The organism is Micromonospora sp. NPDC092111, assembly GCF_044755745.1.
Lineage (GTDB): Bacteria > Actinomycetota > Actinomycetes > Mycobacteriales > Micromonosporaceae > Micromonospora.
The window spans coordinates 1-57,671 of the sequence record NZ_JBIVRQ010000014.1 but is presented as its reverse complement, the minus strand read 5'-3'; the positions used below and the strand labels follow the sequence as shown (position 1 = coordinate 57,671).

Below are 57,671 nucleotides of genomic sequence, written 5' to 3'. Positions count from 1 at the left end.
ACTACGGTGCCGTACCCGGACTCTTCCTGGTCGTCACCGCGATCTTCTGCGGCATCGCAGGAAAGGCCACGGGCGAGCGTGACACCCCGGCCGGCCGCGACGTGGCCTCCCGGTGGCTGGGCCTGCGCGCCTGGCTCGCCGCGCACGAGTCCTTCGCGGACCTGCCGCCCGCCGCCGTCGCGGTGTGGGACCGCTACCTGCCCTACGGTGCCGCGGTCGGCGTGACCCGGGTGGCCAGCCAGGTCATCGACCTCGGCCGGGCCGACCGCAGGCGGATCTGGTCGTCCTACACCGGCACCTGGCGGGTGGTCACCGTCACCTACCCGTCGCTGCTGCCCCGCTACGGCCAGCGCCTCGGCTGGATCGTCTTCCGGGCGGCCGTCGCCGCCTTCGTCGGGTGGGCGTTCGCCACGCCCCGGGACCTGTGGCACCGACTCTTCGAGGCCGGTACGGTCACCGTCTGCTTCACCCTGTTCGGCATCACGCTGCTGGGCCACGCGGCCTATCTGGTGGGCCGCTCGCTGCTCGACGCGGCCAATCCCGCCACGGTCACCGGCGAGGTGCTGTGGCATCAGGTCTGGCAGAGCAGGCAGGTCGGCGACGATGCCGACCGGCGCACCGTCCCGAAGACCTTCTACCTGGTCATCGACGACGGGCAGACCGCGCGCACCCGCGCCTGGGTGCTGCCCGCCGACATCGCGGCCGGTTGCCGGGTCGGTGATGAGATCACCGCCCGGGTACGGCCCTGGACCCGCCGGGTCCTCGACGTCACCGTCCGGCGGCCCGCCGCCACGGCGGCCTTCGAGGACCTGCCGAGCACTGACGACGAGGAGCTGATCGCGGCTGCGGTGGCCGGTGTGCCGTCACCGGCCACCGCAGCACCCGTTGTCCCGCCGGCCGACGGGTCGTGGGTGCGCCCTGGCGACCTGCTCACCGTCGAGGAGGCGACCCGTGCGCTCGGCCGCTCGGTCAGGCCGTACCAGGTGCCGATGCCGGCCGGTAATCCGCTGCAGGCTGCCGGTTTCGACGGCAGCCGGGGCCGCCCGGCGCTGAACATCGAGGTCAGCCGGGACGAGCGGGCGCAGATCACGCTGGCGGCGCGACGCAATCTCGGCACCCCGGTGGCGGGTCTCGCCGAGGAGGCGTACGCGGGCGGCGACTGGCTTGCCGTCCGCCGTGGAAGGACCGTCATCGTGTTCACCCTCGGCAACGGCGCCGACGGCGCTGATCCGACGGTCCTCCCGTGGCTGGCCACCCTCGCCCTGGACCGCCTGCCCCCGACCGCGATCACCACCTGAGCCGTGACCCGTGACCGGGTCCGTCCAGCCGGTGTCAGCGCCAGGTGTCGCTGGCGCTCCAGGTGCCACTGGACGGGGTGGTGGCGCTGCGGTTGCCGCCGGCCTCCCAGGTCACCGTGCCGTCGGGGTTCTTCTTGAGGTACTTGTACTCGACGGTGGTGTTCGGCGGCAGGTTCACCGTCGCCCGCCACACCGGGTAGCTGGCCGAGGAGAGCGGCACGGCGTTGGCCGGGTTCCAGGATCCCAGCGCCGCGATGCTGCCCACCAGGTAGACGTTCTGGCCGTAGTAGGTGGTCGCGGTGACGTCGAACGACGCGGCGACCTGGGTGGTGACCGGGTCTCCCCGGAAGGTGTCGGTGACCGCGGCGGTGCCGCCCGCCGGGGTGGTCAGCGTACGGTTGGCGCCCGACTCCCAGGTCACCACGCCGGCCGCGTCCTTCTTGAGGAACTTGAACTCCACCGTCGTCGACGCCGGCAGGTCGACCACCGCGCGGAAGACACCGCCGCCCTGGGCGGTCAGCTTGACGGCGCTGGCCGGGGCCCAGGAGCCGAGCGCCGGGATGCTGCCGACCAGGTGGACGTCCTGGCCGCTGGCGACGGTGGCGCTGACCGTGAAGGTGGTGGCGACCGTGACGCCGGGGGTGCTGCCGCCCCTGGCGTTGACGTGGATGGCGACCGCGTTGTTCGCGGGGAGCTGCACGGTGGCTCGGCCGGCCGAGACGGTGACCACCGTGCCGGTGCAGCCCGACGCGCTCCTGACACCGGAGATGACGTCGCAGTACTGGCCGTCGGCCAGGCCGGTGGTGAAGGTGGCGGTGGTGGCGGAGCCGGAGTCGTTGATCCCGATCCAGGCCCGGTCACCCCGGTGGAAGCCGATGACGTTGCTGTTGACCGTGGTGAAGTCCGAGATGGTCTTGACCGACTTCGCGGTGTTCGCCCAGCCGACCATGCCCTTGATCCCGGTGGACTGGGTCAGGCAGTTCCAGCTCGCACCGCAGACGGTGTCGGTGACGTAGCCGTTGCCGTCCGCCGGCGGGGACTGGTTGCGGTTGGACCAGGAGAAGCTGTCGTAGACCGACGGCTTGCCGTGCGGGTAGGCGAGCTGGAAGTAGTTGGCCAGGGTGTAGTCGCTGCCGTTCTGGTAGGACAGCACCACTCCGTCGCGCTCCAGGTCGTGGTTGGTGACCATGGCGAACACGTTGGCGCTGGGCGCGTCGAGGTTCCAGCTCCCGACGTTGGCCAGGCCGGAGATCGAGCCCTGGAAGGCCGACTTCAGGCCCTTGGCGTACGCGAAGTCGAGCACGTCACCGTTGCCGACGAAGGCGCGGGCCTTGAGGGCGTCGTTGCTCGCCCCGTCGAAGATCTCCTGGGCGACGTACGGGCGCTTGTTCTCGGCCACGGTGTTGTGGAGCTTGCCGAGGATGGCGGCGAAGTCGTCCTTCCTCACGTGCTTGACCGCGTCCACCCGGAACCCGTCGACGCCGAGGCCGATCAGGTCGTTGAGGAAGCCGGCGATCCTGGTGCGGACGCTGTCCTTCTCGGTGTACAGGTCCGTCAGGGACAGCAGCTCACAGCTGGTGACCTGGGCCTCGTTGTTCCAGTCGTTGATGCCCCCCGAGGTCGGGCAGTTGTCGCCCGGACGGTGGAAGTCGCCGTTGCCGTAGGGCACGGCCGGGAAGCTGTAGCCGGGGCCGGAGAAGTCGGTGCCGGCGTAGCCGACGACGGACTCGGCGTTGTTCGCGCCGGCCATGTGGTTGACCACCGCGTCGACGTACACCCGCACGCCGGCGGCGTGGCAGGTGGTGACCATGTCGGCGAACTGCTGGCGGGTGCCGAAGCGGCTCTCCAACCGGTAGGAGACGGGCTGGTACACCTCGTACCAGGGGTGTGCGCCGTCGGCGCTGTTCGGCAGGCTGACCGACTCCTGCGGCGGGGCGACCTGAACCGCGCCGAAGCCGGCCGGGCCGAGGTGGTTGAGGCACGCCGAGGCGACCGATCTCCAGTTCCATTCCCAGAGGTTGGCGGTGACCTCGCTGTCGTTGAGCGCGACGGCGGCGTTCGCGGCGGTGGCGGCCGGCAGGACGCTCAGCGGGGTCAGCGAGGTGGCGGTGACGGCGAGGGCGACGAGGGCCCGGCGGAGCCGGGAGTGCCGGGGTACGCGGTGGGTGGGCATCGGGAGTGGACCTACTTCCGGGGTCGAAGAGGCACTGGCGAGTGTGGACGGCCGTCCGGTAGCACGACGATGCGGGACACTTGAAAGCTTTTGCAAGAGTTTCGGCAAAGTTTTTGACATCTGCTGGCAACAGGGCCATCGATCCCCCAGGTCACCACAGGCAGGCTTCTTGACCGTCGTCCGCAGCCCGGGAGTTCCTTGACGTAGCTCCGCCACGCGACGTACCGTCCCGCAAAACGTTGCAACGACTTACAGCTATGTTTCAGCAACCGGCTCCGGTACGTGGGCATCGGCTTCCACCCCCGGGAGCGGTCGTCCGGGTGCCCCGCCAACCGCAGGCCGGCCGCACCGAGACCACGGTCGGACGCCGCAGGATCCGTACCGCCGCGCCCGGTCCCCGGCCACATTCGACCGGGCGCCACGGCCCGGCCGGCGCTGATCATCTTGTCGGGTGGGCCTGTTACGGTCGCGCCGCCGCTGCACCAGTCGAGCCGGAGGTAGGCGTGATCAGTTCGCACATGTCGTCGTTCGCCGGGATGCCGGTGGTCCCCTTCACACCGGGGATGACCCTGCCCGACGACCCGTCGGCCGTGGCCTGGCGGCTGGAGGTCGAGGACTTCGAGGCCGACCCGGCGGAGTTCGCCGGCCTGGTCACCGCGCTGCGGGCCGAGGTGCCCGGCGACGCGGTCCGGGCGCTGGTGATCGGCGAGTGGGGCTCGGCGTACGAGCGGGCGGCGCCGGTCGACCTGCTGGCCGACGCGGCGAAGGAGTGGACCGGCCTGCGCGCGGTCTTCCTCGCCGACCTGGTCAGCGAGCAGTGCGAGATCTCCTGGCTCACCCACGGCGACCTCACCCCGCTGCTGACGGCGTACCCGGAGCTGGAGGTGCTGTGGGTGCGCGGGGCCAACGAGCTGAGCCTGGACCCGGTGCGGCACACCGGGCTGCGCGAGCTGGGCCTGCAGACCGGTGGGCTGCCGGGCTCGGTGACCCGGGCGGTCGGCGACTGCGACCTGCCCGCGCTGCGCCGGCTCGACCTGTGGCTGGGCCAGCAGAACTACGGCGGAGACACCACCGTCGGCGACCTCGCCCCGATCCTGGCCGGTGACCGGCTGCCGGCGCTACGGCACCTGGCGGTCTGCAACGCCGAGTACGCCGACCGGGTCGCCGGGGCCGTCGCCACCGCCCCGGTGGTGTCCCGACTGGAGGTCCTCGACCTGTCGATGGGGGTGCTTACCGACCCCGGCGCCGAGGCCCTGCTCGCCGGGCAGCCGCTGACCCACCTGCGCCGCCTCGACCTGCACCACCACTTCCTCTCCGAGGAGACCCAGCGGCGGCTGGTGGCCGCGCTGCCCGGCGTCGACGTCGACCTCGGCAACCCGCAGACCCCCAGCCAGTACAGCGGCCGGGTCTACCGCTTCACCGCGGTCGGGGAGTGAGCGGCGGTGGCCTTCCGTTCCCACGCCCGGACGTTCGCCGGCCGGCCGGTGGTCGACGTCCCCGCCGACGGGCCGCTGCCCGTCGTGACCGGCCCGGTCTGCTGGCGGATCGCCGACTGGCACTACGACCGGGACGCCCCGGAGGGCACCCTGTCGGAGCGGTTCCGGGACCGGTTCGACCGGTTCGTCGCACAGGCCGGTGACAGCGTCGAGGCGCTGGTCGTCGGCTCCTGGGGGTACGCGGCGGTCCACCACGCCCCGATCGCCCAGCTCTGCGCGGCGGCCCCGCGCCTGCCCCGGCTGCGGTCCCTCTTCCTCGGCGACCTGACCTCCGAGGAGTGCGAGGTCTCCTGGATGCTGGTCGGCGACGTCAGCCCACTGTTGACGGCGTACCCGGCGCTGGAGGTGCTGCGGGTGCGCGGTGGGCTGCTGTTCGGCTTCACCCCGGTACGGCACGACCGGCTACGGGAGCTGGCGGTGGAGAGCTGCGGGCTGTCCCGGCGGTTCGTCGGCGCGGTGCTCGACTCCGACCTGCCCGCCCTGACCGACCTGGAACTGTGGCTCGGCACCGACGAGTACGGCGGCAACACCGGCGTGGCCGACCTGGACGGGCTACTGACCGGCAAGCTGTTCCCCGCGCTGCGCCGGCTCGGCCTGCGCAACGCCGAGATCGCCGACGACCTCGCCGCCGCGCTCGCCTCGGCGCCGGTGGTGGCCCGGCTGCAACGGCTGGACCTGTCGTTGGGCACCCTCGGCGACGAGGGTCTGGCCGCCCTGCTGGCCGGCCAGCCGCTGACCCACCTGGCCGCCCTCGACCTGCACCACCACTACCTGTCGGAGCAGGCTGCCGCGTCGGTGGCCGCCGCGCTGCCCGGCGTCCGGGTGGATGTCTCCGACCCGCAGGAGCCGGAGGACGACGACGAGAGCTACCGCTACCCGGCGGTGTCGGAGTGACATGCGACTGACCGTCGTCGGCAACCCCGACAACCGGCGGGTCGGGCTGTTCCGCCGGGCGGTGCGCGACGCGGGCCTGCCCGAGCCGACGGTGCTGTCCTGGATGCAGGTGCTCACCGGGGCGGCCCCGCCGGCCGCCGACGCCCTGGTCCGGGTCGACTCGCCCGGTGAGGACCCGGAGGTGGACCGGCTGCTGCGCCGGTCCGCCACCCCGGCCCGGCACGGCGAGCTGGTCGGGCTGGCCGACACGTACGCCGGGCTGGTGGCCGGGATGTCCCGGGTGGCCGCCGGCGGCGCGACGCTGCTCAACCACCCGGACGACGTCGCGGCGCTCTGCGACAAGCGGCGCTGCCACGCGCTGCTCTCGGCCGCCGGGGTGCCGGTGCCGGCCGCGCTGCCGCCGGTGGCCGGGTACGCCGAGCTGCGGGCGGCGATGGCGGCCGTCGGATGGCACCGGGTGTTCGTCAAGCCGGCGCACGGCTCGTCGGCGGCCGGGGTGATCGCGCTGGCGGTCGGCCCGCGCCGGGTACAGGCCGTCACCACCATCGAGACCACGCCCGACGGGCTGTTCAACTCGTTGCGGCTGCGCCGCTACGACGACGAGGCGACGGTCGCGGCGCTCGTCGACCGGCTCGCCCCGGACGGCCTGCACGTCGAGCGGTGGCTGCCCAAGGCCGGGCTGGCCGACCGGGTGGTCGACCTGCGGGTGGTGGTGGTCGCCGGACGGGCCACCCACGCCGTGGTCCGGGCGGCCCGGGGTCCGCTGACCAACCTGCACCTGGGCAACGCGCGCGGTGACCTGGCCGCGCTGCGGGCGTCGGCCGGGCCGGCGGCCTGGACGGCGGCGATGCGGACCTGCGAGCGGGCGGCGAGGTGCTTCCCCCGGTCGCTGCACGTCGGCGTCGACCTGATGTTCCTGGTGGGCTGGCGCCGGCACGCGGTGGCCGAGGTCAACGCGTTCGGTGACCTGCTGCCCGGGGTGCTGGCCGCCGGCCGGGACACCTACGCCGAGCAGGTGCACGCGCTGACCAGCGGCCGGTGGGACCGGTGGCGGTCCGCCGCGCCGCCACCCGACCGGGAGGTGGTCGGGTGCGGAGCCTGATCGGCAGCCACGACCTGCTCCTGGTCACCCTCGACACGCTGCGGTGGGACGTGGCCGACGAGCTGGCCGGGGCGGGGCGCACCCCGCAGCTCGCCCGGGTGCTGCCCGGCGGGCGGTGGGAGCGACGGCACTCCCCCGCCAGCTTCACCTATGCCGCGCACCACGCCTTCTTCGCCGGTTTCCTGCCCACCCCGACCGGGCCGGGCCGGCACGACCGGCTGTACGCGGCGGCGTTCCCCGGCAGCGAGACCGCCGGCGCCGACACCTGGGTCTTCGACGCTCCCGATCTGCCCACCGCGCTGGCCGGCCAGGGGTACCACACGCTCTGCCTGGGCGGGGTCGGCTTCTTCAACCGGCGCAGCCCGCTCGGCGCGGTGCTGCCCGGCCTGTTCACCGAGGCGCACTGGGAGCCGGAGTTCGGGGTCACCTCCCCCACCTGCCTGGACGCGCAGCTCGACCGGCTGGCGGCGGTGCTGCCCCGGGTACCGGCCGACCGGCCGTTGTTCACCTTCCTCAACGTCGCCGCGCTGCACCAGCCCAACCGGCACCACCTGCCCGGCGCCGAGACCGACAGCCGGGACAGTCACGCCGCCGCCCTGGAGTACGTCGACTCCCGCATCGGCCGACTGTTCGCCCTGGCCACCGGCCGGTCACGGCCGGTGTTCACGATCATCTGTGCCGACCACGGCACGGCGTACGGCGAGGACGGGCACACCGGCCACCGGATCGGCCACGACGTGGTGTGGACCGTCCCGTACGCCCACTTCACCCTGCAACCGGGAGAATGGTGACCAGCACCGACACGGGCCTCGACGGCTCGCCGTACCAGCAGTACCTGTACGCCTACCCGCACAAGACCTCGTACCGGGCGCTGCGGCCCCGGCCGCTGCTCGCCGATCTGTGGCGGGCCGAGGCCCGGGACGCGCTCTTCCTCTACGTGCACCTGCCGTTCTGCGAGATGCGCTGCGGCTTCTGCAACCTGTTCACCCGGGCCAACGCGCCGCAGGAGCAGGTGACGGCCTACCTGCGGCAGCTACGCCAACAGGCCGGGCGGGTCGCCGACGCGCTCGGCGGCGACGCCGGGTACGCCCGCGCGGCGTTCGGCGGGGGCACCCCCACCTACCTGACCGCCGACGAGCTGACCGAGCTGTTCGACATCGCCACGCTCACCACCGGGGTGCGGCTGCCCGGCGTACCGCTGTCGGTGGAGACCTCCCCGGCCACCGCGACGCCGGACCGGCTGGCGGTGCTGGCCGGGTACGGCACCAGCCGGGTGAGCATCGGCGTGCAGAGCTTCCTCGACGTCGAGGCCCGCGCCGCCGGACGACCCCAGCGGCGCGGCGAGGTGGAGGCGGCGCTCGGCGCGATCCGCGACGCCCGGATCCCGGTGCTCAACATCGACCTGATCTACGGCATCGACGGGCAGACCGCCGCCACCTGGCGGGAGAGCCTGGACGCGGCGCTGGCCTGGCGGCCGGAGGAGCTGTACCTGTACCCGCTCTACGTCCGGCCGCTGACCGGGCTGGGCCGGCGGGCGCACGGCCGCGCCGACTGGGACGCCCAGCGGCTGGCCCGCTACCAGCAGGCGGTGGAGGTGTTGGGGGCGGCCGGCTACCGGCAGGAGTCGATGCGGCAGTTCCGTCGGGCCGACGTGCCGGCCCCGGACGGCCCGGACTACTGCTGCCAGGACGACGGGATGGTCGGCCTGGGCTGCGGGGCCCGCTCCTACACCACCGCGCTGCACTACTCGTTCGACTACGCGGTCGGTGTCTCCCAGGTGCGGGCGGTGCTCGACGACTACCTGGGCCGCCCGGCCGACGACTTCCGGTACGCCGAGTTCGGGTTCGCCCTCGACGGCACGGAGCAGCGCCGCCGATGGCTGCTCAAGTCGTTGCTGCGCGCCGAGGGCGTCGACGCCGCCGGCTACGCCGTCCGGTTCGGCCGGCCGCCGACCGACGACTTCCCCGAGCTGGGGCGGCTGGTCGCGCGGGGCTGGGCCGTCGACGGCGGACTGCGGCTCACCCCGGCCGGGCTGGCCCGCTCCGACGCGATCGGCCCATGGCTGACCTCCGCGCGGGTCCACCGCGCGATGACCGGGTACCTGCCCCGGTGAGCCCCACCGATCGGCGCGGCACGGCGGCAGACCTGGCGATCCTCTACCGGGGGCCGCTGGCGAGCTGCAACTACGACTGCCCGTACTGCCCGTTCGCCAAGCGGGTCGACCCGCCGGAGCTGCTGCGCGAGGACCGGTCGGCGCTCGCCCGGTTCACCGACTGGGTGGCGGCGACCACCGACGTCCGGCTGTCGGTGCTGTTCACCCCGTGGGGCGAGGGGCTGACCCGACGCTGGTACCGGGAGGCGATGGTGGCGCTGTCCCACCTGCCGCAGGTGGACCGGGTGGTCATCCAGACCAACCTCGCCGCCCGGGTGGACTGGCTGGCCGACGCCGACCCGGCCACGGCCGCGCTGTGGACCACGTACCACCCGGGGCAGGTCACCCGGGAACGGTTCCTCGCCCGCTGCGCCCGCCTGTCCGAGCTGGACGTCCGGTACTCGGTGGGAGTGGTGGGCCTGGCGGAGCACCTGGCCGAGGCGCGGGCGCTGCGCGCCGCGCTGCCCGAAGCGGTCTACCTGTGGGTCAACGCCGCCGAGGGCCGCAGCTACACCGCCGAGGAGGAGGCGACCTGGACGGCGCTGGACCCGCTGTTCGGCTGGAGCGTCCGCCCGCACCTGTCGCTCGGCCGGCCCTGCCACGCCGGGGAGACGGCGATCTCCGTGCTCGGTGACGGCACGGTGCGCCGCTGCCACTTCCTGCCCACCCCGATCGGCAACCTCTACGACGGGTCGTGGCGGGCCGCCCTGAAGCCCCGGGCGTGCGACGCCACGCTCTGCGACTGCCACATCGGGTACGTGCACCTGAAGCCCCTCGGGCTGCGCGACGTGTTCGCCGGTGGGGTGCTGGAGCGCATTCCGGCGGACTGGCCGGTGGTGCGGCGGACCGGCGCGGCGACCCGGCCCGGAATCCCGCTCCGAACTGGTGCCTGAGGGGCGGGCCCGTGGCGCGCCTTCGGCTGGCGTCCCCTCAGTACGATCGTCGATCGGCCGGCCGCACGGGACGTTCAGCGTTCCACGCGGGCAGCACGGCCGCACCACTACCGTCCGCCACCACGCCCGGGGGATCGCTGGATGTCGACGTCCGTACTCGACCGGATTCGTGAGGCCCACCGGACGGGCAGTACCGTCCTGTCGCTGGCGGGGACGCGGGAGACGGAACTCCCCCGGGAGATCGGTGTCCTGCGCCACCTGCACACGCTCGATCTGCGGTACAGCCGGGTGCACACCCTGCCGCCCGAGGTCGCCGCCCTGAGCCAACTCGAAGTGCTCGACGCGAACGGCGGCGCGCTCACCGAACTGCCTCCGGAGATCGGTCGTCTCCGCCGGCTTCGTGAGCTGGACCTGGGCGGCTGCCCGCTGCGCGGGATTCCCCCGCAGCTCTGGAACTGCTTCGCCCTAAGGCGACTGCGACTGGACGGCAACTACCAGCAGTTGCCGCCGGGCATTCAGCAACTGCGCCACCTGGAGTGGCTGCACATCGAGCCAACCTGCCGGCTCGCCGGGCTGCCTCGCGGCTTCTCCGCGTTGCCGTCGCTGACCCGGCTGGCGCTGGCACCGACGCCGGATGGCACGCTGTCCGGCGAGCTGTTCCGGCTACCCCGGCTGAGCCGGCTCGTCATCCTCGGCGACGGGTTGCTGCGGCTCTCCCCCGAGATCGGCCGCCTCACCCGGCTGAGTGAACTCGACCTGGGTGACACCACCGTCACCGACCTGCCGACCGAGCTGGCCGACCTGCCCGACCTGATCACCCTGCGGGCCCGCCCCACCCGGCTGGCCGAGCCGCTGGGCGAGTTGTACCGGCGCGGACTGCCGGCGCTGCTGTCCTACCTGCGCGACGAGGGCCGCGACGGCGTGCCGCTCTACGAGATCAAGGTACTGCTCGTCGGCGAGGGCGAGGTGGGCAAGAGTTCGCTGGTCAGCGCGTTTCACCGGGACCCGTTCGTGGTCGGGCGGCCGACCACCCACGGGATCGAGCTCAGCGACCTCGAACTGCGCCACCCGTACGAGCCGCAGGTGGGGATCACCTTCCGGATGTGGGACTTCGGCGGCCAGGAGGTCTACCGGATCACCCACCAGTTCTTCTTCTCCCGCCGGTCGCTCTACCTGCTGGTCTGGAAACCCCGGCAGGGACAGGACGAGAACTCGATCGAGTTCTGGCTGCGGCTGATCCGGCTGCGCATCGGGCGGGACGCCCGCGTGCTGATCGTGGCGACCCACGGCGACGAGCGGCAACCCGAGATCGACCTGCCCCACCTGCGGACGAAGTTCGCCCCGTCCCTGCTCGGTCAGTGGGTGGTGGACAACGCGTCCGGCCGGGGCCTGCCCGAGGTCGAGTCGGAGTTGGCCCACCAGGCGGCCCGCTTCCCGCAGATGGGCCACCGGCTGAGCAAGCGCTGGGTGGCCGTCCGGGACGAACTGTCAGCGTTCACCGAACCGCAGATCCCCTACGCCACCTACCACGCGCTGTGCGAGAAGCACCACCTCGACCCGGACGCCGAACGGGCCCTCATCGAACTGCTGCACGACCTGGGCAATGTCGTCTACTTCTCCGAGGACGACGGGCTACGCGACATCATCGTCCTCCAGCCGGAGTGGTTGACCCGGGCGATCGGATACGTCCTGGAGGACAGGAGGACCCGAGCCGACGGCGGGTTGCTCGACCATGCCCGGCTGCGCCAGATCTGGCAGTCACTGGAGCCGGACCGGGAGCACTACCCGACGGCGCACCACCCCTATTTCCTGCGGCTGATGGAGAAGTTCGACGTCTCCTACCGACTGCCCGAGACCACCAAGAGCCTCGTCGCCCAGTTGGTTCCCTACCAGAAGCCCGAGGTGCCGTGGGAGAAGGTGCCGCTGCGGATGGGCAGGATCAACATGGTCAGCCTGGTCTGCGAGCTGTCGGATGAGGCACCCGGGCTGGTCTCCTGGCTCACCGTCCGCAACTACCGTTTCTCCACCGGCCTGCACTGGCGACGTGGCGTGTTCCTCCGTCACCAGAACTACCACCTGGAGGCGTTGATCGAGCTGGTCGACGACAAGCGGCTCTCCCTGGTCGTGAAGGGGGCGTCGCCGGTCTACTTCTTCAGCATTCTGCGGGACGCCATCGAGGACCTGCTGCGCAGCCGGTGGCCCGGTCTGACGTACCGCCTGCTGGTGCCCTGCATCAACACCCTGCCCGACGGGCCGTGCGCCGGCACGTTCCCGTTGACCGCGCTCGACGGGTTCTTCCAGGAGGGCCGGCAGGTGGTCGCGTGCCACACCTGTCTGCACGACATCGCCCTGCCGTTGCTGCTGACCGGCTTTGCCGGTGAGCAGGGTTCCACCTTCGCCGCGCTCGCCCGACAGGACCGGCGGATCGACGAGATCGAACGCAGCCTCTCCGCGGTGAACACCACGGTCAGCCAGATCGAGGAGATCGCCAGTGAGACCGCGCTGATGCTGCACGGCATCCGCCGGATGTTGGCGACCGAGGTGGTGGACTGCCCGGCGATGATCAGCATCTCCGCGGTCACCACCTCCCGGTTCAACCCCGCCCGGTTGGTGATGCACCGGTTCCAGCTCAGCCTGTGGTGTGAATTTCCCGATCGGCAGCACCGGTGCGACCATCCCGGCTACCCGTTCACCCGGTCCCGGGAGTGGTTCCTGCGGGCCGAGCCGTACCTGACCCGACTGTCCATGGTGCTGCGGCTGATCCCGCTCACCGGCGCGGTCACCGGTCTGCTCTCCGCGCTCGATCCGGCGCGGGCCGCCGAGATGACCCGGCTCAAGTCCGAGGTCGACCTGATGGGCGCCGTGACGAACCTCTTCCCCGGCGCCAGCGACCACCCGCACCGGCCGAACTCGTTCGCACCGGCGGAAACGGGGAGTCGGGCCGACGAGGTGGCCGGCTTCCGGGCCGTCCGGGAGCTGCTCTTCGAGTTGGACCCGGCGCGAGAGTTCGGGGGCCTGCGGCGGGTGGTGTCGGAGTCGGGCGACTACCTGTGGGTCTGCCCCGAGCACTACTCCGTCTACGACCCGGGCCTGCCCGAGCTCTGACCGTGCCGGCCGGCGGATCGGAGCCGGGACGGTGCTGCCCCGGCCGTCGTCGCTCAGGCCGTCCGCTCGGCGCGGCGCAGCAGGCCGGCGGCGAGCAGCCCACCGGCGAGGACCGCCACCGCGCCGACCGTCTGGCCGGTGACCAGCGCGGACCGGAAGGCGTCGGTGATCACGGCCCGCTCGACCTCGCCCCCGGCGGCGGCCAGGGCGGCCGGGAACGAGCCGGCACCGGCCACCGCGACCGGCACCAGGGCGGCGAACCGGGCGTTGAGCACCGCCCCGAGGACGGCGATGCCGAGGCTGCCGCCCACCTCGGCCATGGTGCCGTCGATGCCGGCGCCGACGCCGGCCTTCGCCGGTGGGATCGCGCCCATCACCGCCTCGACGATCGCCGGGTTGGCCAGGGCACAGCCGAAGCCCATCACCAGCAGCCCGGTCAGCAGTACGCCGTAGCCGTCGGAACGGACGTGGGTGATCAGGGTGAGGCCGGCGGAGAGCAGCACCATGCCGACGGCGATGGCCCCGGGCACCCCGAGCCGGCGGATCAGCCGGGTGGCGACCCCGCCGAGGTTGAGCAGCACGATGGACAGCGCGAACGGCACCATCCGCAGCCCGGCCTCCCAGGCCGGGTAGCCGCGCACGAACTGGAGGTGCTGGGTGAGCAGGAACAGCGCGCCGGTGGAGCCGAAGGTGATCAGGACGACCCCGGTGACCGCGCCGACGAACCGGCGGTCGGCGAAGAAGTGCATGTCCAGCATGGGGTCGGCGACCCGCCGTTCCCAGCCGACGAAGAGAGCGAGCAGCAGCAGGCCGGCCCCGGCCGCGCCGAGCACGGCGGGCGACGTCCAGCCGCGCTGGGGGCCGTCGATGATCGCCCAGACCAGCCCGGTGAGGCCGGCCGTGGACAGCAGCACCCCGCCGACGTCGGGTCGTCCGCCGGTCGGGTCCCGGGACTCCGGCACCAGCGCCCGGGTGGCCAGCAGGCAGACCAGCACGATGGGCACGTTGACCAGGAAGATGGCCCCCCAGTGCAGGTGGGCGAGGATGATCCCGCCGATCGGTGGCCCGGCGGCGTAGCCGAGGGCGCTGGTGGCCGCCCAGATGCCGATCGCGCGGGGCCGCTCGGCGGCGTCGAAGACCTGCATCGCGACGGCGAGGGTGGCGGTGACCAGCAGCGCCCCGCCGACGCCCATGCCGGCCCGCGCGGCGATCAACTGCTCGCCGGTGCGGGCCAGCCCGGCGGCCAGCGAGCCGACGCCGAACAGGACCAGTCCGGCCACCAGCATCCGGCGGCGGCCGTACCGGTCGGCCGCGCTGCCGGCGGTGAGCAGCAGGCCGCACTGCACCAGCGCGTACGCGTTGATCATCCACTGGATGTCGGCGGTGCTGGCGTCCAGTTCGGTGGTGAGCACCGGCACCGCCACGGTGAGCACGGTGTTGTCGAGGACCACGGTGAGCTGGGCGAGGCAGAGCACGGCGAGGATCAGCCAGCGGGCCGGCAGCCGGGTCGCCGGGTCGGGTGCGGTGGGCGCGGCGACGCGCAGCCCGTCGGTGGTGCTCATCGCGGCGGTGCGTGGCGGGCGAGCGGGTTGACCAGGGTGCCGGCGAACTGGAGCGCCGCCGACGGGTCGGCGAGGTCGACCATCTGCTGGTTGTCGCGCAGTTGCAGCCGGTTGAGGCAGGACAGGGTGAACTCCTCCGCGTACAGGTCGTACCGGCGCAGCCGGTCGGCCAGGTGCGGGACGCTGTCGGCGTAGTCGGCCACGCATTCGGCGACGGTGCGCCAGAAGGTGTCCTCGTCGCACACCCCCTCGGCGGCCAGGATGGCGTTGAGGTGCCGGAAGAAGCAGTCGAAGACGTCGGTGAAGATCGTCAGGAGCTGCTCGTCCTCGGGGATGGCAGCGCGGATCCGCCGCACCGGCGGGGGCAGGTCGGCGTCGGGGTCCATCACCACGATCTCCTCGGCGATGTCCTTGAAGATCACCCGCTCGACCACGCCGCCGTGCAGCACCAGGATGACGTTCTCGCCGTGCGGCATGAAGGCGAGCCGGTGGGCGTAGAAGCTGTGCAGCAGCGGGACCAGGTAGGCGTCGAGGTAGCGGCGCAGCCACCCCCGGGGGGCCAGCCCGGACTCGGCGACCAGGGCGGCGGCGAGGGACCGGCCGTCGCGGTCGGTGTGCAGCAGGGACGCCATGGTGGCCAGCCGCCGGCCGGGTTCCAGGCCCGGCACCGGGCTCTCCCGCCAGAGCGCGGCCAGCATCTTCCGGTACGGCGAGTACCGGTCGGTGGCCGCCTCGTACTGCGGGTGGCGGTAGCCGACGGCGGCCCGCTCCCGGATGATCGTGAGTCCGGTCCGGGTCAGTACCGGATCGCCGGCGACCAGGTCGGCGAGCCAGTCGTTGATCGCCGGGGTGGCCTCCATGTAGGCGGCGGACAGCCCTCGCATGAAGCCCATGTTCAGCACCGACAGCGCGGTCTTGACGTAGTGCCGGGTCGGGTCGGTGACGTTGAAGAAGGTGCGGATGGACTGCTGGGGCAGGTACTCGTCCGGGCTCTCACCGAGGCAGACCAGGCGCTGCCGGGCGACCTCACCGGCGAAGGTGACGGCGAGCTTGTTCCACCACTGCCACGGGTGCACCGGGATGAGCAGGTAGTGGTCCGGGTCCAGACCGGCGTCGGTCAGGGTGCGGGCGAATCCGGCGAGGGTCTGCTCCCCCAGTTCGGTGCGGAGCAGGGTGTCGTAGTCGAGGTCGGCGGCGCTGCTGAAGGTGGTGTGGTCGCGGTGCGCGGCGAGCCAGACCAACCGGACCGGCCGGCCCGCCTCGGGGGCGTGGCGGTGGTACTCGTGGACGCCGAAGCCGATCCGGCCGTTGTTGGCCACGAAGCAGGGGTGCCCCTCGGTCATCCCGGTCTCGATCGCCTGGAAGTCGGCGCGGGCCAGCTCGGCCGCGGTCACCGCCGGCTGGTCGAGCTTGTACGCGGTGCCGGCCAGGGTGGAGCTGATCTCCTCCAGGTAGACCGGCAGCACCTGGTCGCTGAGGCCGAGCGCGCCGCGCAACTCCAGGATGAGGTCGACGGCGTCGGGTGGCGGCTCCTCGTCGCCGCGCTGGCGGACGATGCTGTCGGCGTCGATCTGCCAGTGCTCCAGGGTGAGCCGGCGGGCGGCGAAGCGGTATGCGACGGTGCCGTCGTCGGAGCGGACGACCCACCGCCCGTCGTCGGTGGGTTCGGGGCTGACCAGGCGTTCGTGGGCGAACTCGGCGAGCGCCTTGCGGACCAGCAGCCGGTTGGCCCGGGCCCAGTTGGCGGGGGTCAGGTGGGCCACGGATGCGGCGGGGTTCACGCGGTTTCGTCTCCTCGGGTGGCGGCCAGGAACTGGTCCCGGGTGCAGACGCTGAGCAGGGCGTCCTTCTCCGGCTTGCGGATCGGGCCGACGACGGTGAAGCCGACGGCGGTGTTGAGGGCGTGTACGGCGGTGTTGCGCACGTCGGGCTCCACCACCACCCGGCGGGTGGCCGGATCGGCGAAGAGCCAGTCCATGACTGTGGTGATGACGGCCCGGGTGAAACCGTGGGTCGGGGTGTCGGTGGGTGCGCAGAGGAAGTGCATGCCGACGTCGCCGTCGACCGGCTCGTACAGGCCGACGAGTTCGACCCGGGCGGGGTCGTAGCGTTCGGCGAGGAAGGCGGGCCGGTCGCGCCACAGACCGAGGTACGCGTCGTGGTGCGGGTGGTCGGCGATCCGGCGGTACTCCCGCGCCACCTCGGCCACCTCGGCGTCCTGCATCAGCCAGAACGCCGACCTGGGGTGGGTCACCCAGCCGTGCAGCAGCGCGGCGTCGGCGTCCGGGTCGAGGGTGCGTAGCGCGAACTCGCCGAGCCGGGCGTCGTGCCAGCGGTGGACGGTGGTGGTCATGACGCCGCCCCGGCGGGGACGCCGAACTCCTGGAAGGCGATGCGGCGTTCGATCGGGTAGTGCTCGCGGCCGGTCAGCTCGCGGATGATCCACGCGTTGCGGTAGGGGCCCATGCCCAGGTCGGGCGAGGTGATGCTGTGGGTGTGGGTGCCGGCGTTCTGGAGGAAGATCCCCCGGCCGGTGTGGTCGATGCTGTAGTTGCGGGCCACGTCGAACCGGCCGTGGGAGTCCCAGCGGATCCGGTCGCGGACCGGTTCCAGGAACGTCGGCACCTGGTAGTGGTAGCCGGTGGCCAGCACCAGGCCCTCGGTGTCGAGGGTGAGGTCGCGCTCCTGTTCGACGTTGCGCAGCCCGAGGGTGTACGTCCGGCTGGTCTCGTCGTAGCGGGCGGTGGTCAGCTCGGTGTTGGTCAGCAGCCGGGTCGGCACCGGGCCGTGCACGCTGCGGGCGTAGAGCAGGTCGAAGATCTCGTTGATCAGGTCGGCGTTGACGCCCTTGAAGAGGCCCTTCTGCGCGCTCTCCAGGCGGTAGCGGGTGGCCTCGGGCAGGGCGTGGAAGTAGTCCACGTAGTCCGGTGAGGTCATCTCCAGGGTGAGTTTGGTGTATTCGAGGGGGAAGAAGCGGGGCGAGCGGGTGACCCAGTTGAGCTGGTAGCCGTAGGTGTCGATGTCGCCGAGCAGGTCGTGGTAGATCTCGGCGGCGCTCTGTCCGCTGCCGACGACGGTGACGCTGCGCTTGGCGCGCAGGGCGGCCCGGTGCTCCCGGTAGCGCGAGTTGTGGATGACGTCGCCGCCGAGGTCGCGGCAGGCGGCGGGCAGGTGCGGCGGGGTGCCGGTGCCGAGCACCAGGTGGCGGGCCCGGTAGGTGACCGGTTTGCCGCCGGTCACGGCGTGTACCAGGTAGCGGTCGTCGCCGGGGTGGTACTCGACGGCGGTGACCTCGTGCCCGAAGCGTACCGAGGTCAGCTTGGCGGCGGCCCAGCGGCAGTAGTCGTTGTACTCGTGGCGCAGCGGGAAGAAGCTCTCCCGGATGTAGAACGGGTACAGCCGGCCGGACTCCTTGAGGTAGTTGAGGAAGGAGTACGGGGAGGTGGGGTCGGCGAGGGTGACCAGGTCGGCGATGAACGGCGTCTGCAACCGGGTGGCGTCCAGCAGCATGCCGGGGTGCCAGTCGAAGTCGTCGCGGGCTTCGAGGAACAGGCCGTCGAGCGTGCCGATCGGCTCGGTCAGGCAGGCCAGGCCGAGGTTGTACGGGCCCAGCCCGACGGCGATGAAGTCGTGGGTCGACACAGGGATTTCTCCAGGCGGGGTGGGTCAGCCGACGGGGCTGGACAGCTCGGCGGTGGTCCGGGTGCGCGCGTACCAGCTCGCGTGTTCGGCGATCAGGTCGAGCACGTGGGCGATGTCGTCCAGGGTGGTCTCGGGGTTGAGCAGGGTGAGCTTGAGGTAGTGGGCGCCGTCCACCTTGGTTCCGGCGACGAGTGCGGCGCCGGAGGCGGCCAGGGCCTCCCGGGCGTGCAGGTTGGCGTCGTCGACGACGTCGCGGCCCGCGCCGGCCGGCAGGTAGCGGAAGACCACCGTGCTCAACTGGGACCGGGTGACCACCTCGAAGCGCGGGTCGCCGGCGAGCAGCCGCCAGGCGGCGGCGGCCAGCTCGACCACCTCGTCGAAGAGCGCACCGACGGCGTCCGGGCCCATGATCCGCAGGGTGAGCCAGAGTTTGAGCGCGTCGAAGCGACGGGTGGTCTGCAGGCTCTTGTCGACCTGGTTGGGGATGCGCCGTTCGGCCATCCGGGCCGGGTTGAGGTAGTCGGCGTGCCAGGTGGCGTGGCGTAGCACCCGCCGGTCGCGGACGACCAGGGCGCTGGAGCTGACCGGCTGGAAGAACGACTTGTGGTAGTCGACGGTCACCGAGTCGGCCCGCTCGATGCCGCCGAGCAGGTGCCGTCGGGTGGGCGAGACCAGCAGCCCGCAGCCGTAGGCGGCGTCGACGTGCAGCCACACGCCGGCGGCGGTGCAGATCTCGGCGATCCGCTCCAGCGGGTCGATGGTGCCGAAGTCGGTGGTGCCGGCGGTGGCGACCACGGCCATCACCACCTGCCCGTCGCGGCGGCAGCGGTCGATGGTCTCGGCCAGTTCGTCGGTGCGCATCCGCCGGCCGGTGTCGGTGGCGACGGTGAGCACCGCGTCGGCGCCGAGGCCGAGCAGCTTGGCGGCCTTCTGGACGCTGAAGTGCCCGGCGGTGGAGGTGATCACCCGGAGCCGGGACAGCACCTCGGGCCGGGCCGGCCGGTCGGCGGCTCCGCCGACGACCCGGGCGTACGCCTCCTCGCGGGCCAGCAGCAGCGCGTGCAGGTTGGACTGGGTGCCGCCGCTGGTGAACACGCCGTCGGCGGTCGGGCCGAAGCCGATCCGTTCGGCCGTCCAGTCGACCAGCCGGCGTTCGATGAGCGTGCCGCCGGCGCTCTGGTCCCAGGTGTCCAGCGAGGAGTTGACGGCGCTGAGCACCGCCTCGCCGAGCAGGGCGGGGATGACCACCGGGCAGTTGAGGTGCGCGAGGTAGCGGGGGTGGTGGAAGAGCACCGCGTCGCGCAGGTAGACGTCGTGGAGTTCGTCGAGGGCGGCGGCGGTGTCGCCCAGCGGGCGGTCCAGGTCGATGCCGGCGACGCGGGGGGCCAGTTCGTCCGGGCCGATGCCGGTGAAGGGGCGGTCTGCGGCGGCGACCCGTGCCGCGACCCGGTCGACGCCCTCGGCCACCACCCGGCGGTAGTCCTCGACGGAGCCGGCGGTGAACAGGTGGGCGCGGGCCGGGCGCGCCCCGGGCACGGGCGCCTCGACGGTGGATCCGGGCAGGCTCATGGCAGTCCTCGACGGCTCGGTGGCGGATGCGGGCGGTGGGACGGCGGGGCGTCGCCTTCGCGTCGGCGATCCAGTTGATCTCGCGGAAGTTAGGTTACCCTAACCTAACTTCCTGTCAATGTCGCCACCGCCCCCGGTGATGAACCCGATGCCGAGGCACCGGGTGGCGCAGTGCCCGGCGAAGGTGCCGAGACGTCCCCTCACCGGGCACTCCAGTAGCCCAGCGAGGTCACCTGGTGCCTGCCCACCCCGAGCGCGCGTCGGAGGTGCCGGGTCAGGGCACGGGTGCTGGCCGCCTCGCAGGCGACCCAGTAGTACGCGTCCCCGGCGGCCGGCAGCCCGGCGCGGACGGTGTCGACCAGTTGCTGCCCGTCGTCGCCGCGGGGCACCCAGGTCACCTCGTGGTGGGTCCGGGCGCGCGGGGCGAGCACCTGTTCCCCCTCGTCGGCGTACTCGAGCCAGACGGTCGCGGGGATGCCGGCGGCGGCGTCGAGCAGGCTGTTCACCGCCGGCAGCGAGGCGGCGTCACCGACCAGGTAGAGGTGCCGGGGCGCCGGGTCGGGCAACGTGAAGGCGCTGCCCTGCATGGTGGCCACGATGGTGTCCCCGACCTGCGCGGTGCTCGCCCAGCGGGCCGCGCAGCCGTCGTGCAGGGCGAACTCGAGGGTGAACCGGCCGGCGGCGGGGTCCGGGTCGACCAGCGTGTACGCCCGCTGGTGCGGGCGGCCGGCGGCGTCGAACCAGAGCCGGATCCACATCGTGGGGTGCGGCTTGCCCGCCGCCAGCAGCCCGCCGTCGTCCACGAGCAGGCGCCGGTAGTGCCTGCCGACCGGCTCGGCGCCCAGCACGGTCAGCCGGAAGTCCCGGCCGCCCATCGCCCGCAGCACCAGGGCCTCCCAGTTCCGTTTCACACGCCCTCCAGGTAAGGTCCGCCTAAGTTAGGCGAGGGTAACCTAAACGAGGAGTCCTGTGGAGAGTGGGAGCGGCGCGTCCCGGAGCGACCGTCCAGCGACCGGCGTTCGCCGGGACCGGTGGGGCGTACCGCACCTGTGGGCCGACACCGTCGAGGAGTTGGCCCGCCTACAGGGCCGGGTCGCGGCCACCGACCGGGCCTGGCAGATCGAGGTCGAGCGGTGGCGCGCCGAGGGCCGGCTCGCCGCGCACGTCGGCCCCGCCGAACTGGGCTGGGACCGGTTCGCCCGGCGGGCCCGCCTCGACGACACCGCCCGGCGCTGCTTCGACCGGCTCGCCCCGGCCACCCGCCGCTGGGTCACCGCATACGTCGACGGGGTCAACTCCGGGCTCGCCGCGGGCGCGGTGGCGGCCCCGGAGTTCACCGCGACCGGCTGCGCGCCGGGCCGGTGGCGACCGTGGTCGCCGCTGGGCGTCTTCCTCGTCCAGCACATCCTGTTCGGCACCTTCCCGCAGAAGCTGTGGCACGCCCACGTCGCCGCCACCCTCGGCCCGGACGCCCGCGACCTGTTCGCCGTCGAGGGGCCCGGCGGATCGGGCAGCAACGCCTGGGCGGTGCCCGCCGACCCGGCCGCCGGCCGGGGGCCGGTCATCGCCGGCGACCCGCACCGGCTGCTCGAACTGCCCGGCATCTACCAGCAGACCCGGCTGGCCTGCCCCGACTTCGACGTGGTCGGCCTCGCCTTCCCCGGGGTGCCGGGGCTGCCGCACTTCGGGCACGCCGGCGAGGTCGCCTGGGCGGTCACCAACGCGATGGCCGACTACCAGGACCTCTACCGCGAGCAGCTACGCCGCGACGGCGACCGGGTGGAGGTCCGCGACGCCGACGGCTGGGTGCCGGCCCGGCGGCACGTCGAACGGATCGAGGTCCACGGCGGCGACGCGGAAGACGTCGAGGTGATCGAGACCCCGCGCGGCCCGGTCATCGACCACGACCGGCACACCGGGGAGGCGATCAGCCTGCGCACCCCGGCCCGGGTGGAGGCGAACCTCGGCTTCGACGCGCTGCTGCCGCTGCTGCGCGCCCGCACCGTCACCGACGTCGCCGACGCGCTGCGCGGCTGGGTCGAACCGGTCAACAGCGTGCTCGTGGCCGACCGGCACGGCGCGGTCCACCAGCTCGTCGCCGGCCTGGTCCCGCACCGCGACGACCGCTGCCGGCGGGAGCCGGTCCCCGGTTGGGACCCCCGCTACCGTTGGCGCGGCGACTATCCGGCACCCGCACCGGTCCCGGTCGACGGCGTGGCGGTCTGCGCCAACGACCGCCGCGCCGACGTGACCGACCTCGGTGTCGACTTCGCCCCGCCGCACCGTGCCCGCCGGATCCGCGAACTGCTGGCCGGCGGCGTCGCGGCGCCGGCCGTACACGTGGACACCCGGCTGGCGGCGACGGCCCTGCGCGGCCTGCTCGACCGGGTCGACCCGGGGCCGCTCAGCGGGCCCGCGCGGCGGCTGCGGGACCGGCTGGCCGGCTGGGACGGCCGGATGGACGCCGACAGCGCCGACGCGGGCGCGTTCGCCGCCTGGCGGGGCGCGCTGGTCCGCCGGCTGCACGAGCACCCCAGCCTGCGTCCGCTGAGCGCGCCCGGCGGCTACGACGCCCTCTTCACCCCGTGGACCGACCCGCTGGCCCGGATCGGGCACGCCGTCGAGGGGGTGGTCGCCGGGTTGCACCGCCTCGGCGGCGACGTCGGCCCGGTCGCCGCCGCCGCGCTGGAGGAGGTCGCCGCCGGCGAGCCGCCGACCACCTGGGGGCAGCGGCACCTGCTGCACCCGCTGCACCTCGGGGTGTCCCCGGCGGTCGACGCCCGGGTGACCGCCATCCGGTCCGCCACCCGGCTCGGCGGCGACACCGACTGCGTGCTCGCCACCTCCAGCGTCCCCGGGGTCTCCGACGACTGCTGGCGGGGGCCGGTCGCCCGGTACGTGTGGGACCTGACCGACCGGGCGGCCAGCCGCTGGATCGTCCCGTTCGGCGCCTCCGGCCGCCCCGACGACCCGCACTTCGCCGACCAGCTCCCGCTCTGGGCCGGCGGTGAGCTGATCCCCGTCGTCCCCGACTGGCCGGACCTGACCGACGAACCCGAGGCAAGGAACCATGACATACCAGGAGAAGATCCCCGGCTTCGGTGAGCTGACCCTCACCGTGGTCGACCCGGCCGCCCACGCCGCGCTGCTGCACGACTGGGTGACCGAACCCCGCGCGACGTTCTGGGGCATGGGGTCGTACACCGTCGAGGAGGTACGTGAGGTCTACGCGTTCCTCGACGGGCTGGCCACCCATCACGCGTACCTGGTCGTGCTCGACGGCACGCCGGTGGGCCTGCTCCAGACCTACCAGCCCGGGGCCGACCCGGTCGGCGAGCACTACCGGGTACGCCCCGGCGACATCGGAATGCACCTGCTGCTCGCCCCCGGCCGGCGCCCGCCGCGCGGCCTCACCGACGCGGTCGGCCCGGCGCTGGCCCGGTTCCTGTTCCAGGAGCCCACCCGGCTGCGGATCGTGGTGGAGCCGGACGTACGCAACGACCTGGCGCTGCGCCGGCTGGCGCGGGAGGGCTTCACCTTCGCCGAGGAGATCGACCTGCCCGACAAGCGGGCCCAACTGGCGTTCCTCACCCGGGAGCGGTTCGAGGCCGACCACCCGGCATCCGCCTGAGGGCAGGCCGGCGCCGATCGCGTCACGGGCCGGCGGATCGGCGGCGTCCCCGCCGCGCTCGCGGGTGCCGCCGCAGAAAGTCGCTTGCCGCCCGGCGGGGCCTCCGGGAGGGTGGTGTCCATGACGTTCTGACGGACCGCACCCCGTAGCTCCGAGGCCACCCGGCACCGACCCGTGCCGTGGCTGCCGTCCGCCACCCCCCTCCGCGAAGAGCGAGCGTCTGTGTCTCAGCACCAGTCCGGGCAGGAGTCCCGGCCCCCGTCCACTTCGGCCACCGTCACCGTGTTCGCGTCCCCGGCGAGCTGGATCGAGTCCGCTGCCGTCGCGCAGTGCCACCAGGTGGCCGCCCTCGACGGCATGATCCACGTCGCCGCCATGCCGGACCTGCACCCGGGCAAGGGCGCCCCCATCGGTGCGGCCATGACGTCGACCGTGCTGTACCCGTTCCTGGTGGGCTCCGACATCGGTTGCGGCATCGCCGTGTTCCCCATCGCGCTCAGGCGCGCCGTACCCGAGCGGCTCGCCGCCCGGTTCCCCGACCTCGACCGCGCGCTCGACCCCGCACGGGATGCCGACGACCCGGCCTGGGCCGTCCTGGACGGCGATGTTCCCGCCGGCCACGTCGAGGGCCTCGGCACGGTCGGCCGGGGCAACCACTTCGTCGAGCTGGCACGGATCGACACCGTCTTCGAGCCGGATCACGCGAGCCGGCTCGGGCTCGTCACCGGCGACCTCGTCCTCATCGTCCACAGCGGGTCCCGAGGGCTGGGCGAGCGGATCCTGCGGGCGCACACCGAGGTCCACGGCGCGGGCCCCACCCCTGCTCCCGCCGCCTACCTGGCCAGGCACGACGACGCCGTACGCTGGGGATCGCTCAACCGGCGGCTGCTGGCCGCCCGGGTCGCCCACGCCCTGGGAGCCGAGCCCACCGCGCCGATCGTCGACCAGTGCCACAACCTGGTCGAGGTGCACGACGGGAACTACCTGCACCGCAAGGGCGCGGCGCCGGGTGACGGCCGTGACGTGCTCATCGCCGGCACCCGGGGCACCCCGTCCTACCTCGTGGCCGCCCACGCCGGCCCGGAGGCCAACCACTCGGTGGCGCACGGCGCGGGCCGCAAGATGTCCCGCGCCGACGCCCTCCGCCGGGGTCGCACCAAGCACACCGTCGAGGAACTCCGCCGGACGCCGGTGGGGTCGCTGGTGGTGTGCGGCGACCGGCAACTGCTCTTCGAGGAAGCCCCGACGGCCTACAAGCGCATCGAACAGGTGGTCGCCGACCTCGTCGACCATGACCTGGCCACCCCCGTGGCCAGCACGGTCCCCCTGGTCACCTACAAGACGCCCGACGCCGGGTCCACGCCCCGACCGCAGCGCCGCCGGCGCGGCCGGCGATGAGCGCGTACCTGCTCATGTCGGCCGGGCGTGGTCCGCGGGAGTGTGCCTGGGCGGTGTCCCGGCTGCTGCGCCGGCTGGAGGCCGACGCCGCCCGGCACGAGCTGACGACCCGCCGGGTCCAGACCGTTGCCGGGGACCGGCCCGGCACCTACCGGTCGGCACTGGTCCGGGTCGGCGGCACCGGCACCGGCGCGTTCGCCGCCTCGTGGACCGGCACCCTGTGCTGGCAGGCCCCCAGCCCCTACCGGGCGACCAGCGGCCGGAAGAACTGGTACGTCACCGTCCAGCCGTGCCAGGTGGACAGCCCGGTCACCACGTTCGCCGAGGCCGACGTCGACATCGTCGCCTGTCGCACCGGCGGCCCCGGCGGCCAGCACCGGAACAAGGCCAGCACGGCGGTACGGGCGACCCACCGTCCCTCGGGGATCGTCGTCGTGGTCGACACCGAGCGACAGTTGGGCCTCAACCGCCGGCTCGCCATGCGGCTGCTCCGGCAGCGCCTCGAACAGGGCGACGACGCCGTCCGACGCGCCGTCACCACCGCCCGCTGGCGGGTCCACGACGAGCTGGTACGCGGCAACCCCATCCGCGTCGAACGTCCGGAACCGCCGGGACGGTGACGGCGGCCCCGCCCCGCCGGGTGGCCCGCCGACACCGACGCTGACCCGGGGCGGGCGACCCGCACGGCGGCGCACGGTGCGCGCGACGTGTCGTACCCATGGGCCATGATCTTGTCGTCACGGCGGCGCCGGCACCGGTCGGCGCACGCATCACCATGGGCGACGCCGGATCTTCGGCGGGCGGGAGGACGAGCAGTGACCGACGCTGACGAGGCCGCGGGGCGGCGGCGTAGCGTGCTGGCGGTGGTGCCGCCCGCCCGGCCCCGCAAGCTGGCCAAGGTGCCCTTCGTCGAGCTGGCCGACGGGCGGTTGCAGGGCGTGGTGTCCAGCGGGTCGGACATCGAACGGGTCTACGTCTCGTCGGTGACCGCCGGCACCCACGCCTACCACTGCAGCACCAACAACAACCGCCCCTGCGGCGGGCTGCGCGGCGCGCCCTGCAAGCACCTGGACGCCCTCGCCGAGGAGGCCGTGCTGCAGTACGGCGTCGACCGGGTCGCCCGCTACCTGCGGGTCGACGCCGGCGACGGGGTGCGGACCGGGGCCGAGCTGCTGGCCCGGATGGACACCCGGCACGAGCCGACCTCGGCCGCCGTGGTGTTCAGCCGGTTCCTGCGCCACCTGGCCTACCTCGAACTGCCCGACAGCACGGCCCCGCTGCCCGAGCTGCACTGGTTCCCGTCCACCGGGGTTGGTCGCTGATGCTGGGCACGCACCTCGCGCAGTTGCGCGACAGCATCCCGGTCGGGCTGACCGAGGCCGACGCCGTGGTCGCCGGCTTCGACGACGCCCTGGTGCGGGGCTTCGCCCGGGTCGGCGAAGCGGACGCCGCCGCGCTGGCGGCGCTGGCCGGCGCGGTGGCGGGCACGCCGCTGGGCGACCGGGTGGCCGAGGCGGTGGGCACGGTGGCCGCCGGCTCGGCCGGCCAGGAGCACCTGGCCGCGCTGGCCGGGGCCCGGTCGGCGCTGCTCGGCGCGGCCCACGACGCCCTGCTCGGCCAGTTCGACACCGCCCTCGGGCGGGACCGGACGCCGTGGCCGCCGGCCGGCGGACCGGCCGGTCCCTCCCCCGCCCGCGCCGCGGCCCGGGCCTGGCTGCACGAGGTGGCGCTCGGCGGGTGGCGTGGCGTCGACCACGAGCTGCTCTCCGCCGTCGGGACGCCGGTCGAGGCGGCGCTGGCCGAGCCGGGGTCACGCCGGCTGGCGGTGCTGCTCGACGGGCTCGCCGCCGAACTGCGGGCCAGCCTTCCGGTGGCCACGATGCCGCAGGTGCCCGCCCGACGCTGGGCGGACCTGTGGTCACGGGGCGTGCTGCTCGCCCAGGACGGGCCGGGCCCGGCCACGGCGGAGGGCGTCGAGCGGATCTCCGGGCGGCTCCTGCCGCTCGGCGTGGACGTCCACGAGCACGACACCGCCGTCCAGGTGCAGGTGCACGCGATCCTCGAACCGTCCGACGGCGGTCGGCCCCGGCTGGTCCGCGCGGCGGTGGGCGCCGCGAAGGTCGAGACGATCACCGGGCCGGCGGTGTGGCGGCTGTTGCAGGCGCATCCCGTCCTGCTGACCGCGCTCGCGCAGCGGCGGGTGCTGACCGTCACCGACCTGCCGCTGCACGGCGGTGACCTGCACTGGGTCGACGGGCAGGCCCACGCCGGGGAGCCCGCCGACCCGTTCGCCACCGCCCGGGTGCTGCTCGCCACGGCCACCGCGACGGCCACGCCGCCGCTGGACCGGCACCCGGCGGCCATCGCCGAGCCGGTGCTGCTGGAGGGCTACCTGGTACGGGAGGACGACGCCACGCTCACCGTCGAGCTGGACGGCCACCCGGTCACGGTCGCCGTCGACCGGCTGCCGTCGGGCGGCCCGCTCACCCCCGCGCTGGTCGCCGGGTCGTCGTCCTGCCTGGGCCTGGCCCGCTGGGACGGCGGTCGGTGGCTGGTCCAGCCGCTGGCGGTACGGGCCACCGTCAAGCGCAGGGTGGTCGAGGCGCACAACGGCGACTGGGCGTGTGGCGTGACCGACCCGAAGGTGGCCAAGGCCGAGGCCAGGGCGGGCGACGCCGTGGCCGTGCTGCGCGAACGCGCGGGACGGTTGCTGCGCCGATGAGCGACTCCGTGATCCCCGGCGACCTCGCCGCCGCCAACCGTCGCCAGGTGCTCTACTGGCGGCTGTTGGGCCGGCTCTTCGACCCGGACGAGCAGCCCACGCTGGAGTCGGCGAGCGTGGCCGTCGTCGACGACCTCGGTCTGCCCGCCGCGCTGCTGGACCCGACCGTCTCGGTGGACACCGTGGTCCAGCGTTTCCCGGCCCTCGCCGGCGAGCTACGCGGGCTGCTCGCCGACACCGACACCACGGACCACGGCGACGCCACGGGCGACGCCGACGCCACGGACCACGGCGAGACCACGGACGACGCCGGGCCGCACCGGCCCGGCGAGGCCGAGGTACGCCGGGCCGCGCTGGTGTCGAAGCTGCTGCTCAACGTCTACGGCACCGGATCCGGGCCGGTCAGCGCCGGCCAACTCGCCCGCTGGCAGTCCGACGCCGGGTGGTTCGAGCAGGCGCTCGGCTGCCCGCCGGGTGAGCTGCGCCGGCAGGGCACCGGGCTGGGTGCCACCCTCGCCGGCCTGGAGGGTGACCTGGTCCGCCGGATGCACCTGCGGGAGGTGCTGGCCGACCCGGCGCTGGCCAGCCAGCTCACCCCGAGCATGTCGCTGATCGAGCAACTGCTGCGGGACAAGGCCAACCTGTCCGGGGTGGCGCTGGCCAACGCCAAGGCGCTGATCCGGCGCTTCGTCGACGAGGTGGCCGAGGTGCTGCGCACCCAGGTGGAGCAGACCAGTGTGGGGACGATCGACCGGTCGGTGCCGCCGAAGCGGGTGTTCCGCAACCTCGACCTGGACCGCACCATCTGGCAGAACCTGACCAACTGGAGTCCGGAGGACGAGCGGCTCTACGTCGACCGGCTCTACTACCGGCAGACCGCCCGCAAGACCACCCCGTCCCGGCTGATCGTGGTGGTGGACCAGTCCGGGTCGATGGTCGACTCGATGGTCAACTGCACCATCCTGGCCTCGATCTTCGCGGGTCTGCCCAAGGTCGACGTACACCTGATCGCGTACGACACCCGGGCGTTGGACCTGACCCCGTGGGTGCACGACCCGTTCGAGGTGCTGCTGCGTACCAATCTCGGCGGCGGCAACGACGGGCCGGTCGCGATGGCACTGGCCCGCCCGAAGATCGTCGAGCCGCGGAACACGGTGCTGGTGTGGATCTCGGACTTCTACGAGTTCGACCGTTCCCAGCCGCTGTTCGACGGCATCGAGGCGGTGCACCGTTCCGGGGTGCGGTTCATCCCGGTCGGCTCGGTCAGCAGCTCCGGCCAGCAGAGCGTCAACCCCTGGTTCCGGCAACGCCTGAAGGACCTGGGCACCCCGGTCATCTCCGGCCACATCCGCAAACTCGTCGTCGAGCTCAAGAGCTTCCTCACCTAGGAGACACCCCTCATGTCCGAGATGCTGCGTGCCCCCGCCGAGGTCAAGTACGCCGACGAACTCGACTACCTGGAGTCGGTGGACACCGGCCCGAAGCCGTTCTCGTGGCGGCTGAGCCCGCGCATGGTCCGGCTGTTCGTCCTGGGCTCGGAACGGGCCGACGGCCTGGACCGGGAGATCCCGCAGAAGTGGTTCGGCGACCGCAGCTTCGTCGAACGCAGCATCGTGACCCTGGCCTCGGACCGGGGACTGCTGCTCATCGGCGATCCGGGCACCGGCAAGAGCTGGCTCGCCGAGCTGCTGGCCGCGGCGATCTGCCGCAACTCCACGCTGGTCGTGCAGGGCACCGCCGGCACCACCGAGGACCACATCAAGTACTCGTGGAACGTCTCGATGGTCATCGCCAAGGGGCAGTCCCGCGAGTCGATGATCCCGTCGCCGATCATGACCGCGATGGAGCAGGGCGTGGTGGGCCGCTTCGAGGAGCTGACCCGCTCCACCAGCGACGTGCAGGACGCGCTGATCTCGATCCTGTCGGAGAAGTACGTCTCCATCCCCGAGCTGAACGACGACAACATCGTCTTCGCCCAGCCCGGCTTCTCGATCATCGCGACCGCGAACAGCCGGGACCGGGGCGTCAACGACCTGTCGTCGGCGCTGAAGCGACGGTTCAACTTCGTCCGGATCCCGGTGGTCACCAACAAGCGCAGCGAGGCGGAGATCGTCCGGTTCCGCACCGAGGAGCTGCTGCGCCGGCACCAGATCGAGCTGGACGTGCCGCCCACCCTGCTGGACATCCTGTTGCAGAGCTTCGCCGACCTGCGGGCCGCCGCCACGTCGGCGACCAGCGACGACGAGAAGCTGGAGTCGGCGCTGTCCACCGCCGAACAGATCGGGGTGCTGGAGGACGCCATCCTGCACAGCCAGTTCTTCGGCGACCGCACCCTGCGGGCGGAGACGCTGGCCGGATCCCTGATCGGGTCGCTGGCCCGGCGCAGCCCGGAGGACCTGGCGATCCTCAACAAGTACCTGCACGGGGTGGTGGAGCCCCGGGTCAAGAAGGACGGCGGCGGCTGGGCGGGCTTCCTCGACGGTGGCCGCCAGGCGATCGCCTCGCTGTCGTGACCACCCCCACCACCGTCGCCGGCCCGTTCGGGGCGCTGCGGGAGCAGCTCACCGACGCGGTCGCCACGTTCGCCGGCTCCCCGGACGCACTGGCCGGCATCCTCGCCGGCCTGGTCGACGACGTCGACCGGGCGCTGGGCGAGCGGCTGGAGATCTTCCCGGTCTGCCACCACTCGCCGGCCTCGGCGCTGGCGATGGTGCGCCGGCTGCGGCAGAAGCAGCCCAAGGTGATCTACCTGGAGTTGTGCGAGGACCTCCAACCGCTGCTGGGCGAGCTGCGCAACTGCCGGCTCCCGGTGGCCGTGCAGGCGTTCGCCTCGGAGCTGGCCGGTTTCCCCGCCGAGTGGGGTCCGCTCAGCGTCGTCGCCCCGGTCACCGAGGCGTCCGCCGAATACCAGGCCATCGCGTACGCGCTGGAGACGCCGGGGGTGGAGCTGGTGCTGGTGGACCGCTCCACCGACCACGTCTTCCAGTGGTCGCCGCGCGACGACACGCCACCGGAGCAGGCCGCCGAGCCGGGCGTCGACGCGGGCGAGCAGGCGGCGCTGCACGGCGACGCGGTCGGCGTGGAGATCGGCGACCTACGGCCCCGGTTCGCCGAGCTGGAGGCGCACCTGCTGCACCACGGCAAGGTGCGGCACTGGTCGGAGTGGTGGGACCAGTACGTCGAACGGCCGCTCACCGACGCCGACCACGACACCTACCGGCAGGTGATGGTGCTGATCGGCAGCCTGTTCCGGCGGTTGCGCCCGGCCGGGTCGGACCGCACGGACCGCGACGAGGACCGCGAGCGGTACATGTGGACCCGGATGCGGCAGCACCTGGCCGCCTCCGGTGCCGACCCGGCGGACTGCCTCTACGTGTGCGGCGCGTTCCACGCCGCCAGCCGGGTCGAGCAGTTCGGCCTCGACTCCCCCGCCCCGGACTTCGAGATCACCGCCCGTACCGACACCCGCTGGCGGTACGGGCTGATCCCGTCCAGCCACTCGGCCATCGAGGCGCAGTTCGGTCTCGCCCCCGGCTCGGTGTCGATCGCCGCCGCCACCTGGACCAAGGCGGTGAGCGGGTCCGGTCTGGTGCCGTACCGGCTGGACGGTCAGCGGGGCGGGAAGACCCGGGGCCGGCGGGGACCCGCCGGGGTGACGACCCCGTCGGCCGGGCCGGTCGCCGACCGGCTCTCCGGGTTCCTCGCCGCGCCGCCGGCCCTGCACGGGCTCGACGAGGCGGAGCTGCGCGGCTGGTGCGTGGACATCGTCCGGCTGGCCCGGCGCAACGGGTACCTGGCCAGCACCGCCGACGCGATCGCGGTGTTCGAGACGTCGATCCTGCTGGCCGGGCTGCGTAACCGGGCCCGGCCCACCCCGTACGACTTCGCGGACGCGGCGGTGACCTGCATCGAGAAGGACGTGGTGCCGGGGCGACGGGACGTGCGCCGGCTCTGCGAGATCCTGCTCGGCGGGGACCGGATCGGGCAGGTCGGCTACGACGCGCTGCCGCCGCTGGCCCGCGACGTCCTCGACCGGCTCCAGCCGCTCGGCCTGGACCTGGAGAAACGCACCATCCAGCGGGCCCTGCTGGACCTGCACGCCACCCCGGAGCTGGCCGGCTGCTCGGACCTGCTCTGGATGCTGCGGCACCTGCTGCCACCGGACGCGGTCCGTCCGATCATGGGCGAGCGCCGGCTCGGACAGCGGTCGATCCAGGAGAGCTGGGACCTGGCGCTGGGCCGCAACCAGCGCGCCCTGATCGAGCTGGGGTACGAGGGGGTGACCGTCGAGCAGGTCCTGGAGCAGCGGCTACGCCGGGCGGTACGCGGCCCGGACGCCACCGCCGCCGGTGCCCTCGCCGCCGTCGAGGACGCGATCCGGCTGCTGGACAGCCCCCGGCTGGTGGACGAGTTGGGCGCGCGGGCGGTGGAGCTGCTCGCCACCGAGCGCACCGTCGACGACGCGCCGGAGGTGCTGCGCCGGATCCGCCGGCTGCTCGCCCACCACCGGGCCACCGCGCCGACCCTGCCGGCCTGGTGCGAGGCGTTCGTCACCACCGGGTACGCCCACTACTGCACCCTGCTGCCGACCGCGTTCGTCGAGGAGGAGACCGGGGTCCGGCAGGTCGGGGCGATGCTGGGCTTCCTGTTCAGCATGGAGAGCCTGGCGCTCTCCCTGGGTTGCGACCGGTCCCAGCTCGAACTCGCGGTGGCCCAGTCCCACCCGGAGACGCCGGCCAAGGTCGCCCTGCTCTGGGCGGCCCGCCACCAGCTCGGCCTGCTGCCGCTGGCCGAGCTGCGGGACCGCTGCCGGGAACTGCTGTCCAACCCGCTGGTGGTGCCGGCCTTCCCGCGGTACCTGTCCGGTTTCGTGCACGCGCTGGAGCCGGTGCCGGGGCTGGCGCCGTTCGTGGTGGAGACGATGTCCACGGCGTTCGCCCGGCTGCCCGACCCGATCCTGCTGCCCTGGCTGCCCACCCTGATCACCACCCTGCGGGAGCAGGGGCCGGAGCTGGTGCCCCTGCTGGTCCGGGAGGCGGGGCGCACCTTCCCGGGAACGCTGCCGGCGCTGGACGCCTGGGTGCCGCCGTGGGTGGGCAGCACTACCGCTCGCCCGCCGGTGGTGGAGAAGTTCGGGCCGGTGGGGCCGGTGCACACCCTGCTGGCCGGTCACCCGGGGGCGGTGGACGCGGTCGCCGCGCTGCTCGGCGTGCCGGGCGGATGGCGGACACCCGACGGCGGTACGGCGGGTACGGCGGCGTCCGCCCTGGTGGCCGTCCACCCGGCCACCGCCGAGGCGGTCGCGGCGCTGCTCGGCCGGGACTGACGGGCGCGGGACGGTCGGGGCGTCGTGAGGTGCGGTCGCGGCGCTTCGACGTCCGTCGTGGTCCACAGCATTCACGCCGGCCCCGCGCCCCGTACAGCGGTTGTTCATCGCCCTCTCGGAGGCTTCGTGATCGACACGGCCACCGCTGGATCGAGGAGGGCTCCCCGTGCAGGACAAGGATCTCGATGACGCCGGACGCGGGCAACTGTCGCGGCGGCAACTGGTGAAGTACGCCGGCGTCGGCGCGACGCTGGCCGCCGCCGGCCCGTTCGTGGGCGCCGACCCGGCCCGGGCCGACGAGGACCGCCGCCCGGACGACGGCAAGGACGGCCGGGGCCGGCCCGGCACCCGGAGCTGGCGGGCCGGCGACCACCACGTGCACTCCGAGTACAGCGGCGACTTCGACACCACCACGAACCCGCCGACCTTCCGCAAGGGCGCCGACGCGGTCTACCCGATCGTCACCAACGCGATCATGGCGAAGAACTTCGGCCTGACCTGGGCGATGTGCACCGACCACGGCGGGCCGACGCACTCGAAGGTGAACCTGGAGCAGGCGTATCCCGACCTACTGCGCTCCCGGCGGCTGGTGCCCGAGGTGTTGCAGTTCTGGGGGATGGAGTTCGACGCCCCCGCGCTGGACCACCACACCCTGATGATCCCGCGTCACGACGACGAGGCGAAGCAGCTCTTCGAACTGGAGAGCCGGTTCGCCAAGCGCGACCCGTTCCCGGCGGATCCGGGCCGGGACACCGAGGCCAAGATGGTGGAGTTCCTCCGGGTGGCCCGGGACATGCCGCACAAGCCGCTGGTGATCGCCCACCACGCGTCCCGCTCGGCCACCGGCCTCGGCGTCTACGGGCAGGACACTCCGCGCGAGTTCCGCAACGGCAACGACGTGGCACCGGACGTCTACGTCGGGTTCGAGGGCGCCCCCGGGCACCAGGCGGGTCCGCTCAACGGGGGCCCGCGTGGTGGCTACGGCAGCCACCCCACCTACGGCGGCTACGACCAGATGACCGCCCGGGTGGGTGGCCTGTGGGACGCGCTGCTCGGCGAGGGCCGGCGCTGGTGGATCACCGCGACCTCGGACTCGCACGTGCACTGGTCCCGTGGCGGCGCGGACTTCTGGCCGGGCGAGTACAGCAAGACCTACGTGCTGGCCCGGCAGGACTACGGCGACATCATGGACGGCCTGCGCCACGGGCGGGTCTGGGTCACCACCGGCGACCTGATCACCAGCCTCGACCTGACGGCCAGCAGCCAGGGCCGCTCCGCGGCGATGGGCGAGACCGTCACGGTCAGCCGCCGCAACCGGACGGACGTGGACATCGAGATCAGGTTCCGGCCGCCGGCCGGTACGAACGGCAACGGGGACCGGCCGCAGGTCCGCCGGGTCGACCTGATCGTCGGCCGGATCACCGGCCCGAGCCGCGATCTGGACGCCGACACCAACCCGACCACCAGTGTCGTCGCCCGGTTCGGCCCGCGTGACTGGCGCCGGGAGGGTGCCGACCAGGTCATCCGGCACACCCTGCGCGGCGTGGAGACCGACATCTACGCCCGGGTGCGTGGCACCAGCACGGACGAGGTCGAGCCGCTCGCCGACGGGCTGGAGAGCCCGTGGAGCGACCTGTGGTTCTACTCCAACCCGGTCTTCGTCCACCTGCGCTGACCGGTCCGGCCTCGCGCCCGCCGTCGCCGCCGGCGGCGACGGCGGGCCGCCGGCACCCGGCGGCCCGGTCGGCGTAGGTCATCGCCGCCGTGGGCTGGTCATCCGGCGGCCGGTGGGCCAGGTCAGCCCCCACGTCGTCACGCACACCGTCAATGCGCTCCAGACCGCAACAATGGTGACGCCGGGGACGCTTATCCACTGTGGACCGGACGAGCCCATCGTCAATCGCCCGCGTTCGACCTGGTGTGCGTCAATTGGCAGATCGCGTACCGGCACTCGGATGTGAATCTTGACCACCCGAAAGCGCAGGTCCTAGGCTCCGGGAACCCTTGATTCATTTCCCGGGAAGGGAAACGGGACACCTCATGCGACCTGCAGAATCTCGATCCACACTGGTTCCCACCAAACGACTGGCGAGCGCCGCCGCAATCGTACTACTGGCCGGAATGACACCCCTACTGGTCGGTCCGTCGGCGGCTGCCGCGCCCCCGACCACGACCTGCAGTACCGATCCGACCGCCCGACTGGCCGCCGTGCCCAGCCCGGAGAGCTTCCTCGGCTTCCCGCTCGGCACCGGTCAGGAACGAGTGGTCACCAACGACGAGGTCCGTGGCTACCTCGCCGCCGTGGACACCGCCTCGAACCGGGTCATCACCGGCACCATGGGCACCAGCGTGCTCGGCCAGCCGCTGCCGTACGCGATCGTGTCCAACGAGCGCAACGTCCGGCCCGCCGTGCTGAAGGGCATCGCCGAGGACGTCCGCTCGCTGCGTGACCCCCGGCTGGTCACCCAGAAGCTGGCCGGCGAGATCGCCGAGGCGAGCCCGGCGATCGTGTGGGTCACCGCCAACATCCACGGCGGGGAGAAGAGCGGCACCGACGCCGCGCTCAAGACGCTGTACGAGTTGGCCGCAGGGCTGTCCTGCGAGGTCCAGAAGCGCAACGACAACCTGGTCACGATCATCGTGCCGACGCAGAACCCGGACGGCCGCGACGCCAGCCGGCGGCAGAACGAGTACGGGTTCGACATGAACCGGGACTGGTTCGCCCGCACCCAGCAGGAGACCGACGGCAAGATCGAGCTGATGCGGAAGTACCCGCCGCAGGTCTTCGTCGACGCGCACGAGATGGGGGGCCGGCAGTACTTCTTCCCGCCCAACGCCGACCCGATCCACCACGAGATCGCCGGTGAGGCGGTCGACTGGATCAACCGGATCGGCGAGGCCAACAAGGCCGGGTTCGGCTACAACGGCGCCTGCGGCGGCGCGGTGACCACCGAGTGCTACTTCAACTACTCGACGTACGACCTGTTCTTCATGGGGTACGGCGACACGGTGCCGGCCGCCGGCTTCGGCGCCGCCGGCATGACGTTCGAGAAGGGCAGCTCGTCGGCGGTGGCCGACCGGGTCCAGCAGCAGTTCCACACGCAGTGGGCGACCCTCGGCTGGGCCGCGGCGAACAAGCGCGAGGTGCTCAACGGCTGGTTCAAGATCTGGAAGGACGCGCTCGCCGAGGGGCGGGCCGGGACGCTGGAGCCGAACGAGGTGGTCCAGCCGACCAACACCGTCCAGTTCCCGGTGCCGAACCTGTCCATCCGGTCGTACTTCCTGCTGCCCGACCGGCAGCTCGCCGACGCGCGCCAGCTCGTCGAGCGGCTGCGCCGGATGGACGTGGAGGTCTACCAGGTCAAGAAGGCGGTCAAGCTGCCCACCGCGAAGATCTTCGGTGGGCGCTCGGCGACCAACCTGACCGTGCCGGTGGGCTCGTACTGGATCCCGATGAACCAGCCGCAGAAGCACTGGATCCAGGCGATCATGGGCGAGGACCCGTACACGCCGTTCCCGTACTTCTACGACGTGTCGTCGTGGAGCAACCCGCTGCTGTCGGGCGTGAACGCCGTCTACACCGGCGCCGACGTGAAGCCCAACGCGGAGCTGATCGACAAGATCCAGAACACCGGTGGCGGGAAGATCCTGGCCGCGCCGCCGAAGAAGGGCTCCTACACCTACGCGCTGGACTCCGCCGCCGCCGCCGAGTTCACCTTCACGCTGCTGGGTCAGGGCGTCGAACTGGTCCGTGACCTGGACACCGGTGAGGTGGGCATGCCGGCCGGCGTGCTGACCCCCGAGCTGAACACGACGGCCAAGAAGCTCGGCGTCACCCTCACCCCTTACACCACGGGGGCCGTCGGCACCCCGATCAGCCGGCCGGACGTCGGGCTGTTCCAGGGCACCGGCATCTCCACCACCTCCGGTTCGCACGGCGAGGCCCGGTACGTGCTGGGCAAGCGGTGGGGCCTCGACCTCACCCCGGTCACCACGGCCGACATCAACGACAACACGCCGGCCTTCACCAACCGGACGGCGCTGCTGGTGCCGGACGGCAGCAGCGCGACCGGCGGGCTGACCGCCGCCGGGCAGGCCAACCTGCGGAACTGGATCGCCCAGGGCCACACCTACCTCGGCCTGCGCAACGAGGGCACCCGGCTGGCCCGCGCCGCCGGCCTCACCTCCACCACCGAGAAGACGAAGCCGAGCGGCTACACGGTGATCGGCTCGCACCTGCGGGTCAACGTGGACGGCGGCAGCCCGGTCGGGCTGGGCCGACCGGCGGAGGACTTCGAGTTCAACAACAACGACCCGATCCTCAACCCGAGCAGCACCGGCACGAACGTGCTCAGCTACCCGACCGGTAGCACGTTCTGGGCCAACGGCTACACCGTGCAGGGCGACACGCTCAAGGGCACGGTCGCGGTGGTGGACGAGCCGACCGGCGCCGGCCGGGCGGTGCTGTTCGCGTTCAACCCGCTCTTCCGGGCGTACAACGAGAGCGGTCTGCACCTGGTGGCCAACGCGCTGCTCTACCCGACGACCGGCGGGGCGGCCCGGACCGCGCCGTCGCGGGCGGCCGACGTCGACCCGGCCCGCGCCGCCGCGGCGGCCACGCCGGTGGCGGAGAACCTCGGCGGCGAGTGGCGGCCGTTCACCATCGAGGTGGCCGCGGGCGACCTGGCCCGCACCGGGGCGCTGGTCGACCGGTACACCGACACCGCCCGGGTCTCCGTCGTCAACGGCTCGGCGTACCTGACCATCCCGAACCCGGACGGTCTCCAGGTCGACGAACACCCGTTCCTGGGTGACCTGGTGCGGACGCTGGAGGCCGAGCGGATCCCGCTGCGGTCCGTGGTGGGCTGACGACCCAGGAGGGTTGGTGCCGGCCGGGCCCGTCGGGTCCGGCCGGCACCGTGTTCCGGGTGGGCGTGGCGACTCAGGACAGGAACTTGTCCAGCGCGGCCTCGATGGTGCCGCTGTCCGGCGACGCGTACGCCTTCATGGTGACCTTGTTGTACGAGATGAAACTCGGGCACCGGTTCGCCGGGGCGCTCACGGTGCCACCGTCGCCGATCTTCTCGCCGGTCTTCGCGGCGAAGAACGTGAGCTGGTAGCGCGACGAGATGTAGGAGACGCTGACGACCTTGTCGTCGCTGTCCTTGTAGTCGCACTTCTTGGGCGCGCCCTCGCTGCCCGGCACGACCGTCATGCAGCCCACCACCGACACCGTCTCGAAGGCGCTCGACCGTGCGTAGTACGGCTTGTCCGAGCCGACCGACTTCGACGACCAGAACGTCGTCCGCTCGGGGTTGTTCGCGAAGACGTACGCCTTGGCGTCGGACGGGCCTCGGTAGGCCGCCGCGTTCAGGATCGGGCTGCCGTCGCACACCGAGGACAGGTCGCTGGAGTAGCGGGCGGTCACCGCGTTGTTGTTCGGCTGTTCCTGCGGCCCGGACTGCTGCGGGGTGGCCGAGGGGTCCGTGCCGTTGGTGGCACCCGGGCTCGGACTGCCGGAGGCGACGGGGCCGGCGTCGTCGCTGTTGACCAGGGCGAGCCCGATGACCCCGCCGCACAGCGCGAGGATCAGCACCACCCCGCCGACGACCAGGCCGATGATCAGGCCCTTGTTCGACTTCTGCGGCGGCGGGACGGGAGCGCCGAACTGCGGGGGTTGTCCCGGCGGCCCGTAACCCGGCGGCCCGTAGCCTGGCTGGCCATAGTCCGGCTGGCCGTAAGCTGGCTGGCCGTAAGCCGGCTGGCCGGCGGGCGGCGCCGGCGGCCCGCTCCACGGGGTGACGTTCGGATCCGGCTGCCCTCCGTACGGAGGGTAACTACTGCTCATGTAAAGCCCTTATCGCTGTCGACGGTACCCAGGACTTGGATCATCGGTCAGGGTAGTGACGGGCACAAACCGAGGCGCTTGTCGATTCGCGGCGACCAAGTCCGACCGACCACGCCCGGTGAGCTGACGTCACCCTCCGTAGACGGCACGGTCCGGCCCCGGGTCGGCCCCTAAGCTGACCGGATGGACCTGGAGTTCAGCGGCGAGGTGTGGTTCTGGAAGGGCCCCGCGCCATGGCACTTCGTCACGGTGCCCCCCGCGGAGTGCGCCGAGTTGGCGACGGTCTCGGCGGCGGTCAGCTACGGCTGGGGCATGGTGCCGGTCGCGGCCCGGATCGGGGGAACCGGGTGGCCGACGTCGCTGTTCCCGAAGGACGGTGGGTACCTCGTGCCGGTGAAGGCGTGGGTACGCGAGGCCGAGGGGGTCGAGGTGGGCGACGTGGTGACGGTCCGGCTGACCGTCGACGTCTGACCGGCCGCCGTGGCGGGACCACTGACGCGCGTCGGTGCGACCCCGACGTACTAGGCTGGTGCGGTGATCCAGGCAGTGATTGTCGACGTCGATGACACCCTGTGCCTCACCGAGGCGGCTTCCTTCGCGCTGGAGAACGAGGTGCTGGCGGCCATGGGCCGCGCGCCGATGTCGCGCACCGTGCACCTGGCGACCTGGGGCGAACCGCTGCTGGACGCGATGCCGAAGCGGGCACCGGATCTCGACCTGACCCGGTTCGCGGCGCTCTACCAGAGCGCCCTGGAGCAGTACATCGCCGACGGCCGGCTGGACGTGATCCCGCCGGAGAACCTCCGGGCGTTGGACGAGTTCGTCCTGGCCGGCCGCGCGGTGCTGCTGCTGACCTCACGCACCGAGGCGGAGGTGCGGCACATGCTGATGCCGGACCACGTCCTCGCCGGCCGGGTGAGCGCCGTCTACCACGGCGGGAACACCCGGTTCCGCAAGCCCGACCCCCGGGCGTTCGACGAGTTGCTGGCGGCGACCGGCCTGCCACCGGGCCAGTGCGTGTACGTCGGGGACTCACCCGGCGACGCCCTCGCCGCCGGCGGCGCCGGACTGCATTTCATCGCCTCCCTCCAAAGTGGGGTACGACGACGCGCGGATTTCGACGACCGCTACGTCAGCGCCTACGTCGAGGCATTTCCCGACATCGTCGGGGTGGTCGAGCGACTGGATCGCACCGTGCCCTCCCCGGCGCGTGGCCGCCGTCCCCGACAATCGACAAAATAGGCGCAGCGGGCGGGCGGCTCGATGTGCCCGCCGGGGAATGGTATCGACGTCACGGGGCGGCGTCCCGGCGTCGACCCGCCGCCTGATCCGACGGCTATTCGGTCAACAGCACGGGTATCCCGTCGCGGACGGGAAAGACCGTTCCGCACCGGGCGCAGGTCAGTACGCCGGCCTCCGGTGACCAGCCGAGGTCACCGTGGTCCACGGGGCAGGCCAACAGTTCCAGGAATTCCTGATCAGCGCGCATCGGCGTCCTCCACGGGCGGCACGGACCCTTCTGCGGCGGGACCGTCGTTCGCGCGGAATCGCACGCGGCCACGCCGGTGGCGCCTGGCCGGGGCAGGAACCCTTCCTCCGGACGGCGCTCGACGTTGGTCAGCGTAGCGGGCGACCGGCGCGTTGCACAGAAGTTCCGTCCGGGCGGTGGCCGGCGGTCGGACGACAGTTCCGCCACCGATATTCGCCGGGACGGAAATCCCATCGGCAATTCCCATGCGGCGACAATCGCCACTTGCCGCCGCAGGCAGCACACGTGTTGACCCATGTGAATGCCGCAGCTATCGTCGAATCTCCGATGAAACTTTCGCGATAGGACCGCGTCATCGAGCGCGGCCCGTGGTCGCGCGTGGACAATGATCGGGGCACTGCATGTCGGAAAGCCGGGCGGACAGCCCGCTGAGGTATGCGATATCTGTTCCTCCACACGGCGATTACGGAGATCCCCGATTCCTGGCGACCCTCGCCGAGGAGGCCGAGGAGGCCGGCTGGGACGGATTCTTCCTCTGGGACCATCTCGCATTCATGAGGGGGTACGCGGGGCCCATTGTGGATCCCTGGATCAGCCTCGCCGCCATCGCCACGGTGACCACCCGGCTGCGGATCGGACCGATGGTGACGCCGCTGGCCCGGCGCCGCCCGTGGAAGGTCGCCCGGGAGACGGTGACGCTCGACCACCTGTCGGCGGGACGGCTCATCCTCGGCGTCGGCCTCGGCTATCCGAGGGACTCCGAGTTCGAGGACTTCGGGGAGGACGGCGACGAACGGGTCCGCGCCGAGAAGCTCGACGAGGCGCTCGACGTCATCGAGGGCCTGTGGTCGGGGCAGCCGTTCAGCTACTCCGGCCGCCACTTCCAGGTGCGGGACTGCACCTTCCTGCCCCGTCCCGTGCAGCGGCCCCGGATACCCATCTGGGTGGGCGGGTACTGGCCACACCGCCGGCCCTTCCGGCGGGCGGCCCGCTGGGACGGGGTGCTGCCCGGCCGGCTGTCCCTGGAACGGCGGCGGGCCTGGACGCCCACCATGATCCCCGTCGACCAGTACCGGGAGATCGCCTCCTTCGTCTCCGCCCGACGGGCGGCCGAGCCGACCTTCGACTTCGCCATCGGCGGCTACACCGACGGCGACGGCGGACCGGCCGACCGCGAACGGGTCGAGTCCTACCGCACCGCCGGTCTGACCTGGTGGGTGGAGAACCTGCACGGCTTCCGCGGCGACCTGGAACAGATGCGACGGCGCGTCAAGCTCGGCCCGCCGAGGATCTGAGCACCACCCGCCACCAGTCCGCCGGTCTCCGGTGGAGCCGCACCGCCCACCGGCGCTCGCACAGGAGGATCAATGCAGTCGGACATCGTTCAGGTCGGCACCAGGCTGGTGTATCAGGACGACCGGGTCCGCATCTGGACGCTCGACCTGGCACCCGGGGAGGAGACCTCCGTCCACCAGCATCCCTGCGACTACGTCTACGTCGTGCTGACCCCCGGCCGGACGGAGACGGTGTGCACGGACGGGACGGTGCTCCCCGGCGACGACAGGACCGGGGACGCGGTCTACCACGAGTCCGGGCTCCCCCACCTGCTCAGGAACGTCGGCACGACGGCATACGCGAACGTCATCGTCGAACTCGTGTCGACCGGGCGGTGATCGGCATGAGCCCGGGGCGTGCGTACCAGGCGTTGGTCGACAACGACGTCGACCTGATCACGGCGGTGCCGGACTCGCTGCTGGCCCCGCTGCACCGCTGCGCGGCCGAACGCCAGGAGATCGCGTACGTGCCGGTCTGCGACGAGGCGACCGCGGTCGGCATCGCCGCGGGCGCACGCCTGGCGGGAAGCCGGAGTCTGGTGCTGATGGAGAACTCGGGCCTGCGGCGGGCCTGCGAGACCCTGGCCCGGCTGACCCTCAGCCACCGCCTGCACACCGTGCTCCTGCTGGCCCGGCGGGGCGCGTTCGGCGAGGGCAACTGGTGGGGCCTGGCGCACGAGGAGACCATGGGCCCCCACCTCCGGATGCTGTCGGTGGCCACGGCGGAGGTCGACTCGGTGGACGCCCTGCCCGACCTGCTCCGCCGGGCGTACCGCACCCTCGACACGGGGCAGCGCAGCGTCGCGCTGGTGGCCAATCCGCTCTTCGTCGAGGAACTGCGGGGCCGGTGATGCGGACGTCGGAACTGCTCACCGCGCTGCTCGACCGGCTGCCGCCGGACTGCCTGCTCGTGGCCACCCTCGGCCGTACCGGTGCGGAGGTGTACCGGCTCGCGGCGTCCCGGACCCTGGTCACCGACACCATGGGCGACGTCGCGGCGCTGTCGGCCGGCCTGGCGATCGGCGCCCGGCCGCTGGCCGTGGCGGGCATCGACACCGACGGCAGCTTCCTGATGAACCTGTCCGTGCTCACCGCGCTGGGCGCCCAGTTGCCCACGCTGGACAACCACACCCTGGTGATCGTCGACAACGGGCTCTACGAGTCGGCCGGGGGGATGCCGAGCCGCCGCACCCACCTGGACTGGCGGCTGCTCTTCGCGGCGGTGGGCCTCACCGCGGTGGTCGTCCGGGACCCGGCCGAGCTGCCCGACCGGCTCCCGGCGTCGGGGGTGGTCGTCGTGGCCGCCGTCACCGACGACGACGAGCCACCGGCGGCGACCAGGCCGGTGGACGGTGTGGAGTCGTCCTACCTGATCGAGAAGTACCTCGCCCGCCAGCGGGGCGTCGCGTTCCGGCAGCCGGCGGTCAAGACATGAGGCTGATCTCGACGACCGGCGGCAGCGCCCTGTACGAGTGCCCGCACGACGGACCGGCCCGGGTGCTGCTCTGCTCGACCGACCCGTCGCGTCGGCTGCTGACCGACCCGGCGGTGTCCGGCCACCGTTACCGGCTGCTGGTGCGCTCCGCGGTGGCCGAGGCCCTGACCGCCTGGCGCGGCGACGCCGCCGGTGAGCGGTGGCTCGGGTCCGGGCAGCCCTCGGTCGTCACCATCCTGCGGGGCGGGCTGAGCTTCGGCCTGGAGGAGGCGGTCGTGGTGGCCGGCGGCGCCGACGCCGACGTCAGCTTCGTCGGCACCGAACGGGCCGTGGGCGAGGGGGTGCGGACGACGTACGAGCGTTGGGAGTTCGGCGCGGGCCCGGCCTTCGTCGGCGACATCCTCGCCACCGGCGGGACGCTGCGCGCCGTGCTGTCCCGGCTGCGGGACGCCGCGACCCGGCGCGGGGTCCGTCCCGCCGCCGTCGTCCTGGTCGTCATCGGTTCGGCGGCGGGCGTCGACGCCGTGCAACGGTTCGTCGCCGACTGGGATGCCGCGGACCGGCCGGACGTCACGATGATCGCCCTGGAGGCGCTGTACGACGTACCCGCGTCCGGCACCGTCGCGCCCTTCGCCCGGCACCCCTTCGACCTGCTCCGCACGGTGGTCGGGTCGACCCCCGAGTACGAGTCGGCCCGGTTGTCCTCGGTCGACAGCCTGTTCGAACGCTGCGCCGTGTACGACGGCGGGGTACGGGCCTTCACCCCGTCCGCCCACGCCGACGAGCGGGCCGGCTGGTGGGCGGGGGTGCTGCGGCGGAAGGTGCCGCTGGCGGTGCTCGGCGCGCACACGGCGGGACTGGCCGACTACCGGCTTGCGCCGGAGCAGTGGCGCCGTCGCCTACGGTGGTCCGGACAATCCGGCGTGGACCTGGACCTCGTCTACGAACTCGGCCGGCGGGCATTGCGCTACGCCGAGACCACGGCCACCGCCGACCACGTGCACGATCGACTCGCTGAAGGAACGCCCTGACGATGCCCACTCGACTGATCGACAAGATCGCCTGGATCCACCTCGCCGACGGACGGGTGCTCTCCACCCGCTCGCACGGCCGCGAACGGTACTACCTGCCGGGCGGCAAGCGGGAGGCCGGTGAGAGCGACCTCGACACGCTGGTACGGGAGGCGAAGGAGGAGCTGACGGTCGACCTCGACGCCTCGACCGCCTCGTTCCTCGGCGAGTTCCGCGCCCAGGCCGACGCCCACCCGGACGGCGTGGAGGTGCGGATGCGCTGCTACGAGTGCGCCTACCAGGGCGACCTGCGGGCCTCGGCGGAGATCGCCGAGGTGGTGTGGCTGGACTACTCGCACCGGCACCTGACCTCCCCCGTCGACCAGATCATCTTCGACCACCTACGCCACCAGGGACGCCTGTAGCTCTGACCCCGTCGCGCGCCGGCGCGGCCATCACCACCCCAGGAGGAGACGTGACCATCGCGGAATGGCTCGAGGAGAACATCACCACCGACAAGCGTGCGCTCGACTGGTACACCTCGCCCGAGTGCGAGCCGCGGATCGTCCGGGCGTACCGCGAGTTGCTCAGCGGCTACGACATCGACACCTCCAAGATCCTAAAGACGACGTGCGTCGTGGAGGACGAGCACACCGGCACCGTGGACATCCACGACATCAACTACTTCTCGATCTGCGCGCACCACTTCCTACCGTTCTTCGGCAAGGTCGACATCACCTACGTGCCCGGCCAGCGCATCCTCGGCCTGGGCAAGTTCCCCCGGCTGGTGCAGGCGTTCAGCAAGCGCTTCCAGATCCAGGAGTACCTGGTGAAGGACATCGCCATGGAGATCATGAACAGTGGTGGTGCCCGCGCGGTGCGGGTGACCTCGACCGGCCGACACATGTGCATGTGCAGTCGGGGCCCGTCGGACCAGACGGTCATCACCGACACCTCGTTCGTCGCCGGCGAGACGCACCTGATCGACGGCTTCGGCTCGCCCAGGCCGGTCGTGCGTCGGCCCTGAGCCGGACGCGTACCACCCCGTCCGCGCACCTGCGAGGCGACCGCCGGGTCGTTGGCCGGCTGGCGCCCCGCAGCCGCGGACCGCCACGCAAGACCACAGTGTTTGCCGAACTCCGGAAGGCCAGCCCATGTCCGTCCAGACCTCCAGACTCTTCGAGTCGGCACTGCACGACCTCTGCGCCACCCAGACCGCGCAGGCCGAATTCAGTGACAACGCCCAGCTTCTGCTGCGGGAGCGATACCTGGCCAGGGATGCCGACGGACAGGTGGGCGAGACGCCGGAGGCGATGCTGCGGCGGGTGGCGCGGGCGCTGGCCCGGGCGGAGCGCGCCGACGACGCCGGGTCCTGGGAGACGGCGTTCTACGAGGTGATGGCACGCCTGGAGTTCCATCCCGGCAGCCGTACCCTGGCCAACGCCGGCACCGCGCAGCCGCAACTGGCGAACTGTTTCGTCTTCCCGGTGGAGGACTCTCAGGCGAGCGTGCTGCGCACCTTCTCGGAGTCGTCGGTGGTGAAGAGTTTCGGCGGCGGGTGCGGCTTCAACTACTCCAACGTCCGGCCCCGGGGCGACCAGGTGCGCGGGAACCCCGGGCTCGCCGTCGGGCCGGTGGCCCTGCTCAAGATGTTCGACGACGCGACGAAGCTGTTCCGCCAGCGGGGCCGCTACGAGAGCGGCAACATGGCCATCCTCGACGTCGACCACCCGGACGTGCTGGAGTTCATCGCCGCCAAGCGGGCCGACGGCTGGCTGAGCATGACGAACATCTCGCTCGGCGTCTCCGACGCGTTCATGCGGGCGGTGGCGGCGGACGGGCCGTGGACGCTGGTCAACCGTCGTACCGGGCTACCCGTGCGCACCCTGCCCGCGCGGGAGCTGTTCGCCGCGGCCTGTGAACTCGCCTGCGAGACCGGCGATCCCGGGCTGATCTTCCTCGACCACATGAACCGCACCAATCCGCTGCGCGACAGCATGGGCGACATCGTCGCCACCAACCCGTGCGGCGAGATCGGCCTCTACCCCTACGAGGCGTGCAACCTGGGGTACGTCAACCTGCCCCGGCTGCTCCTGCCGCCGGACCGGCGCGACGCCCCCCACCTGTTCGACACCGACCGGCTGCGGGTGGTGCTGGCGGCGGGGGTCCGGATGATCGACAACGCCATCTCGGAGTCGTGGTTCCCGGTCGAGGAGATCCGGGCGGCGGTCCGCGCCAACCGACGGATCGGCATCGGGGTCACCGGCTGGGCGGAGAGCCTCGCGATGGCCGGCATCCCGTACGACTCGGAGGAGGCGCTGCGGTGCGCCACCGTCCTGGCCCGGGCGATGCGCGAGTTCGCCCACGACGCCTCGGTCGCGCTCGGCCGGGAGCGGGGCCCCTTCCCCAACGTGCAACGCTCCGTGTGGAAGGACGCCGAGACGCAGCCACGCAACGTGGCGGTGCTGGCCATGCCGCCCAGCGGGAACAACGCGGTCATCTTCGACACCAGCTTCAGCATCGAGCCGTTCTTCGCGATGTCGTACACCCAGCGGGTCTTCGGCGGCCGGGAGATCCGGTCGGTCAACGGGCTGCTGCTGCGGGAGCTCGCCGCCCGGGGGGTCGCCGAGGAGGATCTCATCGACCAGATCGCCGACAACGGCGGCGGTGTGCAGGGGCTGTCCCGGGTGCCCGAGGACGTCCAGCGGGTCTACCGGACGGCACACGACATCGCGCCGGAGTGGCACGTCCGGATGCAGGCGGCCTTCCAGGAGCACGTGGACAACGCCGTCACCAAGACCGTCAACCTGCCGAGCACCGCCACCCCGGCGCAGGTCGCCGAGCTGTACCAGCAGGCCTGGCGGCTGGGCTGCAAGGGGATCACCGTGTACCGGGACACCTCCCGGGCCGACCAGGCGATCGAGGCCACCACCAGGTCGCCGGCACCGGTGGCCGACTGTGACGCGACGGACGGCGCCTGCGCCGTCTGCGACTGAGCGCGGGCGGGCGGCGGCGACGGCGGACCCGCCGCGCTGCCGCCAGCCGCCATCGACCGACGAACGGAGGTTCCCGTGAGCCGCGATCTCTGGGAGCGGGAGTACGTCAACCACTCCATATCCTCATCGACGAACGACAGACCGTCGCACGGGACCGACTTCCTGCGGCGCCAGCTACCGCGGATCTCCCGTGTCGTCGGGCCACCCCGGCTGCTGGACCTCGGCTGCGGCGGCGGGCGCAACGCCCCGGTGCTCGCGGAGACCGGGCTGGCCTTCTACGGCATGGACTTCGCCCACCGGCCGCTGGTCGCCGCCCACACCCGTCTCGGCCCCCGACAGGCGGGGCTGGTGCAGGCCTCGATGAAGGCGCCCCTGCCGTTCCGGGCCGGCGCGTTCAGTCTGGTCACGGCGTTCACCAGCCTGGAGAACGTCGTCGAGGACGACCGGCTCCGGGCGCTGGCTCGGGAGGCACGACGGGTGCTCTGTCCCGGCGGGTTGTTCTTCGCGTACTTCCTGACCCCCGAGGACGGCTACTACCTGCCGCTGATCAGCCGCGACGGCGACGGCCGGAGCCTCACCTTCGACCCGGTCACCGACCTGCGGCAGCGGGTCTACCGGGTGGACGAGCTCAGCGAGCTGTTCAGCCCGTCGTTCCGGCTGCTGGAGTCCGCGCGCTTCGGGTTTTCCGACGTCCGCTCCGGTGGCGTCCACGAACGGCGGCTCGCCGCCGCGATCTGGCAACGCGTCGAGACGGCGGAGGGCGAGGCGTGACCAAGGTGGTGCTCGGCTCCGGCTCACCGTCCCGCCTCGACCTGCTGCGGCGGGCGGGGCTGGATCCCGTCGTCCAGGTCAGCGGGGTGGACGAGACCCCGCTGCCGGGTGAGACGCCCCGGCGACTGGTCGACCGGCTCGCCCGGACCAAGGCGTCGGCGGTCGCCGCGGGCTTCGACGACGGGCTGGTGATCGGCTGCGACTCGGTGCTGGAGTTCGACGGCGTGGCGTACGGCAAACCGGGAACGCCGGGACCGGCGCGCGACCTGTGGCGGCGGATGTCCGGCCGGGACGCCGTCTTCCACACCGGGCACTGCGTCGTCGACACCCGCACCGGCCGGCTGGTCGCCGAGGTGTGCTCGACCGAGCTCCGCTTCGCCGACGTCACCGGGGACGAGGCGGCCGCCTACGTCGGGACCGGGGAGCCGTTGTCCGTGGCCGGCGCCTTCAAGGTCAACGGCCGGGGTGGGTGGTTCGTCGACGAGGTGCACGGCGCTCCGTCGAACCTGGAGGGTCTCTCGCTGCCCGTGCTGCGACGCCTGCTGCACCGGCTGGGCGTCGACGCGGTGGGGCTCTGGACATGACCGACAGGTCCGGGTCGGGCGGGCGCGGCGGCCCGGCGCGCCCGCCCGGGTCGCGGACGCCGGCGCGCATCGTCGTCGTCGGTGACGTGAGCACCGACATCGTCGCCGTGTTGTCCGGCCCGCTGGCACCCGGTTCGGACACGCCCGGCACCGTGCAGGTGCTCCCCGGTGGACAGGGCGCGAACACCGCAGCGTGGCTGGCCTGGCTGGACCGGCCGGTCACCTTCGTCGGGGCGGTGGGCGACGACGACGCCGGTCACGCGCGGCTACGCGAGCTGACCGCGATGGGGGTGACCTGCGCGGTGCGGCGCTGCCCCGGCACGCCGACCGGCACGGTGGTGGTGCTGACCGGCACCGGTGACCGGACGATGGTCTCGCAGCGGGGCGCCAACCTGAGGGTGGACGCCCGCCACGTGGCCGGTGCCCTGGCGGACACCACCGACGCGCGGCACCTGCACCTGTCCGGTTACGCGTTGCTCGACGAGGGCTCCCGCGACGGTGGGCTACGGGCGCTCGCCGAGGCCCGCCGCGGCGGGCTCACCACCAGTGTGGACGCCGCGTCGGCCGAACCGTTGCGCACGGCCGGCCCGGAGAACTTCCTGCGCTGGGTGGGCCGGGTCGACATCCTGCTCGCCAACGCCGACGAGGCGGCGACGCTGACCGGCGCCCCGGACGCCGTCACCGCCGCACGTGCCCTGACCCTGGTCGCGGAGAACGCGGTGGTGAAACTGGGTGCCGCCGGAGCGGTCTGGGCCGGCAGCGGCGGTGCGGTGTGCCGGGCGGCGGCGCCGGCGGTCCGGGTGGTCGACAGCACCGGGGCGGGGGACGCCTTCGCGGCCGGCCTCGTCGCCGAGTGGGTCGACGGCGCGCAGCCCGTGGCGGCGCTCCGGCGGGGCGGCGAACTCGGCGCGGCGGCCGTCGCGGTGGTGGGCGCCCGCCCGCAGCCGACCCGGCCCGAGGCCGGCGCACGCGGCACCCGCCGGAGTCCGCCCGCCCGGCCCACCGCAGGCCGCGTGCGGTGATCGCCCCCGACGGTGTGGGCCGGTCGTCCTCCCGGCGGGTCGTGCTCCCCGGCGGCTGTACTCCGGGGCGGGTCGTGCCGGCCCGGTCACCGGCGGGCGGGGAGCCGGAGGTGCGGGCCACCCCGGTGACGTTGACGTCCAGCACCCGGGCCCACTGGTCGTCGTCGTTCTCCTCGACCGTGCCGACCGCGGCGATCCCGGCGTTGTTGACCAGGATGTCCAGGCCACCGAACGCGTCGACCACCGCGTCGACGGCGGCGGTGAGCGCGTGCCGGTCGGCGACGTCGGCGCGTACCGGATGGACGGCGGGTCCCGGGGCGCGCCGGACGGGTCCAGGTCGAGCACCCCCACCCGCGCGCCCGCGGCCAGCAGCGCCTCGGTGCAGGCCCGGCCGATCCCGGAACCGCCACCGGTCACCACCGCGACCAGTCCGTCACATGTCATGGGCCGCTCCTCGCGGTGCCGGCGGTCGCCGTTGCCGGCACCGCGCGTCGACGGTCAGGTCCATGCCGGACCGTCCGGATACGTGTAGGTGGCGATGCTTCCCGGGTGCATCTCGGCGGAGAAACCCGGCGCGGTCGGAGCCCGGTAGTGGCCGTCCCGCAGCACGACCGGGGTACGGAAGTGCTCGTGCAGGTGGTCGACGTACTCGATGACCCGGTCCGGGATGCTGCCGGACACGGCGACGAAGTCGAACATCGCCAGGTGTTGCCCCGGCCGATGGTGAAGGTGAAGCCGTGCCCGTCCGGTCCGGAGTCGGTGCGCAGGACCAGGTAGGCGGCGGAGTAGTCGGGGTCGGGGTGCATGGCGTCGGAGCCGTCGAGCCGGCGGGCGGTGGGAAACCGCACGTCGTGGGTGTCGACGGCGACGACGACGGCCATCAGGCGCCGCGCAGTGCCGTACGCTGCCGGCCGAGGCCGTCGATCTCGATCTCCATGACGTCCCCCGGTCGCAGGTACGGGAAGCGTCCGGACAGGGCCACCCCCTCGGGGGTGCCGGTGTTGAGCAGGTCACCGGGGTCCAGGACGGTGTACTGCGACAGGTGCCAGATCAGGTACGCCACGTCGAAGATCATGTCCTTGGTGCGGGAGTCCTGCCGGGGCTCGCCGTTGACCCAGGAGCGCAGGCGCAGATCCTGCGGGTCGGCGATCTCGTCGGGGGTGACCAGCCACGGGCCGAGGGGCTGGAAGGTCTCGCAGGACTTGCCCTTGGACCACTGGCCGCCGGACTGGTCGAGTTGGAAGTCGCGTTCGGAGACGTCGTTGGCGCAGACGAAGCCGGCGACGTGGGCGAGCGCCTCCCCGGGTGAGGAAAGGTACCGCGCGCGCCGGCCGATCACCACGCCGAGTTCCACCTCCCAGTCGGTCCGGACCGACCCACGCGGGATGAGCACCTCGTCGTGGGGGCCGACGACCGTGTTGGGCGCCTTGTAGAAGACGATCGGGGTGGTGGGTGGCGGTGAGCCGGACTCGGCGGCGTGGGCGGCGTAGTTCTGCCCGACGCAGAGGACCACTCCGGGCCGGGCGATCGGCGACCCGATCCGGTGACCGGTGATGTCGAGCTCCGGCAGGTGGGTGGCCTCGGCGATCCGGCGCAACCCGTCAACCGGCGAGGAAGTCGCGGCCGATGTCCCGGGTGACCGACGACAGATCCAGGTGACGCCCCTCGGCGTACAGGACGGGTCGCTCCGCTCCGGCCGGCCCGACCCGCATGAGTCTCACGAACCACCACCTCCAGACCACGACGACCCACGGGTACGGCTGCCCCGGCACCGCCTCGCGGGTTGCGACCGGGCCACGACGGCGGCACCCACCACGGGCATTTCCTATAGGATATTTCCTTGTAGTGCCTACCCGCTCGCCGCGACGCGGTCAAGGGCCCGGCGCCGACCTGGCACCCGCGCACACCGCCGCCGAAGGCCGCCCGCGGCGCGAGTAACGGCACGGCGGGCTCGCACCGGCCCGCCGTGTCGTTGTTCCGGATCCGCCCACCGGCTTGCATCCGGTACCCGGGTACCGCCCTACCGTGGTGGCATGACCATCGAGGTGAGCTGGGTGCCCGAGGCGTGCACCCTGCCCGACAGCCAACAGCCGGTACGGCTGGCCGAGTTCGACGCACTGTTCACCGCCACCGCGCGCCGGGTCGAACGGCTCGGCCCCACCCGGCTGCGGCTGACGCTGGCCGGCCCGGCCGACCTGGCGGCGGCGGTACGGGATCTCACCGGGCGGGAGAGCCGATGCTGCTCGTTCTTCTCCTTCGCCATCAGCACGCCGGCACCCGGGCAGGTCGTGCTGGACATCGCGGTCCCCGCCGCGCAGGTCGAGGTCGTCGACGCCCTGGCCGCCCGCGTCGGCGGGCCGGGCACCCGGTGACCGGACCCGCCCCGGCGGCCGGGACGCTACGCAGCGGGGAACTGGCCGAGGCGGCCGGGGTGAACCGGCAGACGCTGCGCTACTACGAGCGCCGTGGTCTGCTGCCCGTGCCGCAGCGCAGCCCCGGCGGCCACCGCCTCTACCCGCCCGACAGCCTCACCCTGCTGCGGATCATCAAGACCGCCCAGCGCCTCGGGTTCACCCTCGACGAGGTCGCCGACCTGGTCGAGGTGGGCCGGCACCGGCACGGACGCCACGACCGGGGTCTACTGGTCCGCGCCGCCACGAAGCTGACCGAGATCGAGGCCCGCATCACCGACCTGCGGGAGGTCGCCGCCACCCTCCGCTCGGCCATCGACGCCGGCTGCGACGACCTCACCGCCTGCGCCGCCAACTCCTGCTGCCCGCTGCCCTTCGCCGACCTGCCCCGAGGAGACACCCCGTGATCCGTACCGGGCAACGACTTCGCCGGCTGCTGCCCACCGGGCTGACCTCCCTCGCCGGGGTGGCGTGCGCGGCCTGCTGCGTCATCCCCCCGCTGCTCGCCGCCGGTGTCCTCGGCGGCACGGGCTGGGCGGCCACGGCCCGGTCCATGCCCGGCATCGCCGCAGGACTGGCCGTCCTGGCCGCCCTGAGCTGGTGGTGGCGCCAGCGCCGGCATCGCCACCCGGTCGGGTGCGCCGGCGGCGAATGCTCCTGTACCGGGTTCTGATGTACCGGGTTCTGAGCTGCGCCGATAGGGTCTCGGCCATGACCGTCCTGCGTTCGATCATGCTGTTCGCCGTGGCCGCGCTGTTCGAGATCGGCGGAGCATGGCTGATCTGGCAGGGTTGGCGGGAACACCGCGGCCTGTGGTTCGTCGCCGCCGGGGTGATCGCGCTCGGTGCGTACGGATTCGTCGCCACGTTCCAGCCCGACGCCAACTTCGGCCGGATCCTCGCCGCGTACGGAGGTGTGTTCGTCGCCGGCTCCCTCGCGTGGGGCATGGTCGTCGACCGATTCCGGCCCGACCGCTACGACATCATCGGCGCACTGATCTGCCTCGCCGGCGTCGCCGTCATCATGTACGCGCCACGTCCGCACGCCTGAACAGCGGCCGGAGCGGCCGGTCCCGCGCTCGACGCAGCGGCTGCTCGTGGCGCGTCACCGACGGCCGCCACCCGGTCGACCGCCGGATCGCGGCGGTACGGCGACATCGCGCGGCCTCAGAACAACGCGTTCAGCCCGGGGTAGCTCAGCGGCTGGTGCAGCAGGCGGTAGGTGCCGGTCTCCAGCATCTCCCGGGCGGCCCGCTGGGCTAGCCCGTAGGCAGCCTGGGCCCTGGCCGTGCCCACACTGATCCGTCGACGCCCACCTCGGCGAGGTCGGCCACGCTCGGGCCGCCCGGTCGGGCCAGCACGTTGACCGGCATCGGCGACGAGGCGACAAGGGCGGCCAGCACGGTCAGGTCCAGCAGCCCGGGCACGAACAGGCCGTCCGCGCCGGCCTTCGCGTAGTGGTCAGCCCGGGCTCGTACGTCGTCCAGCCGCTCGCCCGGCGCACCAGACTGCCCAAGGTAGACGTCGGTGCGGGCGTTGACGAAGAAGTCGGGTACACCGGCCCGCGCCGCCGCCTCCCGCGCGGCCTCGATCCGTCGGGCCTGCACCGACGGCGGGAGCAGGGCTTCGTCGGCGGCGCGGGAGTCCCCGCAACACACCAAAGACCCCGACTCAGGGTGAAACTTCCAGTTCAGAGCCATGGTGGTGCGCCGCCAGGGACTCGAACCCCGAGCCCGCAGTTACCGAACGTAACTGCACCAACCTTGTCATTGACTGTCGAAAGCTGACGCTGAGCTGCACAGACACGATCGAATAATGATCGCCTATTGTCACTGCTTGTCAGTCTTATCCAAGGGTTTTCGAGGGGTAAACGACGGACGCCGACAGCGCACCGCCCCGCCGTCCCGTCCCCGGCCGGCGCTGTTGCGACCTGCGCTCACTGCGGGGCCGGGCGCAGCCGGACATTTGACGCGTACACGGGGCAGATGCTGACCCGGTTGCGATCCTCGCCCGGCGCGGTGGCCGGGCGCAGCGCGGTGCGCACATACCCCCACCAGTAGTCCCCGCAGGGTTGCGATCCTCGCCCGGCGCGGTGGCCGGGCGCAGCGTCCGATCCCGCCGCGTGCCTGCCAAGGTCGGCCCCTTGTTGCGATCCTCGCCCGGCGCGGTGGCCGGGCGCAGCGGTAACTTCACTGCCGGGGCGAGCCCCAGCGCCGGGCAGTTGCGATCCTCGCCGGGCGCAGCCCTGACGGTGACCGCCGGCTGTGAACTGGTCGACCGGTTGCGTTCCTCGCCCGGCGCGGTGGCCGGGCGCAGCGGACAGCCTGCGGGTACATCACCATGGACCCGACCGAGTTGCGATCCTCGCCCGGCGCGGTGGCCGGGCGCAGCCCCCGCACCGACGACCGCATCCCGCTGCGCACCGCCGTTGCGATCCTCGCCCGGCGCGGTGGCCGGGCGCAGCCGGGGGTCTTCGTTGCGGCCGGACGGGGCCCAGTGCGAGTTGCGATCCTCGCCCGGCGCGGTGGCCGGGCGCAGCGACCGAGTTCCGCACGCAGTACGCGCACCCCTTCGAGGCGTTGCGATCCTCGCCCGGCGCGGTGGCCGGGCGCAGCGCTGGTGCTGGGGTCGTTGAGCTTGCGCTGGAGCATCTGGTTGCGATCCTCGCCCGGCGCGGTGGCCGGGCGCAGCGCCGAGGCTGCCGCCAAGGGCAAGCGGGGTATCGACACGTTGCGATCCTCGCCCGGCGCGGTGGCCGGGCGCAGCAAGCATCAAGCTTGACGCCATGACTAAGAGTCCTGGGGGTTGCGATCCTCGCCCGGCGCGGTGGCCGGGCGCAGCGCCGCCCAGGCAATCGAGATCGCCAGCCGGATCCCCTGGTTGCGATCCTCGCCCGGCGCGGTGGCCGGGCGCAGCGGAGATGCTCGCGGACCGGTACAAGGACCGGACGGGGGTTGCGATCCTCGCCCGGCGCGGTGGCCGGGCGCAGCGTCCGCCAGTCGGCGGCCGAGCAGTACATCGCATCGAGAGTTGCGATCCTCGCCCGGCGCGGTGGCCGGGCGCAGCTGGCGCCAAGGCTGCGGACTGGCGAGGCTCGCTCTGTTGCGATCCTCGCCCGGCGCGGTGGCCGGGCGCAGCAAGGCTTCCGTCCTCCGCGCGCCGCTCGATCTCGGTGAGTTGCGATCCTCGCCCGGCGCGGTGGCCGGGCGCAGCTTGGCCGCCGCTTTGCCGGTGCTGACGTTGCCCGGGTCGTTGCGATCCTCGCCCGGCGCGGTGGCCGGGCGCAGCCTCCAAGGCGTCGACCAGGATCCCGCCGAGGTGCGGGTTGCGATCCTCGCCCGGCGCGGTGGCCGGGCGCAGCCCCGAGGAGCTGGCCCTGATGGAGGCTGCCACCGACGGGTTGCGATCCTCGCCCGGCGCGGTGGCCGGGCGCAGCTCGACATACAGGCCGGCCACCACCGCGCCCATGACCAGGGTTGCGATCCTCGCCCGGCGCGGTGGCCGGGCGCAGCGAGCCGGTGCGCGAACTGCCGGCCCACCGCGCCGAACGCGTTGCGATCCTCGCCCGGCGCGGTGGCCGGGCGCAGCGCCCGACGTACACCGCCCCATCGGGCACCCGCCCGTGGTTGCGATCCTCGCCCGGCGCGGTGGCCGGGCGCAGCCGTCGCTCTCGACTCCGGTTACGCCGCGGCCACCCCGGAGTTGCGATCCTCGCCCGGCGCGGTGGCCGGGCGCAGCCGGACCGTCCAGTCGAGTACCGCGCGTCCGGCTTCAGCTCGTTGCGATCCTCGCCCGGCGCGGTGGCCGGGCGCAGCGCCGTCCTCAGGCGACGTACATCGCGCCGGACGGGTCGGTTGCGATCCTCGCCCGGTGCGGTGGCCGGGCGCAGCGGTCGTCGGCGATCGCGACCGTCCTCGCCCACGCCCGGTTGCGATCCTCGCCCGGCGCGGTGGCCGGGCGCAGCTCGACGACCTGCATGCGGCGCTGCTGGGTGAGGGCAAGTTGCGATCCTCGCCCGGCGCGGTGGCCGGGCGCAGCGCACGAACGCGCCGCCGAGCGCCGCGCTCGCGCGCTGGGTTGCGATCCTCGCCCGGCGCGGTGGCCGGGCGCAGCCTCAGCCGCGCCGTCCGAGCCGAAGTCGGCGAGAATCTCGTTGCGATCCTCGCCCGGCGCGGTGGCCGGGCGCAGCCGCCGGAACTCGTCCTTCAGCCCGAACAAGAATTTGGCGTTGCGATCCTCGCCCGGCGCGGTGGCCGGGCGCAGCGCCCGTCGTCGTCGCCATCGACCAGGCCGTCCCGCTGTTGCGATCCTCGCCCGGCGCGGTGGCCGGGCGCAGCTCCTCGCCGCCGTCCGCGTTCGGCTTTTCCCGCTCCGGCGTTGCGATCCTCGCCCGGCGCGGTGGCCGGGCGCAGCGCCGGCTGGAATCTGCGCGGAGTGCCGGAGATCCCGGCAGTTGCGATCCTCGCCCGGCGCGGTGGCCGGGCGCAGCATCCACGCGCAGAATACGGCAATTCAGGATGCCGGGGGGTTGCGATCCTCGCCCGGCGCGGTGGCCGGGCGCAGCTCCTGGGCGGCGCGCGGCGTGGGGTGCCGTTCCGAGTGGTTGCGATCCTCGCCCGGCGCGGTGGCCGGGCGCAGCGTCGAACCGACCAACGCCGCGATCGAGGACCGGCCGGTGTTGCGATCCTCGCCCGGCGCGGTGGCCGGGCGCAGCAGGGTGCCGGGGTCGTGGGCGGCCTGAACCGCGCGGATGTTGCGATCCTCGCCCGGCGCGGTGGCCGGGCGCAGCCTTACGACTTCCCTGGCACACTCTCGTCCCATGGACGGGTTGCGATCCTCGCCCGGCGCGGTGGCCGGGCGCAGCCTGGTCGGCAGTGGTTATCGCCTACCTGACCCAGGGGTTGCGATCCTCGCCCGGCGCGGTGGCCGGGCGCAGCAGCGAGTTCCAGGAGCTAAACGCGTTCATCGCCGCGAAGTTGCGATCCTCGCCCGGCGCGGTGGCCGGGCGCAGCCGCACCGACGATGTCGACAACCCGCACGGTGTAGGAGTTGCGATCCTCGCCCGGCGCGGTGGCCGGGCGCAGCGGATCGCGGCAACCATGCGCGGTCACCGCCACCAGAGGTTGCGATCCTCGCCCGGCGCGGTGGCCGGGCGCAGCCGACTCCGCAGCCGGCCAGGCAGCGGATCGCCCGCGTTGCGATCCTCGCCCGGCGCGGTGGCCGGGCGCAGCCGGCCCGGAGGTGCCACCCCCGATCTCGTCCATCGGTTGCGATCCTCGCCCGGCGCGGTGGCCGGGCGCAGCCAAAGCCGACCTTGATCACCTCGTTCTGGACCTTCCCGTTGCGATCCTCGCCCGGCGCGGTGGCCGGGCGCAGCGACTATTGGACGGAGCGCAAGGCCCAGATCAAGGCCGAGTTGCGATCCTCGCCCGGCGCGGTGGCCGGGCGCAGCCCGCAATCTCCCGATCGCTGGCCGGCTCACCGGTCCGGTTGCGATCCTCGCCCGGCGCGGTGGCCGGGCGCAGCACGCCAGCGCCTTCCACGGCGCGTCCTGTCCAGACCTGGTTGCGATCCTCGCCCGGCGCGGTGGCCGGGCGCAGCTCACCTCTAGCGACCTGCTCACGCCCGTCTATCGGCATGTTGCGATCCTCGCCCGGCGCGGTGGCCGGGCGCAGCGAGGACGCCGCCCGCGCTGTCGTCCGTGCCCACCGGGAGTTGCGATCCTCGCCCGGCGCGGTGGCCGGGCGCAGCGAGGACGCCGCCCGCGCTGTCGTCCGTGCCCACCGGGAGTTGCGATCCTCGCCCGGCG

Annotated in this window: 49 protein-coding genes, 1 pseudogene and 1 CRISPR repeat array (1 of these 51 running past the window's edge); of the genes and pseudogenes, 36 read left to right on the top strand and 14 right to left on the bottom strand. The window is 72.9% G+C overall.

Translation table 11 applies throughout. The features are described from left to right. Positions 1 to 1,298 carry the 3' portion of a DUF2207 family protein gene (locus ACIQG9_RS23730; protein WP_400406187.1) on the top strand. 586 nt of this gene lie to the left of the window's left edge, so only the last 1,298 of its 1,884 coding nucleotides appear in the window; its start codon lies beyond the left edge, outside the window; it ends in the stop codon at positions 1,296 to 1,298. 34 nt (positions 1,299 to 1,332) lie between these two features. Here ACIQG9_RS23730 and ACIQG9_RS23725 read toward each other — a convergent pair whose 3' ends face one another. After that, positions 1,333 to 3,471 carry a carbohydrate-binding module family 20 domain-containing protein gene (locus tag ACIQG9_RS23725; RefSeq protein ID WP_400406184.1) on the bottom strand — a complete coding sequence of 713 codons (2,139 nt, stop codon included), beginning with the start codon at positions 3,469 to 3,471 and terminating at the stop codon, positions 1,333 to 1,335. 503 nt (positions 3,472 to 3,974) lie between these two features. Here ACIQG9_RS23725 and ACIQG9_RS23720 point away from each other — a divergent pair. The 7 genes from ACIQG9_RS23720 to ACIQG9_RS23690 all read left to right on the top strand — a co-directional run bounded on the left by ACIQG9_RS23720 (position 3,975) and on the right by ACIQG9_RS23690 (position 13,113). Beyond that, positions 3,975 to 4,907 (top strand): STM4015 family protein, encoded by a 933-nt coding sequence (locus tag ACIQG9_RS23720; RefSeq protein ID WP_400406181.1) that lies wholly within the window; start codon positions 3,975 to 3,977, stop codon positions 4,905 to 4,907. A 6-nt stretch (positions 4,908 to 4,913) separates the two neighbouring features. Next, on the top strand, positions 4,914 to 5,861 hold the full coding sequence (locus ACIQG9_RS23715; RefSeq protein ID WP_400406179.1) for an STM4015 family protein: 948 nt from the start codon (positions 4,914 to 4,916) through the stop codon (positions 5,859 to 5,861). A gap of 1 nt (position 5,862) precedes the next feature. Continuing rightward, a complete protein-coding gene (locus ACIQG9_RS23710) occupies positions 5,863 to 6,963 on the top strand; it encodes an STM4014 family protein (protein WP_400406176.1) in 1,101 nt (366 codons plus the stop codon). Beyond that, positions 6,951 to 7,754, top strand: coding sequence for an STM4013/SEN3800 family hydrolase (locus tag ACIQG9_RS23705; RefSeq protein ID WP_400406173.1), 804 nt, complete (start codon positions 6,951 to 6,953; stop codon positions 7,752 to 7,754). Before ACIQG9_RS23710 ends, ACIQG9_RS23705 begins: the two co-directional genes overlap by 13 nt. Continuing rightward, positions 7,751 to 9,076: an STM4012 family radical SAM protein gene (locus ACIQG9_RS23700; protein ID WP_400406170.1), complete on the top strand. Its 1,326-nt coding sequence runs from the start codon at positions 7,751 to 7,753 to the stop codon at positions 9,074 to 9,076. Before ACIQG9_RS23705 ends, ACIQG9_RS23700 begins: the two co-directional genes overlap by 4 nt. Beyond that, positions 9,073 to 10,008, top strand: a complete 936-nt coding sequence (locus ACIQG9_RS23695; protein WP_400406167.1) for an STM4011 family radical SAM protein — start codon at positions 9,073 to 9,075, stop codon at positions 10,006 to 10,008. The genes ACIQG9_RS23700 and ACIQG9_RS23695 overlap by 4 nt, the downstream gene beginning before the upstream one ends. Before the next feature lie 141 nt (positions 10,009 to 10,149). After that, a complete protein-coding gene (locus ACIQG9_RS23690; protein WP_400406164.1) occupies positions 10,150 to 13,113 on the top strand; it encodes a COR domain-containing protein in 2,964 nt (987 codons plus the stop codon). A 53-nt stretch (positions 13,114 to 13,166) separates the two neighbouring features. On the opposite strand, the gene ACIQG9_RS23685 is transcribed toward ACIQG9_RS23690, so the two are convergent. From ACIQG9_RS23685 to ACIQG9_RS23660, 6 genes are all read right to left on the bottom strand, one after another. Beyond that, positions 13,167 to 14,675 (bottom strand): MFS transporter, encoded by a 1,509-nt coding sequence (locus ACIQG9_RS23685; RefSeq protein WP_400406161.1) that lies wholly within the window; start codon positions 14,673 to 14,675, stop codon positions 13,167 to 13,169. Next, positions 14,672 to 16,456: an IucA/IucC family protein gene (locus tag ACIQG9_RS23680; RefSeq protein ID WP_400406158.1), complete on the bottom strand. Its 1,785-nt coding sequence runs from the start codon at positions 16,454 to 16,456 to the stop codon at positions 14,672 to 14,674. The genes ACIQG9_RS23685 and ACIQG9_RS23680 overlap by 4 nt, the downstream gene beginning before the upstream one ends. Then, positions 16,453 to 17,028 (bottom strand): GNAT family N-acetyltransferase, encoded by a 576-nt coding sequence (locus ACIQG9_RS23675; RefSeq protein ID WP_400406155.1) that lies wholly within the window; start codon positions 17,026 to 17,028, stop codon positions 16,453 to 16,455. Before ACIQG9_RS23675 ends, ACIQG9_RS23680 begins: the two co-directional genes overlap by 4 nt. Next, positions 17,025 to 18,317, bottom strand: a complete 1,293-nt coding sequence (locus tag ACIQG9_RS23670; RefSeq protein ID WP_400406152.1) for a lysine N(6)-hydroxylase/L-ornithine N(5)-oxygenase family protein — start codon at positions 18,315 to 18,317, stop codon at positions 17,025 to 17,027. Before ACIQG9_RS23670 ends, ACIQG9_RS23675 begins: the two co-directional genes overlap by 4 nt. Before the next feature lie 24 nt (positions 18,318 to 18,341). Next, entirely contained in the window at positions 18,342 to 19,886 is a 1,545-nt protein-coding gene (locus ACIQG9_RS23665) for a pyridoxal phosphate-dependent decarboxylase family protein (RefSeq protein ID WP_400406149.1), read from the bottom strand. Between the two features lie 200 nt (positions 19,887 to 20,086). After that, positions 20,087 to 20,797 (bottom strand): siderophore-interacting protein, encoded by a 711-nt coding sequence (locus ACIQG9_RS23660; protein WP_400406146.1) that lies wholly within the window; start codon positions 20,795 to 20,797, stop codon positions 20,087 to 20,089. A 58-nt stretch (positions 20,798 to 20,855) separates the two neighbouring features. Here ACIQG9_RS23660 and ACIQG9_RS23655 point away from each other — a divergent pair, with 58 nt between their 5' ends. The 11 genes from ACIQG9_RS23655 (at position 20,856) to ACIQG9_RS23605 (ending at position 37,832) form a co-directional block, all read left to right on the top strand. After that, complete coding sequence (locus ACIQG9_RS23655; RefSeq protein WP_400406143.1) at positions 20,856 to 22,991, top strand: penicillin acylase family protein; 2,136 nt, start codon at positions 20,856 to 20,858, stop codon at positions 22,989 to 22,991. Next, a complete protein-coding gene (locus ACIQG9_RS23650) occupies positions 22,957 to 23,517 on the top strand; it encodes a GNAT family N-acetyltransferase (protein ID WP_400406140.1) in 561 nt (186 codons plus the stop codon). Before ACIQG9_RS23655 ends, ACIQG9_RS23650 begins: the two co-directional genes overlap by 35 nt. A gap of 222 nt (positions 23,518 to 23,739) precedes the next feature. Beyond that, the gene (locus ACIQG9_RS23645; protein ID WP_400406138.1) at positions 23,740 to 24,915 is read left to right on the top strand and encodes an RNA ligase RtcB family protein; all 1,176 of its coding nucleotides are present in this window, start codon (positions 23,740 to 23,742) and stop codon (positions 24,913 to 24,915) included. Beyond that, positions 24,912 to 25,535 carry a peptide chain release factor H gene (gene prfH / locus ACIQG9_RS23640; protein WP_400406135.1) on the top strand — a complete coding sequence of 208 codons (624 nt, stop codon included), beginning with the start codon at positions 24,912 to 24,914 and terminating at the stop codon, positions 25,533 to 25,535. The genes ACIQG9_RS23645 and prfH overlap by 4 nt, the downstream gene beginning before the upstream one ends. 234 nt (positions 25,536 to 25,769) lie before the next feature. Then, on the top strand, positions 25,770 to 26,237 hold the full coding sequence (locus ACIQG9_RS23635) for a hypothetical protein (RefSeq protein WP_400406457.1): 468 nt from the start codon (positions 25,770 to 25,772) through the stop codon (positions 26,235 to 26,237). Next, entirely contained in the window at positions 26,237 to 27,637 is a 1,401-nt protein-coding gene (locus ACIQG9_RS23630; RefSeq protein ID WP_400406132.1) for a hypothetical protein, read from the top strand. The genes ACIQG9_RS23635 and ACIQG9_RS23630 overlap by 1 nt, the downstream gene beginning before the upstream one ends. Next, entirely contained in the window at positions 27,634 to 29,025 is a 1,392-nt protein-coding gene (locus tag ACIQG9_RS23625) for a VWA domain-containing protein (RefSeq protein WP_400406129.1), read from the top strand. Before ACIQG9_RS23630 ends, ACIQG9_RS23625 begins: the two co-directional genes overlap by 4 nt. A gap of 12 nt (positions 29,026 to 29,037) precedes the next feature. Continuing rightward, positions 29,038 to 30,150 carry an AAA family ATPase gene (locus ACIQG9_RS23620; RefSeq protein ID WP_400406127.1) on the top strand — a complete coding sequence of 371 codons (1,113 nt, stop codon included), beginning with the start codon at positions 29,038 to 29,040 and terminating at the stop codon, positions 30,148 to 30,150. Next, the gene (locus tag ACIQG9_RS23615; RefSeq protein WP_400406124.1) at positions 30,147 to 32,963 is read left to right on the top strand and encodes a DUF5682 family protein; all 2,817 of its coding nucleotides are present in this window, start codon (positions 30,147 to 30,149) and stop codon (positions 32,961 to 32,963) included. Before ACIQG9_RS23620 ends, ACIQG9_RS23615 begins: the two co-directional genes overlap by 4 nt. A 166-nt stretch (positions 32,964 to 33,129) precedes the next feature. Further along, the gene (locus ACIQG9_RS23610; RefSeq protein WP_400406121.1) at positions 33,130 to 34,638 is read left to right on the top strand and encodes a phosphoesterase; all 1,509 of its coding nucleotides are present in this window, start codon (positions 33,130 to 33,132) and stop codon (positions 34,636 to 34,638) included. A gap of 446 nt (positions 34,639 to 35,084) precedes the next feature. Then, positions 35,085 to 37,832 (top strand): M14 family zinc carboxypeptidase, encoded by a 2,748-nt coding sequence (locus ACIQG9_RS23605; RefSeq protein ID WP_400406118.1) that lies wholly within the window; start codon positions 35,085 to 35,087, stop codon positions 37,830 to 37,832. Between the two features lie 73 nt (positions 37,833 to 37,905). On the opposite strand, the gene ACIQG9_RS23600 is transcribed toward ACIQG9_RS23605, so the two are convergent. Then, positions 37,906 to 38,811, bottom strand: coding sequence for a hypothetical protein (locus tag ACIQG9_RS23600; RefSeq protein ID WP_400406115.1), 906 nt, complete (start codon positions 38,809 to 38,811; stop codon positions 37,906 to 37,908). Between the two features lie 183 nt (positions 38,812 to 38,994). On the opposite strand from ACIQG9_RS23600, the gene ACIQG9_RS23595 reads away from it, so the two are divergent. Both ACIQG9_RS23595 and ACIQG9_RS23590 read left to right on the top strand, forming a co-directional pair. Then, positions 38,995 to 39,282: a DUF1905 domain-containing protein gene (locus ACIQG9_RS23595; protein ID WP_400406112.1), complete on the top strand. Its 288-nt coding sequence runs from the start codon at positions 38,995 to 38,997 to the stop codon at positions 39,280 to 39,282. Between the two features lie 63 nt (positions 39,283 to 39,345). Continuing rightward, positions 39,346 to 40,053 (top strand): HAD family hydrolase, encoded by a 708-nt coding sequence (locus tag ACIQG9_RS23590; RefSeq protein ID WP_400406109.1) that lies wholly within the window; start codon positions 39,346 to 39,348, stop codon positions 40,051 to 40,053. Positions 40,054 to 40,147: 94 nt separating this feature from the next. Here ACIQG9_RS23590 and ACIQG9_RS23585 read toward each other — a convergent pair whose 3' ends face one another. Beyond that, the gene (locus tag ACIQG9_RS23585) at positions 40,148 to 40,300 is read right to left on the bottom strand and encodes a Trm112 family protein (protein ID WP_400406106.1); all 153 of its coding nucleotides are present in this window, start codon (positions 40,298 to 40,300) and stop codon (positions 40,148 to 40,150) included. Between the two features lie 401 nt (positions 40,301 to 40,701). On the opposite strand from ACIQG9_RS23585, the gene ACIQG9_RS23580 reads away from it, so the two are divergent. The 11 genes from ACIQG9_RS23580 (at position 40,702) to ACIQG9_RS23530 (ending at position 49,452) form a co-directional block, all read left to right on the top strand. Next, on the top strand, positions 40,702 to 41,595 hold the full coding sequence (locus ACIQG9_RS23580; RefSeq protein WP_400406103.1) for an LLM class flavin-dependent oxidoreductase: 894 nt from the start codon (positions 40,702 to 40,704) through the stop codon (positions 41,593 to 41,595). Between the two features lie 72 nt (positions 41,596 to 41,667). After that, the gene (locus tag ACIQG9_RS23575) at positions 41,668 to 41,973 is read left to right on the top strand and encodes a hypothetical protein (protein WP_400406100.1); all 306 of its coding nucleotides are present in this window, start codon (positions 41,668 to 41,670) and stop codon (positions 41,971 to 41,973) included. Positions 41,974 to 41,978: 5 nt separating this feature from the next. Beyond that, entirely contained in the window at positions 41,979 to 42,485 is a 507-nt protein-coding gene (locus ACIQG9_RS23570) for a hypothetical protein (protein WP_400406097.1), read from the top strand. Then, positions 42,485 to 43,069, top strand: a complete 585-nt coding sequence (locus ACIQG9_RS23565; protein WP_400406094.1) for a hypothetical protein — start codon at positions 42,485 to 42,487, stop codon at positions 43,067 to 43,069. The genes ACIQG9_RS23570 and ACIQG9_RS23565 overlap by 1 nt, the downstream gene beginning before the upstream one ends. Further along, the gene (locus tag ACIQG9_RS23560) at positions 43,066 to 44,100 is read left to right on the top strand and encodes a phosphoribosyltransferase (RefSeq protein ID WP_400406092.1); all 1,035 of its coding nucleotides are present in this window, start codon (positions 43,066 to 43,068) and stop codon (positions 44,098 to 44,100) included. The genes ACIQG9_RS23565 and ACIQG9_RS23560 overlap by 4 nt, the downstream gene beginning before the upstream one ends. Before the next feature lie 2 nt (positions 44,101 to 44,102). Then, positions 44,103 to 44,504: an NUDIX domain-containing protein gene (locus ACIQG9_RS23555; protein ID WP_400406089.1), complete on the top strand. Its 402-nt coding sequence runs from the start codon at positions 44,103 to 44,105 to the stop codon at positions 44,502 to 44,504. A gap of 50 nt (positions 44,505 to 44,554) precedes the next feature. Next, on the top strand, positions 44,555 to 45,106 hold the full coding sequence (gene folE / locus ACIQG9_RS23550; RefSeq protein ID WP_400406086.1) for a GTP cyclohydrolase I: 552 nt from the start codon (positions 44,555 to 44,557) through the stop codon (positions 45,104 to 45,106). A 127-nt stretch (positions 45,107 to 45,233) separates the two neighbouring features. Then, positions 45,234 to 47,075, top strand: a complete 1,842-nt coding sequence (locus ACIQG9_RS23545; protein ID WP_400406084.1) for an adenosylcobalamin-dependent ribonucleoside-diphosphate reductase — start codon at positions 45,234 to 45,236, stop codon at positions 47,073 to 47,075. A gap of 75 nt (positions 47,076 to 47,150) precedes the next feature. Continuing rightward, entirely contained in the window at positions 47,151 to 47,846 is a 696-nt protein-coding gene (locus tag ACIQG9_RS23540; RefSeq protein ID WP_400406082.1) for a class I SAM-dependent methyltransferase, read from the top strand. Then, a complete protein-coding gene (locus ACIQG9_RS23535; protein WP_400406079.1) occupies positions 47,843 to 48,430 on the top strand; it encodes a Maf family protein in 588 nt (195 codons plus the stop codon). The genes ACIQG9_RS23540 and ACIQG9_RS23535 overlap by 4 nt, the downstream gene beginning before the upstream one ends. After that, positions 48,427 to 49,452: a carbohydrate kinase family protein gene (locus ACIQG9_RS23530; protein ID WP_400406077.1), complete on the top strand. Its 1,026-nt coding sequence runs from the start codon at positions 48,427 to 48,429 to the stop codon at positions 49,450 to 49,452. Before ACIQG9_RS23535 ends, ACIQG9_RS23530 begins: the two co-directional genes overlap by 4 nt. A gap of 121 nt (positions 49,453 to 49,573) precedes the next feature. Here the strand turns inward: ACIQG9_RS23530 and ACIQG9_RS23525 are convergent. From ACIQG9_RS23525 to ACIQG9_RS23515, 3 genes and pseudogenes are all read right to left on the bottom strand, one after another. Next, positions 49,574 to 49,837 (bottom strand): annotated as a pseudogene (locus ACIQG9_RS23525) (SDR family NAD(P)-dependent oxidoreductase); the annotation flags it as partial. Positions 49,838 to 49,950: 113 nt separating this feature from the next. Beyond that, positions 49,951 to 50,151 carry a hypothetical protein gene (locus tag ACIQG9_RS23520; protein ID WP_400406075.1) on the bottom strand — a complete coding sequence of 67 codons (201 nt, stop codon included), beginning with the start codon at positions 50,149 to 50,151 and terminating at the stop codon, positions 49,951 to 49,953. 181 nt (positions 50,152 to 50,332) lie between these two features. Further along, positions 50,333 to 51,049 carry a fumarylacetoacetate hydrolase family protein gene (locus ACIQG9_RS23515; protein WP_400406073.1) on the bottom strand — a complete coding sequence of 239 codons (717 nt, stop codon included), beginning with the start codon at positions 51,047 to 51,049 and terminating at the stop codon, positions 50,333 to 50,335. Positions 51,050 to 51,485: 436 nt separating this feature from the next. Between ACIQG9_RS23515 and ACIQG9_RS23510 the strand changes: the two genes are divergently transcribed. Genes ACIQG9_RS23510 through ACIQG9_RS23495 form a run of 4 tightly spaced genes read left to right on the top strand, consistent with a single transcriptional unit; the run spans position 51,486 to position 52,913 of the window. After that, positions 51,486 to 51,824, top strand: coding sequence for a hypothetical protein (locus ACIQG9_RS23510; protein WP_400406071.1), 339 nt, complete (start codon positions 51,486 to 51,488; stop codon positions 51,822 to 51,824). Continuing rightward, positions 51,821 to 52,270, top strand: coding sequence for a MerR family transcriptional regulator (locus tag ACIQG9_RS23505; protein ID WP_400406069.1), 450 nt, complete (start codon positions 51,821 to 51,823; stop codon positions 52,268 to 52,270). The genes ACIQG9_RS23510 and ACIQG9_RS23505 overlap by 4 nt, the downstream gene beginning before the upstream one ends. Next, positions 52,267 to 52,536, top strand: coding sequence for a hypothetical protein (locus tag ACIQG9_RS23500; protein ID WP_400406067.1), 270 nt, complete (start codon positions 52,267 to 52,269; stop codon positions 52,534 to 52,536). The genes ACIQG9_RS23505 and ACIQG9_RS23500 overlap by 4 nt, the downstream gene beginning before the upstream one ends. A gap of 38 nt (positions 52,537 to 52,574) precedes the next feature. Then, entirely contained in the window at positions 52,575 to 52,913 is a 339-nt protein-coding gene (locus ACIQG9_RS23495) for a YnfA family protein (protein WP_400406065.1), read from the top strand. Between the two features lie 116 nt (positions 52,914 to 53,029). On the opposite strand, the gene ACIQG9_RS23490 is transcribed toward ACIQG9_RS23495, so the two are convergent. Together ACIQG9_RS23490 and ACIQG9_RS23485 are read right to left on the bottom strand one after the other, a co-directional pair. Continuing rightward, a complete protein-coding gene (locus ACIQG9_RS23490; protein ID WP_400406064.1) occupies positions 53,030 to 53,158 on the bottom strand; it encodes a hypothetical protein in 129 nt (42 codons plus the stop codon). Next, the gene (locus ACIQG9_RS23485) at positions 53,122 to 53,520 is read right to left on the bottom strand and encodes an isocitrate lyase/phosphoenolpyruvate mutase family protein (RefSeq protein WP_400406062.1); all 399 of its coding nucleotides are present in this window, start codon (positions 53,518 to 53,520) and stop codon (positions 53,122 to 53,124) included. The genes ACIQG9_RS23490 and ACIQG9_RS23485 overlap by 37 nt, the downstream gene beginning before the upstream one ends. Before the next feature lie 264 nt (positions 53,521 to 53,784). Further along, positions 53,785 to 57,613: a CRISPR direct-repeat array (repeat unit 37 nt; unit sequence GTTGCGATCCTCGCCCGGCGCGGTGGCCGGGCGCAGC). Between the last annotated feature and the right edge of the window lie 58 nt (positions 57,614 to 57,671).

Bases quoted from the DNA above. Each gene is read 5' to 3' on its own strand.
- ACIQG9_RS23530 (WP_400406077.1), top strand. From the start codon at position 48,427: ATGACCGACAGGTCCGGGTCGGGCGGGCGCGGCGGCCCGGCGCGCCCG.
- ACIQG9_RS23560 (WP_400406092.1), top strand. From the start codon at position 43,066: ATGAGGCTGATCTCGACGACCGGCGGCAGCGCCCTGTACGAGTGCCCG.
- ACIQG9_RS23575 (WP_400406100.1), top strand. From the start codon at position 41,668: ATGCAGTCGGACATCGTTCAGGTCGGCACCAGGCTGGTGTATCAGGAC.
- ACIQG9_RS23650 (WP_400406140.1), top strand. From the start codon at position 22,957: ATGACATACCAGGAGAAGATCCCCGGCTTCGGTGAGCTGACCCTCACC.
- ACIQG9_RS23495 (WP_400406065.1), top strand. From the start codon at position 52,575: ATGACCGTCCTGCGTTCGATCATGCTGTTCGCCGTGGCCGCGCTGTTC.
- prfH (WP_400406135.1), top strand. From the start codon at position 24,912: ATGAGCGCGTACCTGCTCATGTCGGCCGGGCGTGGTCCGCGGGAGTGT.
- ACIQG9_RS23555 (WP_400406089.1), top strand. From the start codon at position 44,103: ATGCCCACTCGACTGATCGACAAGATCGCCTGGATCCACCTCGCCGAC.
- ACIQG9_RS23685 (WP_400406161.1), bottom strand. From the start codon at position 14,675: ATGAGCACCACCGACGGGCTGCGCGTCGCCGCGCCCACCGCACCCGAC.
- ACIQG9_RS23595 (WP_400406112.1), top strand. From the start codon at position 38,995: ATGGACCTGGAGTTCAGCGGCGAGGTGTGGTTCTGGAAGGGCCCCGCG.
- ACIQG9_RS23510 (WP_400406071.1), top strand. From the start codon at position 51,486: ATGACCATCGAGGTGAGCTGGGTGCCCGAGGCGTGCACCCTGCCCGAC.
- ACIQG9_RS23665 (WP_400406149.1), bottom strand. From the start codon at position 19,886: ATGAGCCTGCCCGGATCCACCGTCGAGGCGCCCGTGCCCGGGGCGCGC.
- ACIQG9_RS23545 (WP_400406084.1), top strand. From the start codon at position 45,234: ATGTCCGTCCAGACCTCCAGACTCTTCGAGTCGGCACTGCACGACCTC.
- ACIQG9_RS23565 (WP_400406094.1), top strand. From the start codon at position 42,485: ATGCGGACGTCGGAACTGCTCACCGCGCTGCTCGACCGGCTGCCGCCG.
- ACIQG9_RS23675 (WP_400406155.1), bottom strand. From the start codon at position 17,028: ATGACCACCACCGTCCACCGCTGGCACGACGCCCGGCTCGGCGAGTTC.
- ACIQG9_RS23585 (WP_400406106.1), bottom strand. From the start codon at position 40,300: ATGCGCGCTGATCAGGAATTCCTGGAACTGTTGGCCTGCCCCGTGGAC.
- ACIQG9_RS23710 (WP_400406176.1), top strand. From the start codon at position 5,863: ATGCGACTGACCGTCGTCGGCAACCCCGACAACCGGCGGGTCGGGCTG.
- ACIQG9_RS23630 (WP_400406132.1), top strand. From the start codon at position 26,237: ATGCTGGGCACGCACCTCGCGCAGTTGCGCGACAGCATCCCGGTCGGG.
- ACIQG9_RS23690 (WP_400406164.1), top strand. From the start codon at position 10,150: ATGTCGACGTCCGTACTCGACCGGATTCGTGAGGCCCACCGGACGGGC.
- ACIQG9_RS23620 (WP_400406127.1), top strand. From the start codon at position 29,038: ATGTCCGAGATGCTGCGTGCCCCCGCCGAGGTCAAGTACGCCGACGAA.
- ACIQG9_RS23520 (WP_400406075.1), bottom strand. From the start codon at position 50,151: ATGTTCGACTTCGTCGCCGTGTCCGGCAGCATCCCGGACCGGGTCATC.
- ACIQG9_RS23570 (WP_400406097.1), top strand. From the start codon at position 41,979: ATGAGCCCGGGGCGTGCGTACCAGGCGTTGGTCGACAACGACGTCGAC.
- ACIQG9_RS23625 (WP_400406129.1), top strand. From the start codon at position 27,634: ATGAGCGACTCCGTGATCCCCGGCGACCTCGCCGCCGCCAACCGTCGC.
- ACIQG9_RS23605 (WP_400406118.1), top strand. From the start codon at position 35,085: ATGACACCCCTACTGGTCGGTCCGTCGGCGGCTGCCGCGCCCCCGACC.
- ACIQG9_RS23580 (WP_400406103.1), top strand. From the start codon at position 40,702: ATGTCGGAAAGCCGGGCGGACAGCCCGCTGAGGTATGCGATATCTGTT.
- ACIQG9_RS23600 (WP_400406115.1), bottom strand. From the start codon at position 38,811: ATGAGCAGTAGTTACCCTCCGTACGGAGGGCAGCCGGATCCGAACGTC.
- ACIQG9_RS23725 (WP_400406184.1), bottom strand. From the start codon at position 3,471: ATGCCCACCCACCGCGTACCCCGGCACTCCCGGCTCCGCCGGGCCCTC.